Annotated in this window: 52 protein-coding genes, 4 pseudogenes and 2 riboswitches (1 of these 58 only partly in view); of the genes and pseudogenes, 32 read left to right on the forward strand and 24 right to left on the reverse strand. The window is 61.5% G+C overall.

Annotated elements, in window-relative coordinates; translation table 11 throughout:
• The first annotated feature begins 206 nt into the window (after positions 1 to 206).
• The 7 genes and pseudogenes from E3T38_RS14865 to E3T38_RS17560 all read left to right on the forward strand — a co-directional run.
• On the forward strand, positions 207 to 731 hold the full coding sequence (locus tag E3T38_RS14865; RefSeq protein WP_134548909.1) for a helix-turn-helix domain-containing protein: 525 nt from the start codon (positions 207 to 209) through the stop codon (positions 729 to 731).
• 75 nt (positions 732 to 806) lie between these two features.
• Positions 807 to 1,325, forward strand: a complete 519-nt coding sequence (locus E3T38_RS14870) for a GNAT family N-acetyltransferase (protein ID WP_134548910.1) — start codon at positions 807 to 809, stop codon at positions 1,323 to 1,325.
• A 205-nt stretch (positions 1,326 to 1,530) separates the two neighbouring features.
• A complete protein-coding gene (locus E3T38_RS14875; protein ID WP_134548911.1) occupies positions 1,531 to 2,058 on the forward strand; it encodes a helix-turn-helix domain-containing protein in 528 nt (175 codons plus the stop codon).
• Positions 2,055 to 3,272, forward strand: a complete 1,218-nt coding sequence (locus tag E3T38_RS14880) for an MFS transporter (RefSeq protein ID WP_134548912.1) — start codon at positions 2,055 to 2,057, stop codon at positions 3,270 to 3,272. The genes E3T38_RS14875 and E3T38_RS14880 overlap by 4 nt, the downstream gene beginning before the upstream one ends.
• 123 nt (positions 3,273 to 3,395) lie before the next feature.
• A pseudogene (locus E3T38_RS14885) lies at positions 3,396 to 4,557 on the forward strand (ISL3 family transposase); the annotation flags it as partial.
• A gap of 200 nt (positions 4,558 to 4,757) precedes the next feature.
• Positions 4,758 to 5,537: an alpha/beta fold hydrolase gene (locus tag E3T38_RS14890; RefSeq protein WP_241984503.1), complete on the forward strand. Its 780-nt coding sequence runs from the start codon at positions 4,758 to 4,760 to the stop codon at positions 5,535 to 5,537.
• 29 nt (positions 5,538 to 5,566) lie between these two features.
• Positions 5,567 to 5,861: pseudogene (locus tag E3T38_RS17560) on the forward strand (transposase); the annotation flags it as partial.
• Between the two features lie 432 nt (positions 5,862 to 6,293).
• On the opposite strand, the gene E3T38_RS14900 reads toward E3T38_RS17560, so the two are convergent.
• Positions 6,294 to 6,521 (reverse strand): YciI family protein, encoded by a 228-nt coding sequence (locus E3T38_RS14900; RefSeq protein WP_198417364.1) that lies wholly within the window; start codon positions 6,519 to 6,521, stop codon positions 6,294 to 6,296.
• A 14-nt stretch (positions 6,522 to 6,535) separates the two neighbouring features.
• The gene (locus E3T38_RS14905) at positions 6,536 to 7,135 is read right to left on the reverse strand and encodes a dihydrofolate reductase family protein (protein WP_134548914.1); all 600 of its coding nucleotides are present in this window, start codon (positions 7,133 to 7,135) and stop codon (positions 6,536 to 6,538) included.
• A gap of 859 nt (positions 7,136 to 7,994) precedes the next feature.
• On the opposite strand from E3T38_RS14905, the gene E3T38_RS14915 reads away from it, so the two are divergent.
• Together E3T38_RS14915 and E3T38_RS17205 are read left to right on the forward strand one after the other, a co-directional pair.
• Entirely contained in the window at positions 7,995 to 8,996 is a 1,002-nt protein-coding gene (locus E3T38_RS14915; protein ID WP_104196290.1) for an alcohol dehydrogenase catalytic domain-containing protein, read from the forward strand.
• Between the two features lie 308 nt (positions 8,997 to 9,304).
• Positions 9,305 to 9,784: pseudogene (locus E3T38_RS17205) on the forward strand (integrase core domain-containing protein); the annotation flags it as partial.
• 139 nt (positions 9,785 to 9,923) lie between these two features.
• On the opposite strand, the gene E3T38_RS14925 reads toward E3T38_RS17205, so the two are convergent.
• Positions 9,924 to 10,349 carry a hypothetical protein gene (locus E3T38_RS14925; protein ID WP_134548916.1) on the reverse strand — a complete coding sequence of 142 codons (426 nt, stop codon included), beginning with the start codon at positions 10,347 to 10,349 and terminating at the stop codon, positions 9,924 to 9,926.
• A 76-nt stretch (positions 10,350 to 10,425) separates the two neighbouring features.
• Complete coding sequence (locus E3T38_RS14930; RefSeq protein WP_134548917.1) at positions 10,426 to 11,670, reverse strand: amidohydrolase family protein; 1,245 nt, start codon at positions 11,668 to 11,670, stop codon at positions 10,426 to 10,428.
• A 491-nt stretch (positions 11,671 to 12,161) separates the two neighbouring features.
• Here E3T38_RS14930 and E3T38_RS14935 point away from each other — a divergent pair, with 491 nt between their 5' ends.
• Positions 12,162 to 13,586, forward strand: coding sequence for a GntP family permease (locus E3T38_RS14935; RefSeq protein WP_134548918.1), 1,425 nt, complete (start codon positions 12,162 to 12,164; stop codon positions 13,584 to 13,586).
• On the opposite strand, the gene E3T38_RS14940 is transcribed toward E3T38_RS14935, so the two are convergent.
• Entirely contained in the window at positions 13,570 to 14,349 is a 780-nt protein-coding gene (locus E3T38_RS14940) for an IclR family transcriptional regulator (protein ID WP_134548919.1), read from the reverse strand. The genes E3T38_RS14935 and E3T38_RS14940 overlap by 17 nt on opposite strands.
• 46 nt (positions 14,350 to 14,395) lie before the next feature.
• Between E3T38_RS14940 and E3T38_RS14945 the strand changes: the two genes are divergently transcribed.
• Entirely contained in the window at positions 14,396 to 15,505 is a 1,110-nt protein-coding gene (locus E3T38_RS14945) for a tartrate dehydrogenase (protein WP_134548920.1), read from the forward strand.
• 383 nt (positions 15,506 to 15,888) lie between these two features.
• Here the strand turns inward: E3T38_RS14945 and E3T38_RS16800 are convergent, their stop codons facing one another.
• Both E3T38_RS16800 and E3T38_RS17565 read right to left on the reverse strand, forming a co-directional pair.
• Positions 15,889 to 16,032, reverse strand: coding sequence for a GPGG-motif small membrane protein (locus tag E3T38_RS16800; protein WP_166786221.1), 144 nt, complete (start codon positions 16,030 to 16,032; stop codon positions 15,889 to 15,891).
• 263 nt (positions 16,033 to 16,295) lie between these two features.
• Positions 16,296 to 17,177 (reverse strand): transposase, encoded by an 882-nt coding sequence (locus E3T38_RS17565; RefSeq protein WP_370449049.1) that lies wholly within the window; start codon positions 17,175 to 17,177, stop codon positions 16,296 to 16,298.
• Here E3T38_RS17565 and E3T38_RS14960 point away from each other — a divergent pair.
• Positions 17,147 to 18,262, forward strand: a complete 1,116-nt coding sequence (locus E3T38_RS14960; protein ID WP_134548922.1) for an aromatic acid exporter family protein — start codon at positions 17,147 to 17,149, stop codon at positions 18,260 to 18,262. The two genes, E3T38_RS17565 and E3T38_RS14960, sit on opposite strands and share 31 nt — an antisense overlap.
• A gap of 82 nt (positions 18,263 to 18,344) precedes the next feature.
• Here the strand turns inward: E3T38_RS14960 and E3T38_RS17215 are convergent.
• The 5 genes and pseudogenes from E3T38_RS17215 to E3T38_RS16805 form a co-directional block, all read right to left on the reverse strand.
• Positions 18,345 to 18,416 (reverse strand): annotated as a pseudogene (locus tag E3T38_RS17215) (ferredoxin); the annotation flags it as partial.
• A gap of 862 nt (positions 18,417 to 19,278) precedes the next feature.
• Positions 19,279 to 20,331 carry a TerC family protein gene (locus E3T38_RS14970; RefSeq protein ID WP_134548923.1) on the reverse strand — a complete coding sequence of 351 codons (1,053 nt, stop codon included), beginning with the start codon at positions 20,329 to 20,331 and terminating at the stop codon, positions 19,279 to 19,281.
• Between the two features lie 164 nt (positions 20,332 to 20,495).
• A complete protein-coding gene (locus tag E3T38_RS14975; protein ID WP_134548924.1) occupies positions 20,496 to 20,762 on the reverse strand; it encodes a hypothetical protein in 267 nt (88 codons plus the stop codon).
• Positions 20,763 to 21,124: 362 nt separating this feature from the next.
• Entirely contained in the window at positions 21,125 to 22,732 is a 1,608-nt protein-coding gene (locus tag E3T38_RS14980; protein ID WP_134548925.1) for a multicopper oxidase family protein, read from the reverse strand.
• Positions 22,733 to 22,883: 151 nt separating this feature from the next.
• Complete coding sequence (locus E3T38_RS16805) at positions 22,884 to 23,111, reverse strand: hypothetical protein (protein WP_166805540.1); 228 nt, start codon at positions 23,109 to 23,111, stop codon at positions 22,884 to 22,886.
• A 452-nt stretch (positions 23,112 to 23,563) separates the two neighbouring features.
• On the opposite strand from E3T38_RS16805, the gene E3T38_RS14985 reads away from it, so the two are divergent.
• From E3T38_RS14985 to E3T38_RS15000, 4 genes are all read left to right on the forward strand, one after another.
• Positions 23,564 to 23,944 carry a hypothetical protein gene (locus E3T38_RS14985; RefSeq protein WP_134548926.1) on the forward strand — a complete coding sequence of 127 codons (381 nt, stop codon included), beginning with the start codon at positions 23,564 to 23,566 and terminating at the stop codon, positions 23,942 to 23,944.
• A gap of 108 nt (positions 23,945 to 24,052) precedes the next feature.
• Complete coding sequence (locus tag E3T38_RS17220; protein WP_255452747.1) at positions 24,053 to 24,244, forward strand: RNA polymerase sigma factor; 192 nt, start codon at positions 24,053 to 24,055, stop codon at positions 24,242 to 24,244.
• A 382-nt stretch (positions 24,245 to 24,626) separates the two neighbouring features.
• Positions 24,627 to 24,727, forward strand: a riboswitch (TPP riboswitch).
• Positions 24,728 to 24,783: 56 nt separating this feature from the next.
• Positions 24,784 to 25,548, forward strand: a complete 765-nt coding sequence (locus E3T38_RS14995) for a 3-oxoacyl-ACP reductase (protein WP_134548927.1) — start codon at positions 24,784 to 24,786, stop codon at positions 25,546 to 25,548.
• A gap of 13 nt (positions 25,549 to 25,561) precedes the next feature.
• On the forward strand, positions 25,562 to 26,878 hold the full coding sequence (locus E3T38_RS15000; RefSeq protein WP_134548928.1) for an LLM class flavin-dependent oxidoreductase: 1,317 nt from the start codon (positions 25,562 to 25,564) through the stop codon (positions 26,876 to 26,878).
• Here the strand turns inward: E3T38_RS15000 and E3T38_RS15005 are convergent.
• The 8 genes from E3T38_RS15005 to E3T38_RS15040 all read right to left on the reverse strand — a co-directional run bounded on the left by E3T38_RS15005 (position 26,875) and on the right by E3T38_RS15040 (position 34,601).
• On the reverse strand, positions 26,875 to 27,669 hold the full coding sequence (locus E3T38_RS15005) for an ABC transporter ATP-binding protein (protein ID WP_134548929.1): 795 nt from the start codon (positions 27,667 to 27,669) through the stop codon (positions 26,875 to 26,877). The two genes, E3T38_RS15000 and E3T38_RS15005, sit on opposite strands and share 4 nt — an antisense overlap.
• Positions 27,662 to 28,432 carry an ABC transporter permease gene (locus E3T38_RS15010; RefSeq protein ID WP_134548957.1) on the reverse strand — a complete coding sequence of 257 codons (771 nt, stop codon included), beginning with the start codon at positions 28,430 to 28,432 and terminating at the stop codon, positions 27,662 to 27,664. The genes E3T38_RS15005 and E3T38_RS15010 overlap by 8 nt, the downstream gene beginning before the upstream one ends.
• 31 nt (positions 28,433 to 28,463) lie before the next feature.
• Entirely contained in the window at positions 28,464 to 29,525 is a 1,062-nt protein-coding gene (locus E3T38_RS15015) for an ABC transporter substrate-binding protein (RefSeq protein ID WP_134548930.1), read from the reverse strand.
• 39 nt (positions 29,526 to 29,564) lie between these two features.
• Positions 29,565 to 29,674, reverse strand: a riboswitch (TPP riboswitch).
• 140 nt (positions 29,675 to 29,814) lie between these two features.
• Positions 29,815 to 30,393, reverse strand: a complete 579-nt coding sequence (locus tag E3T38_RS15020) for a carbonic anhydrase (protein ID WP_134548931.1) — start codon at positions 30,391 to 30,393, stop codon at positions 29,815 to 29,817.
• 215 nt (positions 30,394 to 30,608) lie between these two features.
• A complete protein-coding gene (locus tag E3T38_RS15025; protein ID WP_134548932.1) occupies positions 30,609 to 31,865 on the reverse strand; it encodes a Zn-dependent hydrolase in 1,257 nt (418 codons plus the stop codon).
• On the reverse strand, positions 31,862 to 33,100 hold the full coding sequence (locus tag E3T38_RS15030; protein ID WP_134548933.1) for an amidohydrolase: 1,239 nt from the start codon (positions 33,098 to 33,100) through the stop codon (positions 31,862 to 31,864). The genes E3T38_RS15025 and E3T38_RS15030 overlap by 4 nt, the downstream gene beginning before the upstream one ends.
• Positions 33,097 to 33,822, reverse strand: coding sequence for a hypothetical protein (locus E3T38_RS15035; RefSeq protein WP_104195595.1), 726 nt, complete (start codon positions 33,820 to 33,822; stop codon positions 33,097 to 33,099). The genes E3T38_RS15030 and E3T38_RS15035 overlap by 4 nt, the downstream gene beginning before the upstream one ends.
• A 23-nt stretch (positions 33,823 to 33,845) precedes the next feature.
• Positions 33,846 to 34,601: a DUF5058 family protein gene (locus E3T38_RS15040; RefSeq protein WP_134548934.1), complete on the reverse strand. Its 756-nt coding sequence runs from the start codon at positions 34,599 to 34,601 to the stop codon at positions 33,846 to 33,848.
• 105 nt (positions 34,602 to 34,706) lie between these two features.
• Between E3T38_RS15040 and E3T38_RS15045 the strand changes: the two genes are divergently transcribed.
• Entirely contained in the window at positions 34,707 to 35,666 is a 960-nt protein-coding gene (locus E3T38_RS15045) for an Lrp/AsnC family transcriptional regulator (protein ID WP_134548935.1), read from the forward strand.
• 16 nt (positions 35,667 to 35,682) lie between these two features.
• Here the strand turns inward: E3T38_RS15045 and E3T38_RS15050 are convergent, their stop codons facing one another.
• A complete protein-coding gene (locus tag E3T38_RS15050; protein ID WP_134548936.1) occupies positions 35,683 to 37,110 on the reverse strand; it encodes an amidase in 1,428 nt (475 codons plus the stop codon).
• Between the two features lie 340 nt (positions 37,111 to 37,450).
• On the opposite strand from E3T38_RS15050, the gene E3T38_RS15055 reads away from it, so the two are divergent.
• From E3T38_RS15055 to E3T38_RS15100, 10 genes are all read left to right on the forward strand, one after another.
• Positions 37,451 to 38,008, forward strand: a complete 558-nt coding sequence (locus E3T38_RS15055) for a phosphatase PAP2 family protein (protein WP_198417365.1) — start codon at positions 37,451 to 37,453, stop codon at positions 38,006 to 38,008.
• A 143-nt stretch (positions 38,009 to 38,151) separates the two neighbouring features.
• Positions 38,152 to 38,805, forward strand: a complete 654-nt coding sequence (locus E3T38_RS15060) for a DedA family protein (RefSeq protein ID WP_166805541.1) — start codon at positions 38,152 to 38,154, stop codon at positions 38,803 to 38,805.
• Positions 38,806 to 38,908: 103 nt separating this feature from the next.
• Positions 38,909 to 39,220, forward strand: coding sequence for a hypothetical protein (locus tag E3T38_RS15065; protein WP_134548938.1), 312 nt, complete (start codon positions 38,909 to 38,911; stop codon positions 39,218 to 39,220).
• 351 nt (positions 39,221 to 39,571) lie between these two features.
• Entirely contained in the window at positions 39,572 to 40,459 is an 888-nt protein-coding gene (locus tag E3T38_RS15070) for a MurR/RpiR family transcriptional regulator (RefSeq protein ID WP_104195585.1), read from the forward strand.
• Positions 40,460 to 40,542: 83 nt separating this feature from the next.
• Entirely contained in the window at positions 40,543 to 42,684 is a 2,142-nt protein-coding gene (locus E3T38_RS15075) for a PQQ-binding-like beta-propeller repeat protein (RefSeq protein ID WP_198417366.1), read from the forward strand.
• Entirely contained in the window at positions 42,681 to 43,610 is a 930-nt protein-coding gene (locus tag E3T38_RS15080) for a carbohydrate ABC transporter permease (protein ID WP_104200621.1), read from the forward strand. The genes E3T38_RS15075 and E3T38_RS15080 overlap by 4 nt, the downstream gene beginning before the upstream one ends.
• Positions 43,607 to 44,428: a carbohydrate ABC transporter permease gene (locus E3T38_RS15085; RefSeq protein WP_134548939.1), complete on the forward strand. Its 822-nt coding sequence runs from the start codon at positions 43,607 to 43,609 to the stop codon at positions 44,426 to 44,428. The genes E3T38_RS15080 and E3T38_RS15085 overlap by 4 nt, the downstream gene beginning before the upstream one ends.
• A gap of 87 nt (positions 44,429 to 44,515) precedes the next feature.
• The gene (locus E3T38_RS15090; protein ID WP_134548940.1) at positions 44,516 to 45,820 is read left to right on the forward strand and encodes an extracellular solute-binding protein; all 1,305 of its coding nucleotides are present in this window, start codon (positions 44,516 to 44,518) and stop codon (positions 45,818 to 45,820) included.
• Between the two features lie 4 nt (positions 45,821 to 45,824).
• Positions 45,825 to 46,928: an ABC transporter ATP-binding protein gene (locus E3T38_RS15095; protein ID WP_134548941.1), complete on the forward strand. Its 1,104-nt coding sequence runs from the start codon at positions 45,825 to 45,827 to the stop codon at positions 46,926 to 46,928.
• A gap of 20 nt (positions 46,929 to 46,948) precedes the next feature.
• The gene (locus E3T38_RS15100) at positions 46,949 to 47,581 is read left to right on the forward strand and encodes an HAD family hydrolase (RefSeq protein ID WP_166805542.1); all 633 of its coding nucleotides are present in this window, start codon (positions 46,949 to 46,951) and stop codon (positions 47,579 to 47,581) included.
• 32 nt (positions 47,582 to 47,613) lie between these two features.
• Here the strand turns inward: E3T38_RS15100 and E3T38_RS15105 are convergent, their stop codons facing one another.
• The 3 genes from E3T38_RS15105 to E3T38_RS15115 form a co-directional block, all read right to left on the reverse strand.
• The gene (locus E3T38_RS15105) at positions 47,614 to 48,690 is read right to left on the reverse strand and encodes a hypothetical protein (protein WP_134548943.1); all 1,077 of its coding nucleotides are present in this window, start codon (positions 48,688 to 48,690) and stop codon (positions 47,614 to 47,616) included.
• Between the two features lie 62 nt (positions 48,691 to 48,752).
• Positions 48,753 to 49,391, reverse strand: a complete 639-nt coding sequence (locus tag E3T38_RS15110; protein WP_134548944.1) for an MBL fold metallo-hydrolase — start codon at positions 49,389 to 49,391, stop codon at positions 48,753 to 48,755.
• A gap of 108 nt (positions 49,392 to 49,499) precedes the next feature.
• A complete protein-coding gene (locus E3T38_RS15115) occupies positions 49,500 to 49,823 on the reverse strand; it encodes a putative quinol monooxygenase (protein ID WP_134548945.1) in 324 nt (107 codons plus the stop codon).
• Positions 49,824 to 49,995: 172 nt separating this feature from the next.
• On the opposite strand from E3T38_RS15115, the gene E3T38_RS15120 reads away from it, so the two are divergent.
• The 5 genes from E3T38_RS15120 to narH form a co-directional block, all read left to right on the forward strand.
• Positions 49,996 to 50,703, forward strand: coding sequence for an SDR family NAD(P)-dependent oxidoreductase (locus E3T38_RS15120; protein WP_134548946.1), 708 nt, complete (start codon positions 49,996 to 49,998; stop codon positions 50,701 to 50,703).
• Positions 50,681 to 51,157: a nuclear transport factor 2 family protein gene (locus tag E3T38_RS15125; RefSeq protein WP_198417367.1), complete on the forward strand. Its 477-nt coding sequence runs from the start codon at positions 50,681 to 50,683 to the stop codon at positions 51,155 to 51,157. Before E3T38_RS15120 ends, E3T38_RS15125 begins: the two co-directional genes overlap by 23 nt.
• 113 nt (positions 51,158 to 51,270) lie before the next feature.
• Positions 51,271 to 51,912 carry an NADPH-dependent F420 reductase gene (locus E3T38_RS15130; RefSeq protein ID WP_134548947.1) on the forward strand — a complete coding sequence of 214 codons (642 nt, stop codon included), beginning with the start codon at positions 51,271 to 51,273 and terminating at the stop codon, positions 51,910 to 51,912.
• 151 nt (positions 51,913 to 52,063) lie between these two features.
• Positions 52,064 to 55,783 carry a nitrate reductase subunit alpha gene (locus E3T38_RS15135; protein WP_134548948.1) on the forward strand — a complete coding sequence of 1,240 codons (3,720 nt, stop codon included), beginning with the start codon at positions 52,064 to 52,066 and terminating at the stop codon, positions 55,781 to 55,783.
• Positions 55,783 to 57,324, forward strand: the 5' portion of a protein-coding gene (gene narH / locus E3T38_RS15140) for a nitrate reductase subunit beta (protein ID WP_134548949.1). 213 nt of this gene lie beyond the right edge of the window; 1,542 of the gene's 1,755 nt are visible here — the first part of the coding sequence; its start codon is at positions 55,783 to 55,785; its stop codon lies beyond the right edge, outside the window. Before E3T38_RS15135 ends, narH begins: the two co-directional genes overlap by 1 nt.

Here is a 57,324-nt window from a genome sequence, read left to right on the forward strand (position 1 = left end):
ACGGCCTCGTCTTTGTACTCAGGAGTGAACTCCCGGCGTGTCTTTCCCATGTGAACATTCTCTCTTGTGAGGTGTCCACTCAACGGGGGCAAGGCCACGATCGTCTCGACGAGAATGGCGTGGCGGGTGTGTGGCGGCTATATGGCGGTTCACTGGCGTCTCCGTGGCGTGGTGATAGTGGGAGAGGTAGCGCCAATATGAGATCTATGAACAAGACACGAATCGTCGAACTGCGTCAGGAGCATGGCTGGACTCAAGAGCGTCTCGCGGCTGCGAGCGGCGTTGGGCTTAGAACCATTCAGAGGCTGGAAGCGGGAGACGACGCAAGCCTTGAGACGCTGTCCCTCGTCGCCGAGGCCCTGCGAGTTCCGGTGCGCGACCTCTTCACCATGATCGAGGACGCAGACCTCAGCAATCGCGTCGCGTCTCTGCAGGTCCGCACGGTAGAACAGCAGGCTGCACGCGACAGATTCACCGGTGCTTGGCGATGGCTATACATCGGGATCGGAATCGTTCTGACCCTAGTCAGTTTCATTCTCGGACAGTACGGACCGGTCTTGTTCCTCGCATACTGGACGGGCGGTTATCTGATTCTGGTGGCGATCCGCAGGATCTACCTCGAACCGCGCCTTGAGGAAAAGTACCCACTCTCCCGCAGCAGGAGGGAACTTCGGGCACGACGGACAAAATGGAATGTCTCCGAGTTTGAGGACGTAAAGCCCGTCGCCTGAGCAGGGCAGCGAGCGGTCCACGACCCGCACGGTGTTCGGCTTACGAAGATCTCAGGACTCTGCCATTCTCAAGGAATGGATTGGCCCACAACTGAACCCATTATTTCTGTGCGACTTTTGTTGGAACCGCTGTCGGTGGAGCATGCGCCTGCGATGATCGAGGTTCTGGCCGACCCTGCGCTCTATGAATACACCGGCGGAGAAATACCGTCTCTGACGGTGTTGGAAAAACGTTATGCCGCGCAGGCCGTTGGGCACTCTGATGATGGTTCGCAAGGGTGGTTGAACTGGGTCGTCATTAAGCGAGACATCGGGAGGCCGGTGGGATTCGTACAGGCAACCGTCGAAGACGACGGGGCGCATCTCGTGGCTGACATCGCTTGGGTCATCTCACCGAACTGGCAAGGGCAAGGAATCGCTTCTGAGGCCGCTCAAGCGATGGTGGCCTGGTTGCGATCACACGGAGTCCGCCGCCTCACAGCGCACATTCATCCCGACCATCAGGCATCAATGATGGTGGCGCAAAATCAAGCCCTACACGCGACCTCATCGAAGAAGGATGGTGAAACTCGCTGGGAATCCCAGCAACCATAGAACGCCCGTTAGAGGTTCCTCTCCGGGCACGGCGCTCGGTGCCGGCCGACAGGCTGTTTCGATCCAAATGTGAGTCGGATCATCGTCAGGTTTTAGAGCACTTCAGCTCGGACGGTGCCGTGACCTGCGTCGGCACGTGCTCCGGACAGGTGACCGCAAAAGAACCATTTTGGAGGTTGGGTGTTGTTTGGCATATCGTTTGGGCATGCCGGATCTTGATGGCCTCCGGGCCATAGCTCACCCGTTACGCCTGCGTTTGCTTTCGCTTCTGACTGCCGAGGCTCTCAGCGCTACGGAGGCGGCGCGTGTCTTGGGCGAGAGCCAAGCGAACGTGAGTTACCACCTGCGTCGTTTGGCTCAGGCGGGACTCGTGCAGCTGGTTGAGGAGTTGAATATTCGTGGCGGGACCGCCAAGCGCTATCGACACGATCCCGCGAGCGGCGAAGCGCTCGGTTCGGGCCGCGTCGATGAGCACCAGGCTCTGATGAGTTCCCTCGCCGCAGAGCTGATCGCCCGCAGCGCGCGTTACCTGTCAGAATCCGAATTCGTGTTCACCGAGGCGGAGGTCACCGTCTCCCGTGAGGCCTGGGAGCATATCCGCGACATGTCACGCGAGATCGGAAAACTCATCCACGATGAGGCGGTGCCCTCCGCCACACCAGAAGGCATCCGGATGAGTGCCACCCTCGCATTTTTCGAAGTCGTGAACCACGACACCGCCCCGCGAACATGAGTAGCGGCTACCTCGAGGTACTGCGCACGACCGGCGCGCTGAGGGTCTTTGTTCCCGCGCTCGTCGGGCGACTCTCGTTCGCCATGGTGACTTTAGTGCTGCTCTTCGCGGTGCAGCGAAGCACGGATTCTTTCGCGGCCGCCGGCGCGGCTACTGGGGCTTTCGGGCTCGCGAACGTGATCGCTTCTCCGTACCGCGCACGATTCGTCGACCGGCGCGGACAGCGGTTTGCACTCAACTCGCTAGCCATCGCTTTCGCGGTCGGCCTCGGCGGCATTGCTGCGCTGACAGCCCAGCCCGACCCTTCGTCAGGGGCGCTCGTTGGGCTGGCGGCCATTGTCGGGTTGTTCCCCCCACCGCTCGGCGCCTCGATGCGTGTGCTCTGGGGTTCGCTGACAGCGCCGGGAGCGCTGCGGACGAAGGCGTACAGCATCGATGCGGTCTGTGAGGAATTGCTGTTCACGACGGGGCCATTGATCGCGGCGGCCATTCTCAGTGCGGCATCGCCGCCGGTCGGACTGCTCGCTACTGCCACGGTGGCGCTGGCCGGAACCCTCGGCATGACAAGCAGTTCGCTATCGCGACAGCACGTTGCGGTCACCGCTGCCCCCCGGAAGAGCTCACGGCCGTTACGACAGAGCGGGTTCGTCGCAGTGTTGATCGCGCTACTCGGCGTGGGAGTCATACTCGGAACCGTGGAAGTGGGCGCACCCGCAATCGCCGACAGACAGGGATCGGTCGGCCTGGCCGGCATCCTTCTCGCCTCTTTCGCAGCGGGAAGCGCAGTCGGAGGCCTGCTCTACGGCCAACGAACCTGGAGGAGCTCGCTCGTAAAGCGACTACTCATCTCGGTCACAGTCATGACCGCGCTGTGCGCACTGCTCACGACAATTGAGTTTGCCGTGGTCCTCGGCTTCGGGCTCGCTGCGGTGGGCTTCTTCCTGGCCCCGTCGCTCGTGACCGGCTACCTACTCGCGGACGACCTCACCGCTCCAGAGGTGCGCACCGAGGCATCGAGCTGGATCAACACGGCAGTCAACGCTGGCGCCGCCGTTGCCGCCGTAATAGTGGGGTTCGCCATGGACGCCATAGAACCCCGTCTGGGATTCATCATCGGCGCCGCGGTGTCCTTCATCCTCCTGATATCCGCAACCGTGCTAATACTCAGAAACAACAAAGCCGAGCCCGTCGTAAGTCAATTGCAATCGGCGTAGATGAAACGAGACGCCCAGCACCGCGATGGTGAGTGCCCGCAGGACGTTCCCAAGTGACACGGCAGCGGCGCACTCGGCCACCGGGTGGTTTGGCCCCAGATCTGTCGCGCTGGACCTCCCTCTTGCGGATCGATGGGACTGCCTACCGAAGACACGGTGGCTCGTCGGCTGGCGCACGAACCGATGGGCTGGCGTCCGACCACGCTGTTGGTCCGGGTACGCCGCTATCGCTGCGGCGGGTGCGGGCATGTGTGGCGGCAGGACATCACGAAGGTCGCTGAACCGCGGGCGAAACTCTCCCGGCGGGGCCTGCGGTGGGCGCTGACGGGCATCGTGTGTCAGCATCTGACCATCGCCCGGGTCACTGAGGGCCTGGGCGTGGCCTGGAACACCGCGAACACCGCGGTCCTAGCGGAAGGCAAACTGGCCCTGATCGATGATCCGGGGCGGTTTGACGGGGTGCGGGTGATCGGCGTAGACGAGCACGTCTGGCGGCATACCCGCCGGGGCGACAAGTACGTCACTGTGATCATTGACCTCACTCCAATCCGCGATGGGACGGGCCCGTCGCGGCTGCTGGACATGGTCCAGGGACGCTCCAAGGCAGTGTTCAAGACCTGGCTCGCCGACCGGCCCCAACCCTGGCGAGACGACGTGGAAGTCGTCGCGATGGACGGGTTCACCGGCTTCAAAACCGCCACCACCGAAGAACTACCCTGCGCCGTGGCGGTCATGGACCCGTTCCACGTCGTGCGTCTGGCCGGGGACGCCCTTGACGGCTGCCGGCGCCGCGTCCAGCAGCCGTCCACGGGCATCGGGGGCGCAAAGGCGACCCGCTCTACTTCGCCAGGCGCACCCTGCACACCGGCGCGGACCTGCTCACCGACAAACAGCAACAACGTTTGACCGACCTGTTCGCCACCGAAACGCACGTGCAGGTCGAAGCGACCTGGGGCATCTACCAGCGGATGATCAACGCTTACCGAGACGAGGACCGAATCAAGGGACGGGAGTCGATGGAGAAGCTCATCGAATCGGTCAGCTACGGCGTCCCGGCCGCCCTCACCGAGCTTGTCACCCTCGGACGCACCCTCAAGAAACGAGCCGCAGACGTCTTAGCGCACTCGACCGGCCCGGCACCTCCAACGGGCCCACCGAGGCGATCCAATGCCGCCTCGAACACCTCCGCGGATCAGCCCTGAGATTCCGCAACCTCGCCAACTATGTCGCCCGCTCACTCCTGGAAACCGGAGGATTCAGGCTCCGACTTCACTCTCAATTATGAAGAGCCGGTTACATCCTGAAATTCAGGGACCCCGACAACGTGGCGCTGGAACTCTTCGCCCCTGCCTGAGGCGTGTTCGACCTGATGTGTTCGATCCAAGACATGTTGGATGCGCTGCCTAACGGCGTATCGCTGTGCCGTCGGGCCTCTGGCCAGATAACCTCTGGCCAGATATGTTGCACTGCGCCTACAGTGAAGTCATGTTGCACTCAACTCGGCAAGGCTCCGGTAAGCCACTCCTGCTGATCCATGGGCTCGGTTCCAGTATTGGCAACTGGAACCCGGTGATCCCGGCGCTGGCCGCTGAACGCGAAGTCATCGCCGTCGACCTCCCCGGCTGCGGCGAATCCGCGCCGCTGACCGGCGAAACCACCATTGCCACGCTGACCGATTCCGTCGAAGCCTTTATCCGCGACGCGGAACTGGGTGACCTTGATCTGGTAGGCAGCTCCATGGGCGCCCGGATGGTAATGGAAATGGCACGCCGCGGGCACGCTGGCACCACGGTCGCACTGGACCCTGGTGGATTCTGGAATGACCGCCAGGCAGCGATCTTTGGTACAAGCATCAAGGCATCCGTCGCACTGGTGCGCCGCATCCAACCGGCGCTCCCCTTCCTCACGGGCAACCCTGTGGGTCGCACGGCCCTGTTTGCACAGTTCTCCGCCCACCCCTGGAAGCTGCCACAGGATCTGGTCCTGCACGAGCTTCGCGGGTTCAAGACATCGACCAGCCTGGACCCGTCCCTCAACGCGCTGATTCACGGACCCCGCCAGGAAGGCGCACCGGCTGGTTCACTCAAGGGCAAAATGGTCATTGGATGGGGGAGGAAGGACAAGGTCACCGCTCCCAGTGAGGCGGCGCGGGCCACGGAGCTGTTCCCGGATGCAACGCTGCACTGGTTCGAAAACTGCGGTCACTTCCCGCACTGGGACCAACCAACGGAAGCGGCGCGCCTGATTCTCGATAGCACCGGCTGAGCTGCGGCTGAGCGCCCGGGCGGAGCCAGATTGCCCCGTTGATGCCTGAATCGGCGGGGAAGTTGGGCCGTCCGTTCAAGGATCACCGTCGGAGGGGATCATCTACCGGTATCGGGCCGACATCCCGTGGCGGGACCTGCCGCCGCACTTCGGGCCGTGGCAGACGGTCTGGAAACGCCACCGCCGCTACAGTGCCGACGGGACCTGGGACGAGGCCCTTGCTTCGCTGCTGACCCGGGCGGACGCCGCCGGGCTGATCAATTGGGAGGTGTCGGTGGATTCCACGGTCAACAGCGCCGACAGCGTGGCACCAACCTTCCCCGCGGGCGAGGCTCTTCCTGAAGGCCTCGAACCGCACCTGCTCTAGGTTGCTCACTTGGCCCCGCAACCGTTCCGCGACGACCTCCCTGTCGGTGACGAACGCCTCGATGCTCATATCTCTTCCGGTCCTGGGCCGAAGCCTGCGAAGCTCGCCGATCGTGGCTGTCAGGGCCCGCATCATCATCGCCTGGAAATCCCACAGCGTCTGGTCACCGTCAAAGAAGAAGATTGCCATAAGGCCATCAAAACAGACCCGTGCCTCCGGCAGGAACTATGTCGCCGAGTGTCCCGTTCAGGGTTCGGCTTACGGACCCCTCACTGATAGTGAGCTGATCCCAAGGCGTTTAATTACGTGACGCTTCGTTTATCCAGGCCATGGTTCGCGCCTTCGCCCATCAGCTTCAGGGCGACGTCCAGGTCGGGCGCGTCAATGATCTAATGACCAGCGGCGCACTCTTTGGTTTCGACGAATGGGCAGTCGGTGAAGACCGGCTCGTTGCCACTCCCGTCGATCACGGTCGAGGCCGTCGGGTCGGCGAGACCGGCGGCGAACACCCAGTAGCCCATGGTGACCAGCTTCTTGTTGAATGCGTTCATCGCGACCGCCTCTTGGGTGGTTCCGGATTCGCTGCAGTAGTCGATGGCGTTGACCAAGTACTGCATGGCTTGATTCTCTCTCAGGCGTAGTTGGGGCGGCCAGTGAGCCGGTAGGTGTGGGCCAGGACTCCGGCCGGGAACGTCCGCGTTTCCACTAGTTCGAGCCCGAAGTCTCTACCCTGCTGCGGGAACAGCCGAAGACCGTCTCCCACAATGACCGGGCACACGATGAGGTTGATCTCGTCGACGAGTTCGCTATCGAGCAGCCAGCGCGCCAGCACGCCGCTGCCGACGACCAGCAGCTCGCCGTCCGGCTGTGCCTTCAGCTCGCGGATGCTCGCCGCGATATCCCCCGAGATCACCGTCGTGTTCTTCCACGCCGGGTTGGTCAAGGTGTTGGACACGACATATTTCGGGCGAGGATTCATCGCGCTCGAAAACGGGTTCGAATCGTCGGCCTGAGCACCCCAATATCGTGCGAACAGCCCGTACGTCTTGCGACCGAGCAGGAACGCGTCCGCGCGCTGCCACGTTGAAGCTATATATGCGGACGACTCCTGATCGCCGGTCGGGATGGCCCAGCCGCCGCGCGCAAAACCGGGGTCGAGCTCGTCATTGTTGCCGCCGTTTGCCTGCATGACGCCGTCAACGCTGACCTGGATCGAGATCGTGAGATTCATGGTGATGCTCCCTTGTTCCGAGTCACCTCCGCGGGCGGCTTCCCTACTTCAACGAACACGATCGACCCGATCCGACAATTGTTCCTCAAGACCTTCACATTTTTTACACCTGCAGCGTTGGCCGGGGGAGTCGAGAAGCCCCTGGGTCGGATCAGTGTCGAGGACTCTCGACGATCCGCGCTGGGCTGGGCTGGGCTGGGCTGGGCTGGGCTGGGACAACGATTTTTCCCCGCGGCGACCGCCTTACCCAGGAGATAGAAGAACTCACCGCGCAGGAACGTTTGTTGATCGAGACCGACCGAAACAGGACGAGATGTTGAGATACGAGTAGAGACACGTCACACAAGAACCTCTACAACCTGCGCACCGACGGCCGTGCGCCCTCTGGCATTCGAGTCGGCCGGAAGATCCGCTACCGCGTTTCCGACATGCTGCGGTGGCTGGCCTCCACGAGCCGGAACCATCCGCTAGCGGTCGGGAGCGGGCGCGTCGTGTGGGACCGATCCCGACCGGCCAATTCTGCAGGAGTAGCCGTGTCCCGGCTCATCCGCCCGGTAATCCACGATGGCCTGGACGACGGTCGCCGGGGAATCTACCGCGAGGATGTCTGCGCAAGCGGAACCCTGCTAGCGCATAAGAAAATGGTGTCGGTTCGCAGACAGTGCAGTTGCCCTTGTCGAGCTTAAGCGTAAGGTGTTTTTGAGAATGCCACCTACTCCAATGTTCCATTCTGGACTACAGCCCTCCGTCCTTTGGAAGGTCTCCCGGAATACCGGCGATAGCATCCGTTTGTCAGGAAGAGCCGTCAGAGTGCGTGTAAACAGAGGCACCAACGGTAATCATGAAAGGATTCGTCATCATGAAGGTTGTACGATTTTCTGCCCCCAATACTGCCTTGGAGTTCGCCGAGTACGATCTTCCCGACGTTCTGCCCGGACACGTGCTCGTGAAGGTCGCGGCCAGTGGTGTGTGCCACAGCGATGTCATGCCCGCCGCAGGCATGGCTTCGTCCTATCCCCGTGTTCCCGGGCATGAGGTTGCCGGGACCGTCGAGACCCTTGGGGAGGGCGTCTCGCAGTGGTCAGCGGGCCAGCGTGTGGGGGTGGGATGGTTTGGCGGAGCCTGCTTTACATGCACCCCATGCAGGCGCGGGGACTTTGTTTCATGCATCGTGGGAAAGGTCACCGGACTGACCGCGGACGGCGGCTACGCTGAGTATCTGCTCGCCCCCGCCGATGCCCTTGCGGCCGTACCTGACGCTCTCGCATTCACGGATGCGGCTCCGCTGATGTGCGCCGGAGTGACCACGTTCAATGCTTTGCGTAACAGTGGTGCTCGGGCCGGGGATGTCGTCGCTGTCCTGGGACTGGGCGGTCTGGGTCACCTCGGGGTCCAGTTCGCGGCCAAGATGGGTTTCGAGACGGTTGCGATCGCACGCGGCGCCGAGAAGGAAGCATTCGCACGCGACCTTGGCGCCCACCACTACATCGACAGCACCATCAACGATGTCGCGGCGGAATTGAAAAAGCTTGGCGGCGCGCGCGTCGTCTTGGCCACCGTTACCGATGCCCACGCCATGTCTGTAACTGTCCCCGGACTCGAACCGAGGGGACAGCTAATCGTAGTCGGCGTCCCGCAGGAGCCCCTTGCTGTGAGTGCCGTGGACTTGGTGCTCGGTAGTCGTTCCGTAGCCGGGCATGCCTCGGGAACAGCGAAGGATTCAGAGGACACTCTCCGTTTTGCCGCCCTGACCGGCGTTCGCCCGATGATCGAGACCTATCCGCTTGAAAAAGCGGCTGAAGGCTTTGACCGCATGATGTCTGGTGACGCCCGATTCCGCGTGGTCCTAACCGTAGATTAACGAACTGGTAGCCGCTTGTACCGTCGGCCTCGGTGAGGCGGCACCGGCGTTTTTTGGGCCCTACCCGGACTGACTGATCAAAGGTGAAATAGCCGTTGATGTGGGCGATGGATATGGGTGGCTTGTGGATTTGTAGAGTATCCGGCACTGCCTCGCATCCGGGCCGCCCGACCGGTGGTGGGGCCGGCAAACCGGCCCGATGTCCTCGAGCGGGCGCGGATCCTAACGGTGGTGAACTCGACCTCGTTCGTGGACTTGCCGCCGATCCAGATTTACGCGCAGCTGCTCGATAAGGACGTGTATGTACGGAAACATCCTCTATTCATGGCATCCCGCAGGTCGTCCACGCAGACCGGGGCACGTCAATGACGAGCAAGATCGTCGCCGCACTGTTCTCTGACCTAGAAGTGACCAAATCGCACTCCCGACCCGGGGTGAGCAACGACAATCCGTACTCAGAGACATGGTTCAAGACGTTGAAGTTTGCCCCGGTATTCCCTGAAAATTTTGGCACCATGGGCGACGCCCCCAGTTCATGGACACCTTCGTCGAGGGCCGCAACCACGCCCAACGGCATACCGGCATCGGCCTGAACACCCCGCCGATGTCCACTACTGACTCGCCGCCGGCAAAGCCCGTGAACGGTCCAAAACGCTGGCCGCAGCCCGCGCCCGAAACCCGGAACGCTTTGGCATGCACTCCGACCCGCAGATCCTCGCCGCTCCACCGCGGCGTGGATCAACAAGCCCACCAAAGCACAACAAACCGAGCCGAAACTAGCCGCTTAACCTCACGCTGGCCTCATCGATCTTGACAAACTCCGCCCACCCAAGCCCGCGCCATCCGCCTCGAATTCTTCAGCGTCACCGTCGTTCTGGAACCTTTCACAATGACCGGGTGAGGCATTATCCAATCACTATTTTTACGTTAGATGGTCTGCACCAGAATGGATGCCACCACGATCGACGCCGTCGTGACTGTGGTGAAGCCTCCCACCAGCATGGGTGTGATCAGCTCATCGAAAATCGCTTTTTGTTCGTGTTCGTCTCGACCCACGGACCGACTTATTTCCTGACAGAGAATGTAATCGCCTGGAAAGCCAAACAATGCCGTTAAAGCGACGGGGATGCCTTTGAGCGGATCCCATTTTAATATTTTCGAGGCAATCCATCCCCCTCCGATGATGCCAGCTCCGCCGACCCCGAGGATGAGGAGCACGGGCCAAAGTCCCTGAACCATGTCGTTCCACGTGACCGAGCTCATACTCGCAAGAACGACGACAATGACCGTGGCCATCGCGAGACCGAATGCATTTGCTCGTTGCATCGCTTTTGCTGGAAAAATGCCGAGCACGTGGCCGATAATCCCAATCAGAAGTGCCCAGATTCCGTAATTGACGCCGGTGAGGGAACCCAGCCAGCCGAATTGGCTATGCAGGGAACTGGTTTCGGCCGTCTTTCCATACCTGGCTGATCATGCTGCGAAGTGAGGTCAGTTGATCGACGGAGACGAGTTGAGCGTCCAAAACTACGGCGTCTGCCAGGTAGGTGGGGGCCAAGCGTCCGATGGACCCTACCGGGGTGATGAGTTCTCCCGCTACCGAGGTCGTGGCAGAAAGTACCTGTTCGAGGGTCATGCCCGCATTAGCGAGCAAGGCCAGTTCGTCGAGGTTTTCGCCGTGCACGCCGACCCCCGAATCGGTGCCCATGGCGATGCGCACGCCGGCGCTGACTGCCCGCCTGATAGATTCCCGATGAATATCGATGACTTGGTGCGCTTTTGCGATCACCTGCGGCGAGAGGCCGCTGGTTCCCGTAGCCGCTTTGCGAATCACGGCCTCCGGCGCGGCGAGGGTGGGAACGAGGTACGCCTTTTTCTCGAGAAAGAGCGCGATGGCTTCGTCGTCGAGATAGATGCCGTGCTCAATGGTGCGTACGCCCATGCGCAGCGCGTTCTTGATGCCGGCCGCTCCCTGGGCGTGGGCCATTACATATTTGCCCTGCGCCTCGGCCTCTTCCACGATGACGCGAATTTCGGCTTGGGTGAACTGGGAGTGTCGTGGGTCATCGGTGGGGGAGAGTACTCCGCCGGTTGAGCAGATCTTGATTTGATCCGCGCCGGCGCGCAGCATCCGTCGGGTCACCTTGCGTACCTCTTCGACCCCGTCGGCGATACCGCTTGGACGGCCTGGATGGGGCCCCATGGTCGGCGATTCCACGCCGGACGGCTGCCAAAAGTCCGCGTGCCCGCCGGTCTGGGACATGATGCTGATGGCCAGGCGCAGTCGTGGACCCTTGATCAGTCCGCTGTCGACGGCGAGTTTCGTGCCCAGGTCGGCGCCGCCTGCGTCGCGGGCCGAGGTGATTCCAGCCCGCAGGGTGGATTCGAGGTTTCGAACTGATTCGTAAAACTGCAGGGAGAACGGTTCGGTGAATGCCTGAAGCGAGCCCGGATTCGAGGTGGTGGCGTGAATGTGCAGGTCGATCAGGCCCGGCAGCACTGTCTTGCCGCTGCAATCGATCACGGTGGCGTTTGCGAACTCCGGGTCGGATCCGGCGTGCGCGCCAACGGCGGCGATGATATTTCCGGTGAAAACAACATCTGCTGGTTCGGCGAGGAAGCGTTCGCCGTTGAAGACATGGGCGTTTCGAAAAACGGTGGAGGTAACAGTCATCGTGACCTTTCATTGAATGCCGACAGAACGAGCCTTCGAGCCCGGAGCATGTCGAACGCAGAGGCTAAGTAATCTGCCGACAGAGAACAAGGCGAGAGGGGAGTTTCTCGGCAGCATCAGTGCTGACGATCGTCGTCTGGCGCATGAGATCCCCCTCCTTGCCCACACGTGATTGTTCCGTATCCAACGCTCAAAGTAAACGGGGTACCCACAGCAAGGCTGATGCCCACTTCATCGAAAATGATCTTTCAAGCAAAGGCTAGTGTCCGGCGTCGTAAATCCGTGAGTGAAAACCAGATGATGAGTTCTTGCTAAAAAATTGACATTGCAAGGCAGCAGAATTTCGCCTTCATCGTTGATGGCGACTGCGCAGCGGTCGGTTTCACCTGGGTGGGACATTCGTCGTCAGGCGACTTTGACGGCATGGCGTCAAAGTCATAATATGAGTTGGCAACTCACATACTGAGTTCTCAACGATGAGGAGAAACGCTATGGACGACTGGGCAGTAATCGCGGTTACCGCTGGGGTGATTGTCGCGATGGTTGTGTTGATCGTGAAAGTGCACCTGAACCCGGCTGTGGCATTGGTCATCGGTGCCGGTGTGATTGCTCTCGTCGCCAGCGGAAATGTGGCGGAATCGGCGAGTATCGTCACCGGCGGGTTCGGCGAGATCATGGCCGAAATCGGCCTGCTCATTGCGTGGGGCGTGCTCATCGGCGCCATTTTGAGCGAGGCCGGGGCCATCCAACGCCTGGTGGAAGGGCTTTTGCGGGTCTTCGGGGCCCGTCGCGCGCCCTATGCGTTCGCGACGACTCTCGCTGTGGCGCTGCCCTCGATCTATATCGACGTTTTGCTCGTCATGAGCGCACCCTTAGGGCGACGGATGGCGGCACGCCTCGGTCGCACCGGCACCGCGCGGGTTGCCACTGCCATCGCCGTGGGACTCGAATGCGGCATCGTGATGATCGTGCCGGGCGTGGGTGCCCTCGCCCTGGCCGGGCTTCTCGGCGTACCGCTTGGTGTGATGCTGCTTGTCGGCGTGGTGGTCACCGTGCCGACCATCCTGCTTACACTCTTCGTGATGTATTTCGCCTACGACCGCGGTTTCTGGAATCCGGAGCGCGATGAATCCGTGACCTTCATCGACGCGGAGGCAGGTGATGAGGGTGACGATGTGGATGCCCCCCGGCCGGCGACAGGCTATACCTCAGTCATCGCAACGGTCGGCGCCCCGCCCCGCGCGCGGACCCGCGTGCAGCAGTCGACCCGCGAGCCCGCTCTTGGGCTGCTTTTTGGGCCCATGATCGTGTCGCTGCTGTTCGTTGCCACCGGTGCGATTGTGCAGGCAACGGATGCTGACCTCGGCCCGATCGGCATCCTCTTCGAGCCGGTCTTTGCACTGCTGGTCGGGTTGCTCGGCACGAGCCTCGTTGCCCGGCTCACCATCGGCGGCGAACGAGTCGAGAAGGCCGTTTCCCGCGGCTTCCGGGAGTCGGGTCAGATCCTCATTCTCACCGGCGCGGGAGGTTCCCTTGCGGCGGCCGTTGCATCGACGGGCATCGGCGAGATTCTGGGCTCACTGTTCACCACTACGACTGTCGCCCCGCTACTGATTGTTTGGGTCGTCGCCGCAGTGCTTCACATGGCTATCGGATCGGTGTCGATTTCGGCCATCACCGCCGCAGGGTTGCTCGCCTCCGTTATGAGCGAGATCGACGTTGCTCCGGTGCTCGTGGCCCTCGCCGCCGCCGCCGGGTCCCTCTTCGCCGTGCACGTCACCTCGAATACGTTCTGGCTGCTTCAGAGCTCGCTCAACCAGTCCACCCGTGGCACGTTCAAAACCTGCACGCTCGCGGTATCCGTCGCTTCCGTGTTCGCACTCGGGTTTACGATGCTGCTCAGTTTGGTACTGTGATCGCCGAACCGAGAGCTTGGCTCAGACGGGCGCCGGCCGCCACCACCGACGGAGTGAGGCGGGTGACGACATCCGGTGTCATTCGCGAACTCGGGCCGAGCAAGCTCAGGGCCCCGAACAGTGAGCCGCCGTGTTGGAACACCGGCGCCGCCACGCTGCTTACCGACGACGTGCGTTCCCCGACCGTATACGCGCAGCCGTGCTCGCGCACCGTGATCAGGGATCGGCGCAACTCATCGACGTCGACGACCGTTTCTTCCGTCAGGGCAGGTAGCGGATGTCTGAATACCCGGGCCGCGAGCTCGTCGTTCCATGCCAGCAGCACCCGGCCCGAGGATCCGACGTTTACGGGTGATACCTCGCCGAGGGCGATCACCCGTCGTACACTGTGCCGACTCTCGGCCATCGCGACGCACACGCGCAGCTCGCGCGTGGAGATGAACAGGCACGCGGTTTCACCGGTCTCATCTCGCAGGGCGGCGAGCACGGGCTGTGCCAACTCACCCACATCAAGACCGTGGAAAGCGGATGCCGCCCAGGTCGCCATGCGCAGACCGATGCGAAATTGGTCGCCGTGGCGGTCGAGAAACCCGCTCTGCACGAGATTGGCGACCAGGCGTTGTACCGTCGACGCCGGCAGCCCGGTCGCGGTGCGCAGATCGGCCAGCGACCGCTCCGGAGTCGAAAACGTGAACTCGTCGAGGATGGTACTGATTTTCGCCAGCACGAGCAACGGACTGTTCGACGCTACTTTGCCTGCCATTCCGCGAGTTTATCGGTATCCCCAACCACTCATCAAAGGAGAACCCATGTTCGATGCATCACGACAGGACAGCACTGTGTCCCTGGCCGACAACGGGACCGTATCGGAGGCTACGTATTCGCTCGCGCTCATTCCCGGTGACGGCATCGGCGTCGACGTCGTGGCCGCCGCCCTTGTGCCGTTGCAGGCGGTAGCTGACAAGCATGGTTTCGCGGTGCAGCAATCGACCTTCGACTGGTCGTGCGCGCGCTACCTCGAGACCGGATCGATGATGCCCGACGACGGGCTCGAGCAGCTGAGTGGGCACGATGCGGTTCTTCTCGGGGCGGTGGGGTGGCCCGCACAGGTGCCGGACTCGGTATCGCTGCATGGGCTGCTGCTGCCTATCCGTCAAGGATTCGATCTCTTCGTGAATATGCGCCCGCACCTGTTGCTCCCCGGCATTACGGGGCCGTTGCGCAAATCTGAGTTCGATATTCTGGTGATTCGAGAGAATACCGAGGGTGAATACTCCGGTGCGGGCGGACGCGTGCATCAGGGCACCAAGATCGAGGTCGCGGTTGAGACGGCGATTTTCACGAGGGCCGCAGTCGAGCGCATCCTTCGCTATGGGTTCGAGCAGGCGCGCTCGCGCTCGGGTCGACTCGCTTCGGTCACCAAATCGAACGCGCAGAAGCACACGATGGTGTTCTGGGACGACGTGACCGACGAACTCGCCGCCGAGTACCCAGACGTGACCGTCACGCGATACCACATCGATGCCATCGCGGCTCGATTCGTGACCCACCCGGAAACCCTGGACGTTGTCGTGGCGTCCAACCTGTTTGGCGACATTCTCTCCGATATCGGAGCGGCCATTCAGGGCGGACTCGGGTTCGCCGCGTCAGCCAACATCAACCCCGACGGCGGTTTTCCGTCGATGTTCGAACCTGTGCACGGATCGGCGCCCGACATCGCGGGCCAAGGCATCGCCAACCCGATCGCCACCATTTGGAGCGTCTCGCAGATGCTGCAGCACCTGGGGGAGAAGGCGGCCGCAGCCGACCTGCTGCGCGCGCTCGGCACCGTCACGGCCACGCCCGAGCGGCTCACCCCCGACTGCGGCGGCACCGGAACCACCGACACTGTCGCCGCCCAGGTCGCCGCCGCCCTATGACCTGCGCGGCCGCCGGATCGACCTTGTCGAAATCTCGCGGCCGTTCGTGCCTTCACTGCTGACGACCGCGGTATCGGCCTTAAGATGCTCACCGGCGAGGGCGCCGCAATCGACACAACGACTAAGCGGGCGGGAAAGACCGCACTCGCGAGTGCAGTTCCTCCCGCCTGCTCGTCCATGTAGCTTTGTCGAACCCCGGGTTTGGTGAAGGCTCGGTTGGACCCGTCCAGTCCGATCCGCGAGACGATCGAAAGTGTCAGGAAAAGCTATGGCCTCCTCGACGTCATGCAGCGCTCAGACAGCGTAGAGCGTCAGTGGATCCTTCACGCCGAAACCGTTCCGGAGTTCCGCCACGCCCCGAAACGGCTACGCGATCCGCAGCCTCAAGTGAAGAGGCTCACGCCACCTGGACCAACCAACAGTCCCACGACGATGAGCACAATACCCCAAAGAATCTGTCGTCGAAATAGCGCGAAAATGCCTGCAATAACGAGAATTACTGCAATGATCCAGAGAATTGTTGCCATGGTGCTGCTCCATTTCATTCAGCGCCAACGGGCCGTACGCCCATAGCGGTTTTCGATCTGTTGAATCGAACGTACCCCCCTGCTCGGTCTCTGACCACTGTGTTTATCCAAAATGGCGTGGAGGTGAGGCGCTGTCATCATGTGTTAGCGGCCATGCGAAACGACCAAGAGAACCCAAGCACGGTCACGCCCCCGAGGGAATGCCCCTATTGATGTCGAGAGACTTTTTGTTCCGGATTGGGTTGTTGAGTTTTGTCGTCGAGCTATGCGCTGAAGGCGACTTCCAGCAATGCGAATATTTCGTTGGCGACGTGGCGTTTGAGGCAGCGGACGATGTCGCGGTCGGAGAGGCCTTCAGCAGTCCGCCGGGCAATATAGGCCGTACGGGGTTCTTTATGGTGTTTGCGAAGCAGCACGATGCGGTGCACGGCTACGCTGGCCTTCCGGTCACCACCGCGAGAGAGACGGAAGCGCTGCCATGTTCCGGAGGATGCTGGTATCGGTGCGACGCCGCAGAGGGCTGCGAATTGATCCTTGGGAGCAATGTGATGTCGATTGTCAGCGGCGGTGGCGAGCAGGTGGGCGGCAACGAATGGGCCGACTCCGCTTGCGGCCATGAGGGCCGGGTTCTGACGAACGGCGAGGACAGTGAGTTGCTGGTTGATATGGGCAATGTCTGCCGTCAGCGCCTGGTGGCGTTGCGCGAGCCGTTTCGCGGATGCTCGAGCTATCACCTCCGGATTGGTTCCAGGCGCCGGACGTGTGCGCGCGAGAGTGACCGCCAGTTTGGCGCCGTCAAAGCGACGAAAATTCTGTCGGACTGCCTCGGGCGCGCTGACCAACAGTCCGTGGATCTGATTGATGCTCGCGGTGCGTGCCTTGGTGGCTGAGGAGCGTTCCGCGAGCAAGATCCGTATCGATTCGACATCGCCGTCGCATTGTCGGACACGGCGTGATCGAAATGGATATCCCCTCCGAAAATTCCGAGCTCCGTACCGGCTACTGGGGGAGTGGCTTTCTTGAAGGATGTTTCCCAGCGCCTCGCCAGCATTCGCGCTTAGCCTGCGGGGCGAGCGGATTTCAACTCTCCGTCGCCGCGGAAGAGACTTAGACGATGCTGAGAACGATTTTTCCGTGGAACCCATCACGGCTGGCGGTGGTTCGTCGTCTTCAACCTTCGCGATTTCTCCAGGTCACCAAGATTGCTGTTGCTGTGGCGATTGCCTGGTCGCTGTCCCCTTTTCTCCCTGGGGACGCTCAGGAATTGCGGTACTACGCGCCGCTGGGCGCACTTTTGAGCATGCACCCAACGCTTATGCGTTCGCTCCGCAGCGCTTTACAAACCCTCGCTGGGCTGGCCGTCGGAATCGCCCTCGCCGGGGCCGTGCTCCTCCTGAGCGAGCCCAGCGTGTGGACGATTTCGCTGGTCATCGGCCTTGGCTCTCTTATCGGAGGAATGCGGTGGCTTGGTGTCGGCGGGGAACAAGTACCCCTGACCGCTCTTTTCGTTCTCATCATCGGCGGCCCGGAAGCCGATGATTACTCGGCCGGGTATCTTGCCCAAGTCTGTCTGGGAATAATAGTGGGACTTTTGGTCAACCTGCTAATTTTGCCGCCTCTTGTTATCGGCACGGCTGTCGAGCGGTTGACTAGTTTTCGGGGCACCCTCGCCACGCACCTCAGCGATATCGCCGTGGCCTTGGTCGAGAGTTGGCCTCCGGAGCGTGAACTCTGGGCGACCAGAGGCAACGCACTTACCGACGCGGCCCGAGATGTCAGGTCGGCTGTACAGTACGCCGACGAGAGTCGTAAGGGGAACCCTCGCGCTCGGTTCAACCGCAGAAATCTTGTTGCCGACTATGAGGACCTCGCGGCTCTGGAGAACGTCACTTTTCACGTGCGCAACCTGACTGAGGTTTTTGCGGGCATGATCTGGGGTAAACCTATTCCCCTTGAGCTGCCGCCCGAGCTGCGGCCGGTTCTGAGCGATGCCCTGCACGCGGTCGCAGAAACTTTGCGTGCCACGGACGACGGCCCGCCTGATAGCGCACCCTTTGATGCTGCCGTAGTGGCAGTCGAGGCGATTCTGCACGGCATGCAAGAGTTGGGTGCCGGGACGACATCGCTCAGCCCCACGGCCGCGATCGTTATCGATCTGAAGCGCATTTTGGTCGCGCTACGCCCTGGGACCGAGAGGGATTCTGAAGAGTCTCCCTCGCCCGTCGTTTAGCCCATCCCATCGCTTGTTCACGCTGCTGAGGTTCCGTGCACGGGTACCTTCTCGTTCCTGCCGGTGTTGGTGGGACCGTGTTGTCGACCGGGCATTCATCAAGACATGACCTGTCCTTGACATCCACGCACGGCAGAACGATGACGTACGTCACAGTGCTACCCGCACGGTGTACTGCAGGATTAGTTCCTGACAGAACCTGATCAGGCGGCCATCCCAAACACCGCGGGCACTTGATCGAGAGCGTGATCAATGCCGCGCAGCTGGCGTGAATCGTCGCCGTGACTGTCATCCGCTGATGTGGCGGCCAAGCGCAATGCTGATCAACCCGAACGGCGACCCCAGCATTGTCGAGGATTTAGCCGTCATCATGCCTGCGGACACCGTCGACCACGCCAGAATGGTCTTGGCATTCGGCCGGCCCAGTGACACGCACCCAAGATCGTTTTGCGAGGCTGGTCAGCAGAATTGGGGTGAGAGCACGTTCGTGGGCGCTCACCCGCGGCGTACCCAAGCGCGTCGGGCAGTCCCAGGCCTCGGCCAGGCCGACTGCCTGCGCAGCTACCGGACATCCGTCTCGAAGCATTACGGCGGAGCGGCGTAGATCGAACCTTCCAATCGGGCGAATTCGGTCTTCAAGCCCCGGTAAGGAATGGGAGCATGGCGTCCAAGAGGACGTAGCGGCCCACAACCTGTCCAAGGCTGCAGCAATGCATTTTTCGCGGTGAGCGCGATGCCGTGACCACCGATAAAAGAGTTCGGCCGTGGTGTGAGCGCGTCCCGTCGTGCGGGATCGTGACGCGGCGAGACTGTTCAGCTCGTTGATCGCCGCTTGGCAGCGAAGGGCCCACCGGAGCACGATGGCTGCGTCGGTAGTGAACCCCATTCGCGGCCACGAAAACGCGATACTGACCTGCCCGTTTCCGCGCAAAGTATCGGCGGAGTGTGGGTGCATCTTCCTCTTCGTGTCAGGGACGTCGTCGGCAAGAATTAAATTCCACTGGTGACATAGGCTCTTACTTTCGTCGGTCACGATCGGCGCCGCTTTCATTGCTGGTTCTGACGCGCGGTTTGCGCCACACGGACTCGACGCGGGCCAGTTCGTCGTCAGTTGCCATTCGGAACGGTCCGGCGCTTGTCACCTCGACCGAACGCCGGGATTGACCGCGGGTAGCGACAAGACTGGCGACGATCGACACGGTCAAGATAGAGGCTATGACGAGAAGCGATACCGTGGTGGGTATGTAAAAGACTTCGAGCAGCAGCATTTTCACCCCGACCCAGACGAGGAGTACGGCAAGACCGATCTTCAGATAGACGAAGCGGTGCATTAGGTCGGCGAGGAGAAAGTACATCGCCCGGAGCCCGAGGATCGCGAACGCGTTGGCGGTGAAGACGAGGAACGGTTCGGAGGTCACGGCGAATATCGCGGGAATAGAGTCGACGGCGAAGACGATGTCGGTGACCTCGACGAGCACGAGTACTGCGAGCAACGGGGTCGCCAGAAGAATCCCGCCTTTCCTAATGAGGAGGCGCTGTTCGTAAAAGGCATCGGTCATCGGTACGTGCCCGCGGAACCAGGTGTAGGTGCGGGACTTCTCGGGGTCGAAGTTTTGATTCCGGTGACGGAGCATCTGAATGCCCGTGAAGACCAGGAACGCGCCGAAGATGTAGAGCACCCAGCTGAAGTTCTCGATCAGGGCAGCGCCTGCTGCAATGAAGATCCCGCGAAAGACCAGCGCTCCAAGCACACCGAGAAACAAGACGCGGTGTTGAAACTGCGGTGGTACGGCGAATGCGGTGAAGATGATCGCCCAGATGAATACGTTGTCGACCGCGAGTGACTTCTCGATCACGAAGCCAGCGAAGTATTGCTGGCCGAATTCGGCGCCGAATAGCCACCAAATGATTGCGCCGAAGGTGACGCCGGACGCGACCCAGAAGATCGACCATCCCGCGGCTTCCTTCACACCGATGATGTGCGCCGTGCGATGGGCGATGAGGTCGATGGCGAGCATGGCCATGATGACACCAAGAACAGTCAGCCAGGCCCATAGAGGAACGGTCATTGCAGATGCCGCCTTCCGAGATGAGTTCACTCGGAGGTCTGGTCCAGCCTGGTCGGCCAACTCCGCCGAACCCCGATGACGGGATCGAATTGACGACGAAGCTTCTGGGGATTACTCCCCTCCTGGGGGTAGTAAACCAGACTTCAGCAGCAAAGTCGATAGGTTCAGGCCGGATCCACAATCTTTGTGGGCTTCCTCGACACCGTGCGGGTCAGAGGTTTCAGCGTATGCGGCGGTGAGTTCGGGGAAGATGACCCGTCGTCGAGGGTGTCGGTGGGGTTATTCATGGTGGCCAGATCGAGCATTGAGGCGGTGGAGAAGTAGCGGCGTTTCCGGGCTTCCCGTTCGTCGTGCTGCTCGATCAGGATCGATCGGGCTAGGCATAACAGGGCTGCGGGGTCAGGTCCACAGCTGAGCCTGTTCCCTGTCACGGGTCTTAGGGACTCCGAATCGGTCCAGTGGGCGCTGCACGGTGTGTGCTCCAACGCGACTGGACCGATTCCCCAGGCGCTGCGTCGGCTGTGTCGCATGAAGCAGGGTCATTTACCGCAAACGCGAGGCCCGCCGGCGGTATCTGCGGGGAATAGTCATGCACGGGTCCTCTTTCGGCCGAATGCCGCGAACGCGCCAAGTCCAAGGCCAATTGCGGGCAGGACCAGCGCAGCAAGACCCAGACCGAGAGCAACCTCGGCGTCAGACCCTGATGCGCTGGTCACGGGCGATTTGGGCGTGGCAGAGTCCGCGCTCGCACAACGGTAGCCAACCTTCCGCCTCTGCCCGACTTCCAGCCCGGTCAGGCGAGTCCAGTGTCCCATTGTGCTGGGGCCGCTGTTATCGGATTGTTCGTGATGGTATCAACCGCGTCCTCGGGTCCAACCCGATATTGAACCATCATGTCGTGATCCTCATGCACGGTGTTGTGACAGTGAATCATGTACCGGCCACGATGTGGCCCGAACTTCATCAGGAGCTTCACGTTTTCATTCTCGCCGACGTAGACAACGTCTTTCGGACCCTTCTCATGTGCGAATGGAGCCCGACCGTTCCGGCTGAGAATTTGAAAATCAATCAGGTGTAGGTGCATGGGGTGAAACCAGCCGCCGGCGTTGTTGGCAAATTCCCAAACCTCAACCGAGTTCAGTTCTGGATTCGCCAACACCTCACGGAAGTTACTGGCAACGACTTGCTCCCACGTACTGCCGTTCACGGTCCACAAACCGTTATTGCGGTTGACCCGGAAGGAGCGCTGAACCGTCGCTGCGGAAGACTTGAGCGACATGACCTCGCAGGGGGCCAGTTGTACGGGAATCGTGTTCCAGGTGGGATCGTTCGTGTCGACCGTGTCCGGAACGACGTCGAAAGCCATGATCGAGTTCGTGAATTCGTAGTCGACATTGTTTTTATTGGACAGGTTTCGCAACACGATCCGTTGGCCTGGCGTGTATTTACGAAAATCGATGAGGATTTCATAGCGCTCGGCTGGCGCGTGGCGCCAGCTCGCCACGGACTGGGATACCGGCATCAGACCGCCGTCGGTGGCGACCATTGTCACGGGATCGCCCGTGCTGAGGGTCGGACGCAGTGACCGGGAAAGGCAGGCGTTGAGGACGCGGAACCGGTAAACGCGCTTTTTGACTTTCATGACCGGCCACGGCCTGCCGTTGACCATAATCACATCGCCCCAGAGCCCGGAGTGGTCATTACTGTCATAACCAAGTGATCCGTCGACGGCGAACATGGCGTCATTAATGGTCAGGGCCACGTCGAATTCTCCTTGGGGAAGGAGCGCTCGTTCAAGCGGATCATGCATGTGATACTGCGCGGCCAGGCCCGAGTAGACGTTGATCGCGGTGTTATGCACCGCATGATCGTGGTACCACACGGAGCGGGCCGCTTGAAAATTCGGGTACAAGTAGTCCTTGCGAAACCCCGGATTCGTAATGTCGTTTGCATAGCCGTCATATTGCGGCAGCGAGGCCGATCCATGCAGGTGCGTGGACGTGAACAGCGGATGACCATGGATCGGGTGCTTAGCGGGTAACTGATTACGCACCCGCAGCACAGCCTTCGTCCCTTGATCGACGCTGATGGTGGGACCAGGGAAAATACCGTTATACCCAAGAATCGGGGTCTTTAATCGGGGGAGAATAGCGGCACTGGCCGCCATCTCCGCGACGGTGTAATACTGCACGGGCGCCCCATCGACGGGATCAATACCCGTTCGATCCGGTCGCAATATGGGCGCCTGAACGAAAGGTGTTTGAAAGGGCCTGGGTAATTCACTTGGATCAAGAGCGCTCGCAGCTCCTGCTTCCGCCTTCCGCAGGGGGAGTGTCAACAAACCCACTCCTACCGCTCCTACACCACCTAATAACAAAACTTGTCGCCGTGAAATAGTCATGCTGCTAATCCTTTTTTATGCTGTTGGATTAGGCACGGTATAACGCATCGGAGCGGGTGGATATGGATCTTTTCTTACAGAAGTGTGACGTCTGGAGCCGGGAGAAAATCAGGCATTATGGTTATTCTCTGGTGCCAAAAAAATAGCTTCATCATGAAATTTCAATAACCAGGGTGGACCGGATGGTTTCGCCCTGTGCGGCGGTCTGCCTGGCCGGGGACAACAGGCCTTGAGGCTCCAGCCCCGTCACCCCGACGACCACCCGCACCCGGTGGATTACTGGGGAATCCTTCCACGCAACTCCGGTGCAGGCTCGGCCGACATCCAACCGTGACTCACCAATGAGTTCACGCCGATAGCGCACGCCACGCCCCGTCATTAATGACCATAGATACTCCCCGCGGCGTGCGGAGCTCCGTCCTGCTGGTGGAAAGAACAATGACCACTGCGACTCCGAGCAGCACGAGAAGAAACGAACTTACTGCCACCAGCCGGCGACGATGCTATTACCGCCGACCGAGAAGAGAACCAGTATTGCCAACAGTTTCAAGCGGTCAATGCAACGATTGCATAACATTACGAACGTATCGCCCAGGAATTCAGAATTTGTTACATAGTTTGTCAGACGGTCTGCGTGGTGCGAAAGATCAGCGCGCAAGCCACAGCGACGTGAATTAATCCTGTTCCGCGGATGCTGAAACCGTGGCTTCTTAGTCGCAGTGGTCATTGACGTTATCTCGACAGCTATGTGACCGATTTCTTGTCTATCAATTGTCTTGACATCTCCCATTGAGATCACATAGATTTTAAGCGCTGCCCTGGACCTTGTCAGTGGATTCACTCACCACGTCTAGGGAGTCCCTTGTCTACAGTTACTATTCGATCGTTCCGGCCCGCATCGTGACCGACGCCGAGACGGAGCCGCGTTCTCCGGAAAGCAGTATCGGCGGTCATCTGCTACTCGAACGGGTGGCCGCGGGTGACGCACTCGCCTTCGGCTCCTTGTATGACGCCTTCGTCGCCGACACCTATGCAATCTGCCTGAATAAGTGTGCAAACCCGTCACTGGCCGACAAAGCCATGGCAAAAACATGGATCTTCATATGGAGCCATGCCGCCGCACTTAACGACCAGGCGGGTTCAACGAAATTCATCGTGCTATCCGCTACTTGGACCGTCACCTCGCAGGGCGGCAGATACTTCCCCAGCTGATTACCGGATAGTCAGGGTGATGCATTCCTTCCCCATTCTGAGACTTCTCATGCGTCCGGTTGGATTCTGGTGGACCGTGCTGTTGACGGCGATGTTCGAGCGTTCGAGGTGCTCGTACGGCGGCACGGGCCGCTGATACGCATGTACGTGATGCGCATCCTGGGCGCTAAAAGCGAGGTGGACGACGTCGTCCAAGAAACATTCATCACGGCATGGGCGAAACTGCCGAATCTAGAGAGAACCCTGCTGTGGTCAGGACACGGCGTCGGCGCGGCTTATTCGTGGGGGCAACCCGCATAAAGACGGTCCTCGAGTGCTGGGCGCTGCTCACTCTTGCCTACTGTTTAGGTGGCTGTTCAGGCTGTCAGGTGCTTTGCGCGGCCGTGAGCGCCTTGGCCTTGCCCCGGTGAGTAGACACCTCACAAGAGAGAATGTTCTTAGCCTGGCGCAGCCACCGGAGCCCCCGTGTCGATCGTGTGCACCGACGGATGCTGAAGCAGACTGACGGTATCGGTGAGCCGGCCCGAGGCGATGGTGGCGTGTAGCGCCCGCTGCTCATTCGCGTCCGTAAATAACGGAGTTGGCGCTGAGCCCTGCGACGACAAAGTCGACCAGCGCGGCAGTTGATGAGTTCAGGCCTGGGACGCGAATTCGCCGGTACCGGTGGTTGCGTATACTCAGTCGCAGCGACACGGGGTGCCGACTGGATGACGGTCGGCTGAGATGACACCCGTTGAACCTGATCTAGTTCGAACTAGCGAAGGGATGTCACGGAGAATTTCGTGTACCAGAGTGGTGCCGGATCTCGTCCTTTCGCCTTACCTAAGGTGAAGAAAATCATGCAAATAGCAGAACAGATTGTCCTGGTCACCGGCGGTGCACGCGGCTTGGGTACAAGCATCGTGCACGCTTTCGCGGCTCAGGGCGCCCGGGTCGTCATTAACTATCGCAACAGCGCCGCAGCGGCGGAGACCCTGGTTGCCAGCTATGGTCCTGAACACGCTTTTGCTGTGCGGGCCGACGTCACCGACCGAGAACAGGTCGCGGCAATATTCACGCAGGCTCAGGCACATTTCGGGTCCCCTGTTACAACGGTGGTCAATAACGCGTTGGCCGATTTCCGCTTCAACGGCGATGCCCGCTCCGGCGCTGCCGACATCAGTTGGGACGAGTTCGAGGCGCAGTTCTCTGGCAGTGTCCGCGGTGCCCTGAACACGACCCAGCAGGCGCTGGCCGGCATGCGCGAAGCCGGGTTCGGCCGCATTATCAACATCGGCACGAACCTGTTCCAAAACCCGGTGGTGCCGTACCACGACTACACGGCCTCCAAGGCCGCACTGCTCTCATTGACCCGCACCCTTGCCTCAGACCTTGGCCCGCACAACATCGCGGTGAACATGGTCTCCGGCGGACTGTTGCGCACCACGGATGCCAGCGCAGCCACCCCCGAGGACGTGTTCGACTTCATTGCCGCGTCCACCCCGCTACGCAGGGTGACAACCCCCGCCGAATTTGCCGATGCGGTACTTTTTTTTGCTTCCCCCTGGGCGCGGTCGGTCACCGGGCAGAACCTGGTGGTCGACGGCGGCCTGGTGATGAACTAGGGGCGCGTCGGTCATGTCAGCTCCGCGCCAGCTTCACTTCAATGCATTCCTCATGGGTTGTGGCCACCACGGTGCCGCTTGGCGGCGGCCACAGTCGCCCGCAGACCAGTTGGGAGACATCAGTTTCTATGAACGGCTCGCTCAAAGCGCTGAACGTGGTTTCTTTGATGCCGTGTTCTTCGCCGACGGACACGCCGTCGGTGATGTGAGTACCGGCCCGCGGTGGTTTCTTGAGCCGTTGACCGCGATGGCCGCGATGGCGCGGGCGACGAGCCGCATCGGGCTGGTCAGCACCGTCTCGGCGACCTTTTACACGCCGTTCCACGCGGCGCGCATGCTTGCATCGTTGGATCACATCAGTAAGGGGCGCATCGGCTGGAACGTGGTCACCTCCATGTTTGACGCCGAAGCCCGCAACCATGGAATGGACGTGCTGCCCTCCCATGATCAGCGCTACAGCCGAGCAGGGGAGTTCATCGAGGTGGCACTGAAATTGTGGGATTCGTGGGAGGACGATGCTCTGGTCCTAGACCGCGGAGGTCTCTATGCTGACCCGACCCGGGTGCGAGCAATCGGCCACTCCGGCGAACACTTTCGGGTGGACGGTCCGCTGACGGTGCCGCGCCCGCCGCAAGGTCGACCGGTATTGTTCCAGGCCGGCGCCTCCGACCCTGGCCGGGCGCTGGCCGCCCGTTATGCCGAAGGAATCTATGCGGTGGCATATGACCTCGCCAGCGGGCAGGAGTATTACCAAGATGTGAAGAGGCGCATCACCGTAGCCGGCCGCGATCCGGATGCGGTGTTGATCATGCCCGGACTCGTCACTTATGTCGGGTCCACACAGGCGAAGGCGCAGGCGCAGCAAGCGGAGGTCGACGCCCTCCTGCCGACCGAGCAGTCGCTCGCGCAGCTGGGAACGTTCGTGCAACAGGATTGCAGTGCCTGGGACTTGGATGCGCCGGTGCCGCCGCTGCCGCCGCTGGCCGGCTTCACCGGGCCGCAGGGCCGGTATGCGACCATCCTACGAATTATTCAGGCTGAGCAGCCCACGGTCAGGCAGCTACTGGGCCGGCTTGCCGCCGGCGGTGGGCATTGCACCATGGTCGGAACGCCGGAGCAGATCGCCGACCAAATCGAGTTGTGGTTTCATTCCGGTGCCGCAGACGGCTTCAATGTCATGCCGCCGCTGCTGCCGGAATCCTTGGACGAGTTCGTGGACCGGGTGATCCCAGTGTTGCAAAGGCGCGGCCTGTTCCGCACCCGCTATACCGCCGATACCTTGCGTGGGCACTTGGGGCTACAACGCCCCACGGTCGGCGCTGACGTTTAGGGTGCTCTGGACGAGCGGGTTTCCTCGTGCAGGGTCGCCAGGAGTGTGCGTTCGTATTCGGCGAACTCTACTGAGGTGGTCATCGACAGCGCGCGCGGCCGCGGCAGGTCGATGGTCAGGTTCAGCCGCACGGATGCCGGCCGCGCACTGAGAACGACCACCCGGTCGGCGAGGTAGATCGCCTCACGGATGTCGTGGGTGATCAGCACCGCAGTCCAGGCGTTTTGGGACCACACCCCCTGCAACCAGGACTGCATGTCCGTGCGGGTGAGGGAGTCCAGAGCCCCGAAGGGTTCGTCCAGCAGCAGGACATCTCTGCCCTGCACCACGGTGCGCAGCAAGGCCGCGCGCTGGCGCATGCCCCCGGAGAGTTCGAAAGGATGTGAATCTTCAAAACCAGACAGGCCGAAGGCCGCAAAAAGACTGGCCGCTTGTGCTCGGGCGATCTTCTTAGTTTCCCCCGCAACCTCGAGGCCGAGGGAGGTGTTCTCCAGAATGCTGCGCCATGGGAACAACAAATCCTTCTGCGGCATGTAGGCAAAGTGTTCATGTTGACCGGTGACGACATCCCCGTCGACTAGGATCTCGCCGGAACTGGCCGTCTCCAGGCCGGCCATGATGTTGAACATGGTGCTCTTGCCGCATCCGCTCGGACCGATCACGGCAACGAATTCACCCGGCTGCGCCGAGAAGGCGACGTCGTCGAGGACCGACCGTACCTGCCCGTGGCCGAGCGGAAACGACTTGCATATTCCGCGCAGTTCGATCTTCGGGGGTGTTGCCTCAACCATGCCGGCTCCTACGTTCCTTCGAATGCCAAGGGATGATCGCCCGTTCGGCGACATAGGTCAACAGAAACAGGCACACGCTCACGAACGCGGTCACTGCAACGGCAGCCAACACAAGATCGGTGCGAAACGAGTTCTTCATCATCGCCATATAAATGCCCAGGCCTCGCTCGGCGCCGACATACTCGGCAAAAATGGCACCGGTGACGGCGTAGGCGATTCCGATTCGGAGGGCTGTGAAGAACGAGGGAAGCGCCGACGGAAGACGCACGTACACGAACTGCTTCCACCGGTTGGCCCCCATGCTGCGCAGCAGATTGATCGCGTCCCGATCGGTGCGGTTGAAACCGTCAATCAGTCCGACCGTGACCGGAAAGAATGTCACCAGGGCGATGACGATGACTTTGGGCAGCATTCCGAACCCGAACCAGATGACCATCAGCGGCGCGATCGCAATGATGGGTATGGCTTGGGATGCCACCAGCAGTGGTACCAGCGCTCGCCGCAGCCCGGGCGAAAAATCGATCAGGATCGCCAGCGTCCAAGCGACGGTCAGGGAGACGGCGAAGCCGAGAAATGTTTCTTGCAGGGTAGGGAGCGTATTCTCCCAGATCGTGGTGCGCGCCTCCCAGCCCTGCTGAAGAATGCGCTGCGGGGAGGGTAAGATCGCTGGCTGCACTCCGCCGGCCGTTACCGCCACCTGCCAAGTGATCACGAGCGCGGCGAGGATCACGGCAGGAGGCGCGAGCGCCGAGAGTAGCCTCATGCGGGGCGCTGGAGCCGGCTTCACGGTGATGCTATTTTTCACTGAGGTAGCGCTCGGTGAACAATGTCGACGTGTCCAGCGATGCCGTGAGCGGTTTGCCGTCTTCGTCGGCCAAGAGGCCGGCACCGTAGAGGAAATCGGCCAGCTCCTGCCAGGTGTCTGCCGATTGAGTGCCCACTTGACCGTTGGCATCTTTGAGGTAGGAAGCGCTCAGTTCTTTCTGACTTTGGTAAACGAGTTCGGTGTTTTCGAAGGCGCCGGGATTGGCCTCGATCAAAATCTTCGCCGCGGCATCTGGATTATCGGCGGCGTACTGGTAGCCCTGTTGCAGGGCCTGAACGAACTGAGCAGTGGCGGCGGGGTGCTTGGCCGTCCAGGCCCGGTTTGCCTCGACGATCACCGAGTATTGGTCCGGTACGCCATAGTCCTGCAGAGCGAAGAACTTCATCGGGGTGCCACGAAGAGCGGCATCGATACCCTCCCAGGTGGTGAATGCCGAGGTGAAGTCAACTTTGCCGGCATAGAGGGCCTCATAGGCGGAGGTGCCCAGCGTGATTTTCTTGAACTCGCCCGTTCCACCATCGTTCTTGATCACGTCCGAAGCCTCGGTGGGAAAAGTTGCGCTGGGATCTGCCATGCCGAGGGTCTTGCCGTCGAGGTCCTTGGGGCTGCGAATGTCGTCGCGGCTGGCCAGGACCCCGATCGCCGTAGCGTCGTGCTGCAGCACCGACATCACCGAGATGTTACGCACACCCGCTGCCGCCGCGAAGGTGGCCGCGTGCTGGAAGCTGATACCGAAGTCAGCTGAACCGGCGTTGATGAGTGCGTCGGGGGATGACTGGCTGTAGGGAAGCACCCTCACCTCAAGCCCCGCTTGCGTGAAGTAGCCCTTCTCAAGAGCGACATACAGCCCGGTGTGATTGGTATTCGGTGTCCAGTCCAAGGCGAAGGCCACCGGAGTCAACGCGGTAGACGAGTCGGTGCCTGTCGCCGAATCTGAGGCGCAGCCGCTCAGAGCTGTCGCCGCGGCAAGAGCCAGCGCGACGACCGTCACCCACCGCGACGGCGCACTTTTGGATAGAGATAGTTGCATTGTCGTGCCCTCCTTGATTGCAGAAATATCAGGGCACGGGATGTGAGAAAATTGCCTCCCTGCGCTGGCATGATCCAGATCAGGTTCGACGGTCGAAGATTGATAATCTTCCTCTCAGCCCGGCTCACCGGACTCCCGTGTTCAAAATGAGTGTAACCAAGAAACAGCCACGCCTGGACGAACCGTGTGTCGGTTCACACCTAACGCGTGCGTACCAAGTCTTCGAACATGACCACCACGACTCCGACGAGGTCATCACCAGAACTTCGATCAGTCGCAGTGATGTCCGCTACTGTGCCGATCCTGCTGCCGTGGCCGCCGGTACCTCGATCAGGCGCCCGGATGCGACGTCGTAGATATAGCCATGGATCGGGATGTTTCGCGGTACGAGCGGGTGCGCTTTGATTCGTTCGACATCCTCCAGCACGCTGGACGCTTGGTCTGAGATGGTCAGCCAGTCAATGTACTTCCCCTCGGCGGAGCCCGGGCCGGTGCCGACGTCGTAAAACCCTCCCTCTCCCAAGGCTGCTGTTTCCAAACTGTTGGCCAGGAGGCCCCGGATGACGTCGTCGGTGAAGAATTCCATTCCACAGTTGGTGTGGTGAATGACGAACCACTCTTTGGTACCGAGCAGCTTGTATGAAATGACGAGGGAGCGTATGGCATCGTCAGAGGCGCGCCCGCCGGCGTTGCGGATCACGTGTGCGTCGCCCTCGCTCAAACCCGCGTACTGGGCAGGGTCGAGGCGGGCGTCCATGCAGGTGAGGATGGCGAAGCCGCGCGCTGGCGGCAATGCGAGTGTGGACTTCTCACCGAATGATCGAGCGTAGGCGTCATTAGCTTTTTTGATTTCCTCGAGCACGGTCACGGATGCATCCTCCAGAGTCGAAAAAAGACGAGCCTGGCTGGCCGACTTTTGTCGATCGTACTTAGCGAACCTACGAGCAAAACGGATGTTTCGAAATATTCCACTCACACCCTGCTCTCGGCCTTCGTGGACGATAGATCTACTCGACCGCGCGAGCCAGGCAGGAGGACGCTGTCACAAGGGTTCCGCTATCCGATACGAGCAAAGCGGGACCGTCAATCGCGGGCGAGGCACAGCAGGGTATCGAGCAGCACGTTCGCGCCGTTCTCCACGTCGATCCAGGCAGTGTTCTCCTCGGGGCAGTGGCTGCGGCCATCGATGCTCGGCACGAAGATCATGCCCGTCGGCGCCAGCTGCGCCATGTTTTGCGAGTCATGGCCGGCCCCGGACGGCAGCGAGCTGTACAACAACCCGCGCGCGACGGCCGCGGTGGCGATGGTTGCCTGGATGTTGGCGTCGAGCTGGACCGGCGGGATCGTGACCTCAAAATCGAACTCCACTGCCACCCCGTAGCGCAGGGCGATCTCCCGGGCCGCATCCACGATGGTTGTCTGCAACGTGTCCACCAGATCCGCCTCCGCTTCCCGGAAATCCACCGTGACCCGGGCCAGCCCGGGGATCACGTTGGCGCTCCCCGGCTCGACCGTCACGATGCCCGAGGTGACGACGGCGCGCTCGCTGACGCTTGAAGCCACTGCGGGCAACGCCACGAGCAGCGCGCCGGCGGCAGTGAGGGCGTCGCGGCGCCGGTCCATCGGGGTGGTCCCGGCATGGTCGGCCCGGCCCCGGAACGACACCACGCCGCCGCCGAGCGCCACGATGCCGGTGACCACGCCGATGTCGTGCCCGAGCTGCTCGAGCATCGGTCCCTGCTCGATGTGCAGCTCCACCGTGGCGTGCAGCGCGGCGGGGTCTAACTTGGTCGCCGTGGCCGCGTCGAGGTCTCCGCCGGCGGCTGCGAATGTGTCGGCGAACCGGTCGCCGTCCCGACCGGTGAGCGACTCCAGCTCGGTGCGGGAAAATCCTCGCGCGAGTGCGCTCGACCCGAACAGGTGGGCATAGTTGCCCTCCTCGTCGGTGAACATGACCGCCCGCACTGGTCGGTCCAGAGCTGGGCGTTCCTCTTGGATGCGGCGCAGGCATTCCAGCGCGGCGAGCACGCCGAGCGCCCCATCGAATGCGCCCCCGTTGGGCACGGTGTCGATGTGCGACCCGGACCACACGGCGGGCCGGCCGGCAGTGTGGTCGTCATAGTCGGGCGATACGACGATGTTGCCGATGCCGTCTGCTTCCGCGCTGAGACCGGCCTCGGCGCAGCGCCCCAGCAACCAGGCGCGGGCCTCGCCGTCCGCAGCCGAGAAGGACGTGCGATCCAGGCCACCGCCCGGCCCGCGGCCGATGCTGCCGATGGCCTCGAGGTCAGCGACCAGCCGGGGTCCGTTGACCGAGAGTCGGGCTGCTGCGGTGTTCATGCGGCGCCGCCCGGCGTGCCGACCCGCGACAGGACTGCGGTGAGGGCGGCGGTGAGCCCGGCCGCCAAGGCCGGCTCGGAGTCGGGGGCGAACTGCGGGGAGTGGTTGCCGGCGACGGAATCGGTTGCGGCGATGGTCTGCTGGGAATAGCCGCCGAACATCCAATACACCGAGGGCACGCCGATGGCCTCGGCGAGCAGTCCGAAGTCCTCACTGCCCATCACCGGCGGCACCTCGATGACGCAGTTCGTTCCGAGGGCGCCGCCGAGCTCAGCGATCAGCTGTTGGGTCGCCGCCGGGTCGTTGTAGCAGCGGGGAAATGTGGAGAGCACCTCGATCACAGGTTCGGGGGCTCCGGATGCCTGTGCTTCGGCCGCGATGATGCGGCGCAGCGAGTGCAGTACGCGGGTGCGCACCTCGACGTCAAAGGTGCGCACGTTGACGGTGAACTCGGCAGTGGCGGGGATGATGTTTTCCTTGAGTCCGCCGTGGAAGGTGCCGACCGTGACCACGGCGGCCTTCATCGGGTGCACCTCGCGCGACACGATGGTCTGCAGACGCACGATCATGTGAGCACCGAGCACGATCGGGTCGATCGACTGATCGGGCTGGGAGCCATGGGCCTGGCGGCCATGCACGGTCACCTTCCAGGAATCGGCCATGGCCATCGCCACACCGCTGCTGATGTCGACGGTGCCGGCAAGGCCGGGCCATACGTGCTGGCCATAGACGATCTCGGGGCGGGGGGCGCGGTCCCACAGTCCGTCGGCGAGCATGGCTACCGCTCCCGCCCCGGTCTCTTCCCCGGGCTGGAAGATGAACACGACGGTGCCTGCCCAAGCGGACGGGTGGGTAACGAGGTGCTCGGCCAGTGTCAGCGCGACTGTCATGTGAGTGTCGTGGCCACACCCGTGCATCATAGGCACGTCGGTGCCGTCGGCCAGGGTGCCGCGGGCGGTGCTCGCGTAGTCGAGTCCGGTCTCTTCCTGGATCGGCAGGCCGTCGGTGTCGGCGCGGTAGGCGACCGTGGGACCGGCGCCGTTGCGCAGGATACCGACGACGCCGGTTCCGCCGCAGCGGAAGGTCTCGAGTCCGAGGTCGTCAAGGCGCCGGGTGAGGAACGCACAGGTCTCGGTCTCCTGCATGGACAGTTCCGGATGCGCGTGCAGGTGCCGGTACAGCTCCTGCATTGTGCGGGTCGTGGTGTCATCAGTCGGAATTACGGTCACGGTCATGAGATCTCTTTCGTGGAGTCGGAACGGGGTTTGCTGCGCAGGAACCAGGCCAGCACGGCGGTGGTGACGACGGTGATTCCGGTGGCGAGGTTTGCGATGGTGGGGATAGCGGGCACGAGCACGAAGAAGACGAACCCGGCTGTGCCGATGGCGATAAGCGTGACGCGAGGTTGTTTCAAGGACACTACGAGCTGCACGATGACCCCGCCGATGATGCTGGGAAAGATGTACAGGCGCGCAACGTCGGTGACGTCGGCTGGCACGATATTGACAAGCCAGGAACCCAGTAGGCCGACGAACACCAGCATGAAGAACACGTGCACCATTGCCGCGCCGCAGATGGCCATCAGGGCTGAGAATTCGCCGCGCTTGGTGCCGGCCTTAGCGCCGATGGCCGCCTGGGCGACCAGAGCAGAGGGAAGCAGCTTGTTGGCGATGTTACCGATCATGAACGCCTGGTACATCGCCGCCGGGCCAAGGATCGGGTAGTAGGTGATCGGTTCGACCACCCACAGCACCGAGAACACCGCGGCAACGGCCAGAAAAGCGATCCAGACCTGTGTCTGCGTGATGCCAAGGTCGGCGAACAGCACCAGGTAGAGCGGCGCGGCGAGCGACATGACCAATGCGGCGATCATGGTGAGCCGACCCCAGCGGCTCGTCGTGCGGTCGAAGGTCGCCAAAACGGCGGACGGCGTGGAGATCACTGTTGTGGAGGACATGCTGGCCTTTCTTGAGGTTGGAGTCAGGCGCCCGGCATGAGGCCGGTGGTGTGCAGGGTGTATGCGACGAAGAGCCCGATCACGATGGAAAAACCAAGACCCCATTCGCGCAGCCAAGCCACGTTGAAACGGTGCGCCAGGAACAGGCACATCCCCATCACCGCGGCCGAGGTGAGAACGGTCAGGATGTGCACGGGAGTTTTGCGGAGCTCTCCGATACCGAGGCTCGCGAACGCTCCGAGGAGAGCCGCAGCGGGAATGATGGCCATCAGGGCGGGGTTCACGCTGCGCAGCCGAGAGTCGCCGCGTCTGAGCAGCGGGGTCAGCACCAGTGTTGCGATCATCCACATGGCGCCGGAGAGACTCATCGCCATAAATGCGACGGCGAACACGCTCTGGGTGTAACTCGCGTCGCCAAGGGCTGCTCCCATGGTGGTGGCGGCAATACTGGCCGAGGCAGTCTCGGTGGCAGCCGACCCGACCAGACCGACGCGCACCAGCACAGCCGGGGTTCCGAACAGGCTGAGCAGGGCCACGCTGACGAGCACTACCGCCAGGGAGGGGCCAATGGCGGCCACGGCGCCGGCGCGGAAAGAGGTTTTCAGCTCGGCCGAGCTGATGCCGGCCGCCGGCGCGGCGATCCGGGCCGCACGTACGTACACGACCGTTTGCAGGATGATGGCGGCGAACACGCCGACAGCTAAAAGCCACAGGATTGGCAGGTTGGCGATGGCGAGGATGTCGGTTGAGCCAGGGTCACCGGGCAGAGACGTGATCATAAGTGCTCCAGAGCTGGAATGCGGGTGGGGCGGTGCGTGATGATAGGTTCGGCGCTAAGGAACTCCTTGTATTGTCAAGGAACGGCGTACGAGCAGAGGTGGATTGTGCGGCTACTGGATCCCCTGGAGCGGCGGATCGCGGCCGCGCTGCAGTTCGACGGGCGCAGATCTTGGAGCCAAATCGCCGACGTGCTCGGCGAACCGGAACGCACTGTCGCCCGCCGAGGCTGTGAACTGATCGAAGCCCGACTGGTGCAGGTTGCCGGACTCCGCCCACAATCCACATCGGTGATCATCCGCGTGCAGACCGCGCCGGGCACCACTCGCGCGACTGCGAACGCACTGGCGCAGCGTCGGGATTCGACCTTCTCGTACACGATGACCGGCGGCGTGGATTGTGTCGCCGAAGTGCTGACCGAGGCCGATCTGATGCCGGCGCTGCTCACGGACGAGATCCCCGGGACGGTCGGCTTGGTGCGCGCAGTCAGCTACCCCGTGATGCACTACTTCCGCACCATCCGCGGCTGGCAGCCTGACTTGCTGACGGAGGTCGAAGCGGATGCTTTGCGGGCCGGTGTAACGACGGACACGTGGAGTCTGCAGGAGCCGCAGCGGCTGAGCCGGGTCGACAACGAGATCGTGGAGGCGCTTTGCCAAGACGGTCGGGTGTCCTGCGAACGGTTGGCCCGCCTGACTGGTGTGTCCAACGCCACGGCCCGCCGCCGCACGGAATGGCTGCTGCAGAACAACCATGTTTACATTCGGGCGGTCGTTGAACCGGCGAGTGTCGGGCTTCCGGTCGAAGCGTTTTTGTGGATCCGCAGCGACCCGAAGAACGTCGAGGCGGTCGGCCGAGACCTCGCGGCCTCGCCGCTGGTGAGGTACGCAGCCGCGGTCGCCGGCGACTACCAGATCGTCGCGAATGTCACCGCGAAAGACCAAGCCGCTCTCTATGCCTGCGTGACGTCCGCGCCCTGGGTTGCTCACACCAAATCGATTGATGTCAGTCTGCTGCTCGAGGCTTTCAAACGTGGCGGACGAGTGCTGCAGCCCGCGCGTATCTGAACGCCTCCGACGCATCTCAGCTACCGGTGTTCCGCAGATCGGGAGCCTGCCACGCATACCGCGTGGCCTGTTCGAAGCAGTAGCCCACCCGCAGCAGCTCGACGTCCTGCCCGTGGTCCATGACCAGCTGCAATCCGACCGGCAGACCGGACTCGCTGAAGCCCGCTGGCACGCAAAGCGCGGGAAGCCCGGTCGCAGAAACGATGCAGGCGGAGCGCATCCACTCGAGGTAGTTGTCAAACGGCACGCCGTCGATCGCGGTCGGATACCGCAGGGCGGCATCGAAGGGAAGCAGCTGGGCAGCCGGACTCGCGAAGACGTCGTAGCGGGCGAAGAAGACGCGGGTCTTCTGCGCCAACCGGGTGCGGGCCAGCGCGGCCGAGACGACGTCGGCTCCGTTCAGAGCAAGGCCGCGCTCGACATTCCAGCGCACCTCGGGTTTGATTTTGTCGCTATGCCGGGCCACGAGATCGCCATAGGACAGGGCAAAGTCGAACGCGCGCACTGTGCTGAACACCTCGTCGGCGTCACGCAGGTCAGGGGCGGCCTGCTCCACCGTCGCGCCGAGGTCTTCGAACACCTGCAGCTGCTGGTGCAGCACGCGCAGAACCTCTTTCTGCACCGGAATGCCCAGACCGAAATCGTCGGACCAGCCGATGACGAGCCCGGTGAGATCGCGCTGCAGCGGCTCCAGAAACCGGCGTGCCGGCACCGGGTTGGGGTACGGTGTGTCGGCGTCTGGCCCGGCAAGCACCGACATGGCCAGGGCAATGTCGGTAACCTCCCGGGCCAGCGGACCGCTGCGAGAGAGCCAGCTCCAGGCGTTGAGGCTCGGCTGCAGGGGGATCACACCGAGCGACGGCCGGAATCCCACCACATTGCAGAAGGAGGCGGGAATGCGTAGCGAGCCGCCCATGTCGCTGCCGTCGCTAATGGTCTGGATGCGCGCGGCCAGAGCGGCGGCGGCCCCTCCGCTACTGCCGCCCGCGCTGAGCGAGGGGTCGTACGGGTTGGTGGTCGTTCCGAAAACCTCGTTGAACGTGTGTGACCCGGCTGCGAACTCCGGCACGTTGGACTTTCCGGTGGTGACGACGCCAGCGGCCTTGAACCGTTCGATAATCAGATCGTCGTGGTCGGGAACGTGATCGGCGAACAGCGGTGACCCGAAGGTCGTGCGCAGGCCGGCGGTGGAATGAGTGTCCTTATGCGTCATTGGAACGCCGTGCAGTGGAGGCAGATCATCGCCGCTCAGGGTGCGGGCGTCGGCGGCCACCGCGAGGTGACGGGCCGCCTCACGGTCCTGGGTGATGATGGCGTTGATGCGAGGGTTGACCCGGTCGATCTGGACGAGGTGCGCGTCAAGGGCTTCGTTGGCCGAGATCTCGCGTCGGCGAATGGCCCGAGCAAGCGCGGATGCTGACAGCTCGGTGATCTGGTCGTTCACGGTTTATCCCCTGCCTGGCCGGTAGACCGGATATCCCGGGTGCGTAGAAGTCTCGTGGTCGGCAGCCGGAATAGTGAACGGAAGTCCGTGAATACGGCCGATTAGACGGAGATAGCCACGTTTTTGACCGATTTCGTCATCAAGGGGTCGGCCGGGTCAGGTGTGGAACACCCGCTGCTGTATCTTGTCGAGGCGCTCAGACGGAAAAAGTCCGGCAGGGACGATTCTTAGAAGGTCCTGTGACGCCAGGGGTGACTCTAGAGGATGAGCACGAATCTCCGACCACACCGCGCCACTCGACGCGGTGGCCCTCGGTCTTGACTGGCTATTCAGGCCAGCCGTGGGGGCGGTTCTTGTTCTGCTGGCAGCCCTGTCGGTGCTGGTCGCGACCCGGCGACCCGGCGCGGCGATCCACTTCCTGCTCATGGTGCTGATTCCTACCTTGGGCGCCGACGCGATCAAGCTGCTCGTGCACCGGGCACGGCCTGATATCCCGTCACTCCCGCACATCTTGCTGCTCGAACCGGGCGAACTCAGCTATCCGAGCGGTCACACCAGCTTGGCCGCCTGCTTCCTGGTTGGCATCGTCATCGTCACGGCCGGTCACCGGCGGCATCCGTTTGTAATGGGAGCGGCTGCAATCGTGGTGCTCGCCACGGCAGCATCCCGAGTGCATATGGGGGTGCACTATCCGTCTGATGTGGCCGTGTCGATCGTGTACTCGATCGCTGCCGTGGCGTACTTCGTCTTCCACCTCAACGCTGTGCTCGCCTTCTGGATCGCCGACATCCTGACCCGTCCGCTGGGCGCATCCACCGGCGACCTTCTTTCCCAGCCCGTCACCGACGGGGGCTGGGGCTGGGGACAACGGGAACCAGCGTGCTCTTTCTGGCCGTGATCCTCGTTCTGGTGATCGCGCTGACCCGCCGCGCCCGCACCACGGATGCACGTCTGACGGCCACGGTCTAATCACCGCGTGCGACAGCGGATGCTCGGCCTGTCTTCAGATGATTCAAAGAAAGTCCTTGCAGCATGAACACCATGACCGTTACCGCACTGCCCACCTCCGGATTGCTGGATCCGCAGTCGGTGATCGCCAGCGCCGGCGTCTGGGGCCTCGTCGTGGTCTGCGCGATCGTGTTCGTGGAGACCGGCCTACTCGTTGGGTTCTTCCTGCCCGGCGACACACTGCTGTTCTTCACCGGCGTGCTCACCTTCAGCGGGGTGATCAGCCAGCCGCTCTGGGTCGTCATCCCGGCGATTGCGCTGTCGGCCGCGCTGGGCGACCAGCTCGGCTACACCATCGGACGCACGACGGGCCGGCGCATCTTCGACCGCCGCGATTCCGGCCTGTTCAGCCGCAAAAGTGTGACGCGAACGCAGGAATTCTTTGAGCGGTTCGGGCCGGCGGCCGTCACGATCGCCCGCTTCGTGCCGGTCATTCGTACTTTTGCTCCCGTCGCCGCCGGCGTGGGCAAGATGCCCAGGCGGGTGTTCACGATGTTCAATATCCTCGGTGCTGCGCTGTGGACGACCGGGGTCGTGCTCCTGGGGTTTGGGCTGGCTCATATTCCGGGCGTCGCCGATTTTGCCGCACGCTACATCGATCTCGTGCTGATCGGAATCGTCGTGCTCTCCGTGGTGCCCGTTGTCATCAGGACAGTCGTCACACGTCGTCAGAATTCTCGCGTGTGACCACCGTGGTGCGCGGGGCACTGCGCGGTCAAAGCGCGGGGTGACAGAATTGAGCGAAGAGGCGATACGCATTTCGGTGGCCCTGTGTAGAGAAGGAAAAACCATGGCGACAATTGAGCTGCTCCACATTGCCGGCTGCCCGAACTCGGAGCTGACCCGCGTTCGGCTGCAGCGCGCCGTCGACAACGCGATGCCCTCGAACACACTGATCACATCCACTTTGGTCGATTCTGCCGAGACGGCCGCACAGGTCCCGTTCGCTGGATCGCCGACGATCCTCGTCGACGGTGTCGATCTCTTCCCAACGGATGGCCGCACCACCGACCTCGCCTGCCGGATCTACCTCACACCGAACGGCCTGGCCGGATCTCCAACCCAGCAACAAATCGAAGCTGCGCTCGCGGCCCATGGATGACGCTTCAGACCGCGCCTGTCCTTGCGGCGGTCACATCTATCCGCGCTGCCGGCTGCACGCGTGAGTGACACGCTCGGTACGGCGGAGATCAATGACGTGCAGACGGTTGACCGTGCGGACACTTATCCTGCACGGCGCCCTCGGCACGTGGTCGCCGTTCGAAATTTGGAAAAGCCGCAGGGCCTGATGCTCTAGGGAACGGCTCGCCCTCCGAAGAGCATCTTCCGTAAGCCGAACGCCGGTCATCGCTTACCGAAATCAACTTTCATTCGTCTGCCGTATTAGAAATTAACGTTCAGAGTTCACCTTGGGGGCGAGGCGCGTTCACACCGCCTCCCTAACGTCGCAGTTATGACCGAAACAACAATTCCCGCGCTGGCAACATCGTTCAATCCGGGGTCCATCCACACGCCAGAACGTATCCGCGCCAGACTGATCGATTTCAGCCCAGCCGAGCGGCGCGTGGCTGATGCGGTCCTGCGGGACCCTTTTGGCGTCATCCACCTATCGGTAAGTGAGCTGGCCGCGAGCGCCGACACCAGCCCCGCGACGGTCATACGATTCTGCGCGACTCTGGGGCTGCGCGGCTTTCAGGAACTCAAAATCACGCTCGCCAGCGAGTCGATACCGAGCGAACGTCGCGTTCTCGGCGAAATCCAGCCGGGTGATGGGGTCGCCGAAATCACGCTCAAGGTCATGGACACAACTGCCAGAGCAGTTGGTCAGGCCGCGCAGACTCTCGATCTGAGCGTGCTCGAAGCGATCGCCGAGCAGATAGTTGGCGCCCGCCGTGTTCTCTTTGGAGCGGTTGGTACGTCTGCGCCGCTGGCAGTGGACACTGCCTATCGCCTCACCCAGATCGGCATTGACGCTACATTTGCCCTCGACGTGCACACTCAGCATGTCAGCGCACGGATGCTTCGAATCGGTGACGTTTTCTTTGCCATCAGCCACACAGGCTCGACCTTTGAAACACTCGCCACCACCCGCGCAGCGAAACTTTCCGGCGCGACTACCGTCGCCCTGACCAGCTTCTCGCATTCTCCGTTGACTGAGGTGGCAGACCTCAGCCTTGTTGCGGGGAGCGCCGAAACTGCTTACCGCGTTGAGTCGATGTCGAGTCGGATCGTGCACTTCGCCGTGCTGGACGCTCTCTTTGTCACCCTGGCACTGCGCAGCAGTACCAGCTCAGCACACTTGGCCATGACCGAGGATGTGCTGATCGAGCACCGTATATAGCTCCGTCCAATCTTGGAGAGCCTTACCTGCCAACTCGACCCGAAGCCTGAACAGCCCAAATCACAATATGTAAAGGATCTACCGTGCACGGAATTGTCGCCTACAGCTCGGGCCAACCGGCCGAGGGCATTGCCGTTACCAATGGCCATCACGTTACCCAGACCGACGCCTCCGGCCTATTCGCCCTGCCCGATGAAGGTTCCTTCGTCGTCATCACCCGGCCAACGGGCCATACCGCGACACCGTGGTGGTACCCGGTTCCGGCAAACCACGAAACCCAGATTCGTTTCGAACTCCTGTCGATGCCGCAGTCTCTTCCGTACGAGTTTGTGCACCTCACGGACACTCATATGACGGTCCCGCAGGACGCGACGGAAGCGGATGACACTCGCTCAGGCCTCTACCGCGAAGGAAGCCTTCCCGGCCAAGTCCGTGATTTCCTCACCCGGCTACCGGAGTACGCCCCGAACGCGCAGAGTATCTTCGTTACGGGTGACCTCGTCGACCACGGCGTTACTGAGGAATACGAAGCGTACGTTGACGTGCTGACGTCGAGCCCGGTACCCGTGCACCTCATTCCCGGAAACCACGACCATATGAACGGGCGCCACGGCGCCATCATCAGCCGCAATAATTATCTCACCAATGATGGAACGCCCGAGCTGTATGAACGCTACTTCGGGCCACGTTGGTATAGCTTCGATGTCGCGGGGCTGCATGTGGTCACACTCGATTGGCACACCCATGAGCTCGGTATCGACCACGAGGTGCAGAACGCCTGGGTGCGGGCAGACCTTCAGCTTCGGCCAGAGGGCAGCCCATGGATTTTACTGTTCCATGACCAGCCGAATTTCTCCATCATCGAGCAGCTGCCGTGGTTGCCCAAGGCAACCTTTTCGGGCCATTGGCACACGTCGAGAGTCGTCGAGGTTGACGGTACCCTGCACGTAAACAGCCCCACCACGTTCTTCGCAAGCCTCGACTACAGTCCGCCGGCCTACCGTCTTGTCACCTGGGACGGCGAGAACATCACGTTAAAGACGCAGACGCTGCTGACCGTTCCCGTCCCCGACGTCCTCGGCGATGTAGCTACGTCGACTTTTGCGGCAACGAGCACGCCGTCGAACAATTCGGCCGTGCTCTGGCGGGCCGAACTCGGTGGCGCCGGCCATCGGCAGCGTGCATCCGTTGACGGCGACCTCGTTCTCGCTGGCGGCCAGATCGAGGATCGTGCGGCCGGGACAGTGGAGGCCTTCGATCTGGCCACCGGGGCGCTGGTCTGGCAAGCACACACGGCTTCGGCAGTGAAGACGACGCCTGCCGCCACTTTGAACGTTGTCGTGGCTGCTGAAGTGAGCGGCGACCTGACCGGGTTTGATCGCACCACCGGAGAGGTCATCTGGACCTTGAAATCGAGCGATCCGCTTCGCCGGTTCGCCTGGGGCAGCCCAACGGTTGCCAACGGAGTGGTCTACCTCGGCGACCAGTCCGACTTGCGAGCCGTGGACATCCGCACCGGAGAAGTAATCTGGCGTCGCACCGACCTTTCGCCGCATCACAACCTCGTGAACCACTCAGCCCCGCTGCTGATCGATGATCTGTTGGTCATGGGATTCTGGCCCACGCCCGAGCATCCAATAGGTCTGAACGCTCAAACGGGCGAGTCGGTGTGGAACCGGGCCGGCTGGGACGGCACGGATCCCTTCCTTGCGCTCAAGCGGATGCTCATCATGGGCACGGCCAGCTACGATCCACAAACTGACACGGTAATTATGCCGGCGTTTGGCAGCACCGCGCGCGTGAATCGGGCCACAGGCGCAACGATGTGGACGCAGCCGCACCAGGGCGGATTCAGTCCGGCTACGCCGGTCATCACGGATGCGGGATACATCATTACGGTCACGGGGCATGGGCTGCAGCTGCTCCAGCGCGAAACTGGCGACACGTTATGGGACCTGCCGATCGCAGGTTCCGCCCCCTTCCCGATGGCGTCCTATACAAAAATCCCGCACCCCGTTATCGCAGCACCAATCCTGGTCGAGCAGCACTTGGTACTGCCCGGACTTGACGGCATCGTGCGGCGGATCGACCTTGAAGGCAAGCTGATCGGGCAGACTCAACTCGCGTCACCGATCGCCGCAGGTCTCGTGGACGCAGGTGACCGGCTCATTGCTGTTGGCGTCGACGGCAACGTGCTTGCTTTGTCAAAGGACATTGCGTTATGACGACTCTCCTGCGCGACGAGAAAATTGTCATCGCTGCTCGCCTCCCTGCACAGCCGTTGCGGCGTTCACGTACGAATCTTGTTCCCGCACTATTTCTTCTGCCAGCCGGAATCGGTATCGGTACATTTGTTATCGTTCCTGCCGTGTTGTCGCTCGCGGCGAGTTTCTTCTCGGTGCCGCTGACCGGCGGCGCGTGGACCTGGGTGGGCCTGGCCAACTACGAACATGTCCTCACCGATGCTGCCGTACTGCAGGCCATCGGAAACACCCTCGTGTATTCCGTGATCACGATCGTGCCCAGCCTCGGGATCGGTCTGTGCCTAGCGCTGCTTGCAAATTCTGTGGCGCGAGGGCGCGCCTTCGTGCGAACCGCATTGTTTTTGCCGATGACGGCCAACCTCGTGGCCATGGCGGTCGTGTTTCGTTGGCTCTTTGCATTCCAGGGCGGGTTCATCAACCAAGTGCTGGGGTTCGCCGGATTTGGGGCGGTCAACTGGCTCGGCGACACGAGTACATCGCTGCTGACCTTGGCCATGGTTGGCGTGTGGCGGAGCGCATCGTTTAGCATGATGATCTTCTTCGCTGGGCTGGCCACCGTCCCTGGCACCATCCACGAGGCCACCAGGGCCGAGGGCATCCGTGGCTGGACAAAACTCACCCGCATCACGCTGCCCATAATGAAACCGACCGTAGTCTTCGCCACGGTCGTTGCCGTACTCGGCTCGATACAGGTTTTCGACACCGTCAATGTCATGACGCAGGGTGGTCCACAGGGGGCCAGCGAAACGATTCTCACCATGACCTGGAAACTTGGTTTTGGCTACTTCGATCTCGGGGCAGCGTCCGCGCTGTCCTTCCTGCTACTTGTCGTGCTCGTAGGCATCGGACTCATCCAACGTCGCGTACTCGCAGGAGGTCACAAATGATTCACGTGTTGCGAGCCGGACGATGGCTGGTGATTACCCTGGCCGTTCTGGTGTCGCTCTTTCCCTTTTACTGGATGCTGCGGACCGCCGTTTCTACCGCCGACGAGGTGTTCTTTGACGGCATCTCGCTCATCCCTGCGAGCTTTGATTGGTCGAATTTCGCCCGAGCCTGGACAGAAGCCAATCTTGGCCAAGCGATTCTCATCGGTTCTGTCATGACACTGTCAATCCTGGCGCTCCAGCTCATCACCTGCATTCCCGCCGCTTATGTGCTCGCCAAAGTTCGCATGCGCGGAAAAGGCGTCGCCCTGGCGATCGTTATCGGCTGTTTACTCGTCCCTGGGCAGGTCAGTTTGATTCCCATCTTCATCGGAATCAACAGCATCGGCCTGGCCGACTCTCTCCCCGGACTCGTTTTGCCCTATATGACCAGCGCGTTCGGGATCTTTCTCCTCCGACAGCAGATGATGGCCATTCCCGATTCCCTCATGGACGCGGCACGCACCGACGGACTAGGGCACTTCCGAACTCTCCGAAACGTGGTCGTTCCCATGGCTGCACCCGGCATCGCCGCCTTCAGCGTCTTCTCTGTCTTCACCCACTGGAACGACTACATGTGGCCGCTCCTCATCGCCCGCAGCCCCGACCTTGCCACCCCGCCCCTCGCCCTTGCACTCTTTCAACAAGCTGACGCGGGGTTCGACTACTCCGCACTCGCAGCAGGTGCCGCAATCGTGACCGCACCTGTGATCGTTCTCTTTCTCATCGCGCAGAAGCGGTTCGTTCAAGGCATGAGCGGAGCGGAGATTCCAGGATAACCACGCGCTAGATCAGGGTCTGCATTATTCTTCCCGCGATTTTCCCGAAGTTCCGAACTGCAGTTCATACATATAGGAGTTCTTGTTATGTTGACCAAACGACTTTCTCTCTCACTCGGTGCTCTGGCCGCCGGCTCTATCTTGTTGTCAGGATGTGCGGCATCCGGGGCCTCGGTCCCCGCAGCCTCCATCGCTGCGGCAGCCAACATCGCCCATTGCAACCCCGCAGAAAATACCATCACTGTCACTTATGGGCAGATGGCCAATGAGGCTATGGCTATTGCCGTCGCGAATCTGCAGAAGACTTATCCTGACCTCACCATCAACGCTACGCCGCCGTCGACGTCTAACTACAACGAGCTCACCCAAACTATTGTGGCTGACATCGCGGTGGGTAATCGTCCCGATCTCATCATGACAGGACTGGGCCAGCTGCAATTCTGGGTTGATACCTACTCTCCGTCACCAATCGACACATCGGTGTTGCGACCGACCTACAAGACCCAGTTTCTTGGCGCTGGCACGGTCGATGGAACGGTCTATTTGGCGACGAATCAGATTTCCGCCACGGTCTTGCTTGTCAATCAGGACGCGCTGGACTCTGCCGATGCGGGCGAAGCGAAAGACATCAAAACTCTCGACGATCTCGTCGCCGCCGCCGAAAAAGTAACCGCCGATACTGGGCAGCCGTCGGTGAGCATACCAACCGACGGCCTTCCGGAATGGTTTAGCCAAGCCTTGATTCAGGGTTCGGGAGAAACGTACGTCAACTCCGACGGTACCGCGGGCTTTGGCTCCGAGAAGGCCATCGAGGCGCTCTCCATTTGGCCCACACTCAAGAACAAGAATCTTGAACTTGGCGTAGTGAACAATCAGGATGCCATCGCCCAGTTCATTGGAGGCAATGCGGCATTCCTGATCTATACGACCTCGACTATTGCCACGATTCAGGAGGGCATCGGCGACGCATTCAATTGGATGCCTGTCGATCTACCCAGCGTTGGTGGGGAAGAAGGCGCCCTGCCCGCCGGTGGCAACGGCTGGATCGTCCTCAGCGAAGATGCCTGCCGTGCAGCGTATTCGAATGCCTTGATCGCCGAGCTGCTCTCTCCGGAGGCCGTCTCCGCCGCCAGCGGCACGTCGTACAGCTACATTCCAGTCGACACCGAAGCGGGAGACGCGCTCCTTGCCAGCGACGCCGCGACGAAGCAGTTGACCTACGCGTGGAGCTACGATAAGCCGCTTACACCGTGGGGTGGGTTCGCCGGAAAGGACACCATGGAGATTTTTGACACTGTGCGACTGATGACGCAGAAGCTCCAGTCGGGTGCCGACGCCACGGAAACGGTGAACGAGACTGTCACGAACATCAACCAGATTGTGAGCGAGTAACAACATGACCGCGGTCAAGATTCTCGGAATTCACAAATCCTTTGCCGAGGTAAAAGCCCTCGACGGGATCGACCTGACCATCGAGGATGGCGAGAACTTCGCTATCCTCGGGCCGTCAGGGTCGGGCAAATCCACGTTATTGCATATCATCGCCGGGCTGGAGGACCCTGACGAAGGAACAGTCGAGTTCAATGGCGTTGCTCAGAATGGAATTCCTCCGCATAAACGAGACGCCGCTATCGTGTTCCAGCATTTCGCTCTCTATCCGCACCTCTCATCTCTGGAGAACATCACGCTCGGCCTGCGTCATGGCCTGGGGCTCAACAAACAGGTTGCTAATGCTCGGGCCAACGATGTGGCCGACAGGATGCAGGTCAAACATCTGCTGGACAGGAAACCAAAAGAAATGTCCGGTGGTCAGCGCCAGCGCATCGCTCTCGCCAGAGCGCTGGCGAGACAAAGCGGGATCGTGCTGCTCGACGAGCCACTTTCCGGCCTGGACGCGCAGCTCCATGCCGTACTTCGTCTGGAAATTGCGAGCATTCTGCGTTCCGTTGGTGCCACCGGCATCAACGTCACTCATGATCAGCTCGATGCCATGGCGATGGCCGATCGGATCGCGGTCATCAACCTCGGACAGATCGAACAGCTGGGCACACCCGATGAGCTCTATGCTGTGCCGCAGACACTCTTCGTGGCCTCATTCATCGGATCACCGCCGATGAACCTCCTGAAAATCGACGAGGTGACGGGCGAGTCTGCTTTCGGACTGCATTCTGCTGCCCGGGCTTCGGGCGCACTCACTCTCGGCGTCCGTGCCGAACACCTCACACTGACGACCCCCTCGGATAGTTCCAGCACGTGGGCGATCACCGGAGTTGTCGGTCTGGTCGAACCGACAGGGAAAGATCGAATCGTACGGTTGATTAGCGACTCCGGTCATGCCGTTACTTTTCGCTGCGACGTCGAAGACACTCCCAACCCGGGCGCACGGGTCACGGTGCACTGCGCTCCAAGCCTCGTGCACGCTTACTCTCAAGAGACCGGACGTCGCGTTGGAGCGGCAGAGTCGGTCGGGGCCACCCTGCGTCAATCGGTCCTCGCGTAATGGACGCAACCGTAAGCACAATGGAGTTAACCGACACCATGGTGATGTTTGACTGGAATGGCACGGTCGTGCTTGACGCCGATCGTGCCCGGGCGTCGCTGAATTCAGTACTCGAGGCGCGAGACCTGGGAGCGCTCGACACGGATGAATTCTCTAGAAAATTTCGCCTGCCCATGAAGAATATGTTCCGCGATCTCGGCGTGCATTCACTCGACTTCGCCGTCGCTGAAGCCGAGTGTAACCACCACATGACCCAGACGCCCACGCGTCTTCGCGCGGGTACTAATGCTGCTCTCCTGGCGCTGTCAGAGGCGGGGGCTTGGTTGGGCGTTGTATCTGCCGCTTCCGCTGCGGCAGTGCAGTTCGACCAGAGATCGTTATCTGTGCTGCCAGTCTTAGATGTCGTCGATGCCGAGGTCGCAGACAAGGTGTCGCAACTGGTCCTACATCGAGCTCGTCGCAAGCGCGCATTTTATATCGGCGACACGGAGTATGACATGGTCGCTGCTTCCGCGGCAGAGTACATACCTATTGGTGTTTCGGGCGGTTACTCCTCTGAACAGGTGCTGCGTAAAGCCGATGCTGCACACATCGTCGAGTCGCTGGGCGAAATCATGGCTCTCGTTGCGCACACCGACTGCGGACGCAAGTAAATTCGGCATAACTGCGTGCCGAGCCCACCTCGCTACCGTGCCTGCCTCAGCGCGCGGCCCCGTCGTCGTGCTTCAGAGAGGGACTCCCATCCGTTGGAGTCTTTGAAGTGCTCGGCCGTCTGTACGAGCCAGAACACCGCGAAGGCGGCAAGAGCGACGACTTCGACGATGAACACCGAGTTGCCTATTTGCCAATCTTCAGGCCGAATAAATTTTGCCAGAATTAGAGTCCCAGCGATGATGTCGAGGAACATGATCACACCGAGGACAAAGTAGATGCCCGAGTACATTCTCCGGTGGAAAAAAGCCGGTGGAGGTGGCTGCGACTGATTGTCGCGGTCCGCCCACTGGCGCCAGGCTTCGATAACGGTCACAGTTGCGATGAGGATGAAAAAGGCACCCGCCGCGGCGACATGTCCGTATTGCCGAAACAGATCCTGACCCGGCACATTCCAGAGCGCGAAGTACAAGATCCAGACGAAGAAGCCGAGTGCGAGGATCACCCGAAAGGCCTCCGGTACGGGGCGAGACTTGTTGACGTAGTGCCATACGTTCCATCCCAGTGCAACTATCATCACGGTAATCGAAATTATCAACCAGATTTGAAATCCCGTTGCTACATACGGAAGCTGGTCGGCGGGAATGCAGTCGATTGTGCTGGGGCAGTTCGCAAGCTGTGCAGCTGGACCAACCTCACTCGGTAAGACAGGTGTCGGGACGATCGCGATCAGCGGGGCGAGAAGGGCCGCGAGGTTGAGCAGGTAGCTTTGCACGCCTTTCCCCGCGATGGCAAGAAGCGCAAGCGAGGCCGAGCACAGTGCGCCGGTGAACACGATGCGTGCGGGCGTGTAGTAGTAGTGACTGATCGAGCGAAGTGTCTGCCCATCGTGAACGAGGTAGTCGTCAGGGGTGAAAAAGAAAACGGCGAGGAGTATTGCGACAACCGTTCCGACAATGCCGAACCGGAGAAAGAGGTACGTCTTTTTCAGGACATCGCGGTATTCCATTGCAATCTTGAGTTGCGCCTGGCTCAGAGGTGCGTGTGTCTCGTTTAGCCTCGACGCCTCTGTCATTTTCCGTGAGTCATCTGAGGTCCACGATTTTTTCATGACCTGAGAGTATCCCGATGGTCGGCCGTGCACTACGGGGATGCGTCAGGCGGCTACCGTCGTCACCAGCCGCGTTGTTTCCACTCGGAGAGTTTGCTCCGCTCGGCTCCGAGCGTTGTGCCTGCTCCATGGCCCGGGTGCACCAGTGTGTCGTCCGGGAGGTAGTCGAAGATTCGGGTGACGACGTCGTTGTACAACGACGAGAAACGTTGGGCATCATCGTTGGTGTTCCCCAGTCCGCCAGGGAAGAGCGAATCGCCCGTGAACAGATGGGCGGGACCATGCGGGTCGCGGTAGAGCAGGGCAATCGACCCGGGGGTGTGTCCGCGCAGGTGCATCACTTCGAGTTCAATGCCATCGACGTTCCTGACGTCCCCGTGATGCAGAGGTATGTCTGTGGGCACGGCAATGTCTGCAATATCGTCGAGCCCCGCTGCAGTGGGTGCTCTAGTCACCTCCCTGACCTCACCAAGCGCCCGAACATGATCCCAATGCGAGTGTGTGGTGACAATGAGGGCCAGCCTGACGAGGGCTTTCGTGTCCTTCTGGGCATCTGCGAGAAGGGTGAAGATGGCGGGTGCATCGTCGGCGGCGTCAATCAGTACCTGCACGCCGCTCGATTTCGAGGTGAGTACGTAAACCTTATTGCTCATCTCGGATACCGAGATGCTGCGAACCGTGAGGGCGTTGAGATCGTGCATAGTCCTGTTCCTATAACCGGTTGCGGGTCTCGTACGGCGGCGTCGCAGGGTTAGCGGTAGATCGTGGGGGAGTCACGTCGACCAACTCCGCGATAACCCGACTTTCAGCTACTCGGGCACCGTCATTTCTCCCATTTGGCCCCAACCTTCAGCGTCGATACGCTCGCTGATGATCTCTGGAGTCTTCACGAGCGCTTGCGGCATAGCCTTCATTGCCGCGGAGAAGTGCGCACTGTTCACGTGAGATCCAGCCGCATCATCGTGGAATGCCTCGACGAGAACGAACTGGTGAGGATCCTCAACACTGCGCGACCAGTCGAACCACAGGTTGCCTGGTTCCTGGCGCGTGGCCTCTGTGAAGTCGCGTGTCAGGTCCATCCAACGATCAGTCCACTCTGGTTTCACAGTGAACTTGGCAACGATGAAAATCATGAAATGGTCCCTTTCCTCGGTCACGTCCCGTTGAGTGGCGGCGCTTCCTGAAAACCCGATGGTGAGTTATTCCAGTGTAGGCGGCGGTCGGTCCCGAGCGGATGACCGAAGCACCTGTCGACTAAAATCGAAATGGACGATCTAGACCGATTACCGCTGAGGAATTGTGACCATGAAAACTCGTAAAGTAGCCATAATCACGGGGGGCTCCCAAGGCATCGGAGCAGGTCTGGTGTCCGCATTCCGCGAGCTCGGCTATGCCGTCGTCGCTAATTCACGCTCCATCACGGCGTCTGAACACTCGGACGTCATCACGGTACCCGGAGATATTTCGGACCCCGCTGTGGCCGGGAAGGTCATCAGCACCGCGATGGAGAAGTTCGGCCGGATCGACACGCTCGTGAACAACGCCGGAATTTTTATCGGTAAACCATTCACCGAGTACACCCAGGAGGACTACAACAACATTCTTCAGGTGAACCTCGGGGGATTTTTTCACATTACGCAGAAGACCATCGCGCAGATGGTCGAACAGGGAGCGGGCCACGTGGTGAACGTGACAACGACGCTTGTTGAATTCGCGAACTCAAGCGCTCCGTCGGCTCTCGCCTCGTTGACCAAGGGCGGACTATCTTCCGTCACGAAGTCCCTGGCGATCGAGTACGCCGGCCGCGGTATCCGCGTGAACGCCGTTTCTCTGGGAGTCATCCACACACCCATGCACCCGGAAGAAACGCACGGAATGCTCGCAGGCTGGCACCCGGTCGGACGGATCGGCACGATCGATGATGTCACCCGTGGCGTCCTCTACCTGGAACAGGCTCCGTTCGTCACGGGCGAGATCCTACACATCGACGGTGGACAAAGCGCCGGAAGCTGAGTCATCATTCGACGTGCAGGCTGCGCTGGCCGTCTCGTCTTCGACTCGGGAAAAACGAACAGGAGAGAAACCGATGATCGCGCTTGATAGCGTCGCCCGAGTTCGCATCTTGACGGAAGTCTTGGATGCGTGGGCGAACGGCATCCGTGAGCATGAGCCGGAACGTGTCGCGTCCCACTTCACCGAAAATGCTCTATTCCAGGGCGTCGCGCCGACGCATTCGATTGGCAGGCTCGGTGTGATCGGCTATTACGATAGGCAGCCTGTAGGCCTCAGTCCCTCGTTCCGAATCCTGGAACACCGCCAGCTCTCCGACTCAACGCTGATCTCCTATATCGACGTCGACTTCACCCGTCCCGACGGCGTCGTCATTCCCGTTCACCTGACGGCTGTGCTGGAATACATCGATGGTTCCTGGCTCATCAGCCACTACCACGTTTCACAGGTCGAATAGCAGCGACTCGTCGTAGCGGGTGCCGTCAAGAAGCATGGCGACGCTCGTGTGGCGGATTTGCCGGCGTTGGAAGCGTCGGGAACATTTTCGGCCCCGCCCTCGTTGTCGCCACCATGACAACTATTGGAATCATCGGTGCAGGAAACATTGGCAGCCAGGTCGCTCGCAAGGCGATCGAAAATGGTTACGACGTCGTGATCAGCAATTCCCGAGGCCCGGAGACCCTCGCCGAGCTCGTAGCCGAGCTGGGCCCGAAAGCGACCGCCGGAACCGCGGCGCAGGCCGCTGAGGCCGCCGACGTCGCGATCGTGACGGTGCCGCTCAAGGCTTACGTGGATGTGCCCGTTCAGCAGCTCGCCGGCAAGATCGTTATTGACACCAATAACTACTACTTCGAACGCGACGGACACATCGTAGCCCTCGATAACGGCGAAACGACCGTGACCGGCATGCTGCAGAAGCACTTGCCCACGTCGCGCGTGGCGAAAGGGTTCAATCACATTACGGCCGCGGACATCACCGCCGACTCGCACCCGACCGGCGACCCGGCCCGGCGCGCGCTGGCAACGTCCTCCGACTTCACCGACGCCTCCGACTTCGTCACCAAGCTCTACGACGAATTCGGCTTCGACACAGTGAACATCGGCCCTCTCGTCGAGAGCTGGCGTGTCGAGCGTGACCGTCCGGCCTACGGCATCCGTCAGACGGTTGCAGAGCTCGAGGCCAACCTGGCGAAGGCACCGCGCACGGTATAGCGTTCGCCGACGGTCACCCTCAGCAGGTGACCGTCGGCGGTCCGCCCCCGAGTGTCGAAGAAGTTCGAACGTGACCCGTCTGGTGCGATCAATTTCGCGAACAATCAAAGTAGTGCTAGCGCGTGGCGAAACACCGACTTAGGCTGTCGTCATGGCAGCTGGACCTTTGCCTGCCGGGTTGGACGGAAAAGCGTCGGATGCAATGCTGTCGCTTGGCCGTTTCTTCACTCGGTGGGAACAGACAGATGACGGCCGGGCGGTATTTCGCGAAGGCGGCCGTAAGGGCGACGTGTTCTACCGTGACCGGTGGAGCCACGACAAGGTGGTTCGGTCCACCCATGGGGTGAATTGCACGGGGTCCTGCTCGTGGAAAGTCTACGTACGCGACGGCATCATCACCTGGGAAGCCCAGCAGACGGACTATCCCTCGGTCGGGCCAGACAGTCCTGAGTACGAACCCCGCGGCTGTCCGCGCGGAGCGGCCTTCAGCTGGTACACCTACTCGCCGACCCGGGTACGGTATCCCTACGCACGTGGCGTCCTCGTCGAAATGTACCGTGAGGCCAAGGCCCGGCTGAATGACCCGGTGCTGGCCTGGGCGGACGTCATGGGAGACCCCGACCGTCGTCGCCGCTACCAGCAGGCTCGTGGTAAAGGCGGCCTCGTTCGTATCCCCTGGACGGAAGCGATCGAGATCACCGCTGCGGCCCATGTGCACACGATCAAGGCGTACGGTCCCGACCGCTGCTCGGGATTCTCGCCCATTCCGGCCATGTCGATGGTCTCCCACGCCGCCGGAAACCGCTTCATTCAGCTCATCGGCGGCGTCATGACGTCGTTCTACGATTGGTACGCTGACCTTCCGGTGGCCAGCCCGCAGGTTTTCGGCGACCAGACCGACGTTCCTGAATCCGGCGACTGGTGGGACGCCACCTACCTCATGATGTGGGGCTCGAACGTGCCGGTGACACGCACACCGGATGCCCACTGGATGACCGAAGTACGGTATCGCGGCACTAAAGTCATCGCGATCAGCCCCGACTACGCGGACAACACCAAATTTGCCGATGAGTGGCTGCCGGCCCAGGCCGGAACGGATGCCGCCCTCGCCATGGCGATGGGCCACGTACTGCTCAAGGAATTCTTCGTCGACCGGAGCGTTCCTTACTTCGAAGGTTACGTGCGCCGCTACACCGACCTGCCCTTTCTGGTGCGACTCGAGGAACACCCCGACGGGCAAGGCCTCGTGCCCACCAAGTTTCTTACGGCGGCCGACCTTCCGGAGCACGCCCAGACGGAGGGAGCCGCGTTCAAGACGGTACTCTTCGACGCGAACACCGGTGCGCCCGTGGTGCCGAACGGTTCGATGGGTCACCGCTACGGCGAGGCCGGACAAGGCAAATGGAACCTGGATCTAGAGGGTGTCGACCCGGCATTGACGCTTCTAGACGGGGCGAACGGCGAGGCAGTGAGCATCCGACTGCCATGTTTTGAAGCGCCATCGGGGGAGGGATCGATTCTCACCCGCGGCGTGCCCGTGCGCCGCATCGCCGGGCATTTGGTGACGACCGTGTTCGACCTGATGATGGCCCAGTACGGGGTGGGCCGTCCCGGGCTGCCCGGCGACTGGGCCACCGGTTACGACGACGTATCCGCGCCTTACACGCCGGCCTGGCAGGCCGAGATCACGAGTGTTCCGGCGGAGGCCTGCATTCGGGTGGCGCGGGAATTTGCCCGCAACGCCGAGCAGTCCAAGGGCCGGTCGATGATCATCATGGGGGCCGGGATCTGCCAGTGGTTTCACGGCGACGCGACGTACCGGGCGGTACTGTCGCTGCTGATGCTGACCGGCTGCATGGGCCGAAACGGCGGCGGCTGGGCGCATTACGTCGGGCAGGAGAAGACCCGCCCGATCACCGGCTGGATCTCGCTCGCCAACGCGCTGGACTGGAGTCGCCCGCCGCGCACGATGATCGGCACAGGCTACTGGTACATGCACACAGACCAGTGGCGGTCCGACGGGTACTCGGCCGACTCGCTGAAATCGCCGCTTGCCACTGGCCACTTCGATGGCATGCACACCGCCGACACGATCGCCCAATCCGCGCGGCTCGGGTGGATGCCGTTCTACCCGCAATTCGACCGCAACCCGCTCGACCTCGCTGACGAGGTGCAGGCCGCGATCGACCGTGGTGAAACAACGGATGCCCCGCGTTACATCGCCGACGCGCTCAAGAGTGGCCGACTCACCCCGGCCATCGACGACGTCGATGCCCCGCAGAACTGGCCACGCACCCTCGTGCTGTGGCGCTCGAACCTGTTCGGTTCCTCCGCCAAGGGCAACGAGTACTTTCTCAAGCATCTGCTGGGCACCCACCACAATGTGCTCGGCCAGGACCACGTGAACGCCGCACGACCGCGCGATGTGACCTGGCGGGAGAGCGCGCCCGAGGGCAAGCTCGACCTGCTGGTGTCCGCCGATTTTCGGATGACTTCGACCACGCTGCTCTCGGACATCGTCTTTCCGGCCGCTACCTGGTACGAAAAGCACGACCTGTCCTCGACCGACATGCATCCGTTCGTGCACGCCTTCAGCCCGGCGATCGATCCCCCCTGGGAGGCCAAGACCGATTTCGACACCTTCCGCCTACTCGCCGAGGAATTCTCCCGGCAGGCCCGGGTTCATCTCGGCACCCGGCGGGATCTCGTGAGCGTGCCGCTGCAGCACGACACCCCCGGTGAGATCGCACAGCCGGGCGGAATCGTCCGGGACTGGCGGGACGCATCCGTTGCCGCTGTGCCCGGGCAGAACATGCCGGTTTTTTCGATCGTGGAACGCGACTACACCGCAATCGCCGAGAAACTCGCCACAGTGGGGCCACTCGCCGAAGAGCGGGGTTTTACCGTGAAGAACGTGACGTACCACATGGAGCACGAGATCGAACGGCTCGCCCGCAGCAACGGAGTAATGCTCGGCGGTGCCGGCGATGGCCGGCCCGCGATCGACACCGACGCGAAATTCGCCCAGGCCATTCTCAGTTTCTCGGGAACAACCAACGGCGAACTCGCCGTGCAGGGTTTTAGGGAACTCGAGAAGCAGACCGGCATGAACCTCGTCGACCTCGCGGCCGGTTCCGAGGAGAAACGCGTCACCTTCGCCCAGACCCAGGCTGGCCCGGTGCCCGTGATCACGTCACCGGAATGGTCGGGAACGGAAACCGGCGGACGCCGCTACTCCCCGTTCACGATCAACGTCGAACGACTCAAACCCTGGCACACCCTCACCGGGCGCATGCATTTCTTTCTCGATCACGACTGGATCATCGACCTCGGCGAGGCCCTGCCGACATACCGGCCGCCGCTCGACATGCAGCGTCTGTTCGGCGAACCGAGATTCGGGCCCAACGGCACCACCGAGGTCACCGTGCGCTACCTCACCCCGCACTCCAAGTGGTCGATCCACTCCGAATACCAAGACAACCTGTTCATGCTGTCGCTGTCCCGCGGCGGCCCGACCGTGTGGATGAGCCCGATCGACGCGGCCTCCATCGAGGTCGCTGACAACGACTGGGTGGAGTGCGTGAGCATGAACGGGGTACTCGTAGGCCGGGCCATCGTCAGCCACCGGATGCCGCAGGGCGTCGTCTACGTCTATCACGCGCAGGAGCGCACCATCGATGTACCCAAGTCCGAAGCCACCGGGCGCCGCGGCGGCATCCACAACTCGGTGAGCCGACTGCTCGTGAAACCGACCCACCTCATCGGCGGTTATGCGCAACTCTCTTACGCCTTCAATTACCTGGGGCCAACCGGCAACCAGCGAGACATGGTCTCAACCATTCGGCGACGTTCCCAGGAGGTGCGGTACTGATGCGTGTTATGGCTCAAATGGGCATGGTGATGAACCTGGATAAGTGCATCGGCTGCCATACCTGCTCGGTCACGTGCAAACAGGCCTGGACCAACCGGGCCGGAACCGAATACGTCTGGTTCAACAACGTCGAAACCCGCCCGGGACAAGGCTACCCGCGCCGCTACGAAGACCAGGAGAAATGGCGCGGCGGCTGGAAACTCAACAAGAAGGGGCGGCTGGCACTGAAAAGTGGCGGTCGCGTCGCCAAACTGCTCGGGCTGTTCGCAAGCCCGGTGCAACCCGAGCTGAAGGACTACTACGAACCCTGGACCTACGACTATAAGACCCTCATCGACGCCCCACTCGGAGATGACTTTCCCGTCGCTCGACCGAAATCGCTGATCACGGGAAAGGACACCAAAATCACCTGGTCGGCGAACTGGGACGACGATCTCGGCGGCGCCCCCGAAATGGGCCACCTTGATCCCATCGTCGAAAAGGTGCGGCGTGAATCCGAGGACAAGATCAAGTTCGCCTTTGAGCAGACTTTCATGTTCTACCTGCCCCGCATCTGCGAGCACTGCCTGAACCCGTCCTGCATGGCGTCGTGCCCCTCGGGCGCGATCTACAAGCGGGTCGAGGATGGCATCGTGCTTGTCGATCAGGACAAATGTCGCGGATGGCGACAGTGCATCACCGGTTGCCCCTATAAGAAAATCTATTTCAACCATAAAACCGGTAAGGCCGAGAAATGCACCTTCTGCTATCCCCGCGTCGAAATCGGCCTGCCGACGGTGTGCTCGGAAACCTGCGTGGGGCGGCTGCGCTACCTGGGTTTGTTCCTCTACGATGCTGATCGGGTTACCGATGCTGCGGCCGTCACGGACGAGAAAGACCTGTACCAATCGCAGATGGATGTGCTGCTTGACCCGAACGATCCCGCGGTGGCGGCCGCGGCATCCGCCCAGGGGATACCCGACGATTGGATCGACGCAGCCCGACGCTCACCGGTTTACGCACTCGCGAAAATCTACAAGGTCGCCCTTCCGCTGCATCCTGAGTATCGCACCATGCCGATGGTCTGGTATGTACCGCCGCTGTCGCCGATCGTAGATCTGCTCAGCGACCAGGGTCACGACGCTGAAGACAGCGGAACCTTGTTCGGCGCGATCGATGCCCTACGCATCCCGGTCGAGTACCTCGCGGAACTGTTCACCGCCGGTGATACCGACCGCATCACCGCGGTGCTGCGCAGGCTCGCCGCCATGCGCGCGTACATGCGCGGCATCACCCTCGGCCAGCAAGCGGATGTCGACATCCCGGCCTCCGTGGGAATGACACCGGAATCGATGTACGAAATGTATCGGTTGATGGCCATCGCCAAATATGAGGAGCGTTACGTCATTCCGAAGGCGCACGTGGAGCAGGCGCACGACCTGGAGGAGATGGGCTGCTCCGTCGACTTCGAGGGCGGCCCCGGCATGTACGAGGACTCGCCGTTCGGAGAGGCCAGCGGACGGCCGACACCGGTCGCCGTGGAGAATTTCTACGCTCTGAAG

It is taken from the genome of Cryobacterium sp. Hb1 (assembly GCF_004403585.1).
GTDB lineage: Bacteria > Actinomycetota > Actinomycetes > Actinomycetales > Microbacteriaceae > Cryobacterium > Cryobacterium lyxosi.

Excerpts from the sequence above, each read along its gene's own strand:
- E3T38_RS14930 (WP_134548917.1), bottom strand. The coding sequence starts at position 11,670 with ATGACTGTTACCTCCACCGTTTTTCGAAACGCCCATGTCTTCAACGGC.
- E3T38_RS15005 (WP_134548929.1), bottom strand. The coding sequence starts at position 27,669 with ATGGTTGAGGCAACACCCCCGAAGATCGAACTGCGCGGAATATGCAAG.
- E3T38_RS14960 (WP_134548922.1), top strand. The coding sequence starts at position 17,147 with ATGCTGAGAACGATTTTTCCGTGGAACCCATCACGGCTGGCGGTGGTT.
- E3T38_RS15060 (WP_166805541.1), top strand. The coding sequence starts at position 38,152 with ATGACCGTTACCGCACTGCCCACCTCCGGATTGCTGGATCCGCAGTCG.
- E3T38_RS15030 (WP_134548933.1), bottom strand. The coding sequence starts at position 33,100 with ATGACCGTGACCGTAATTCCGACTGATGACACCACGACCCGCACAATG.
- E3T38_RS14970 (WP_134548923.1), bottom strand. The coding sequence starts at position 20,331 with ATGACCGTTCCTCTATGGGCCTGGCTGACTGTTCTTGGTGTCATCATG.
- E3T38_RS15015 (WP_134548930.1), bottom strand. The coding sequence starts at position 29,525 with ATGCAACTATCTCTATCCAAAAGTGCGCCGTCGCGGTGGGTGACGGTC.
- E3T38_RS14880 (WP_134548912.1), top strand. The coding sequence starts at position 2,055 with ATGAGTAGCGGCTACCTCGAGGTACTGCGCACGACCGGCGCGCTGAGG.
- E3T38_RS14945 (WP_134548920.1), top strand. The coding sequence starts at position 14,396 with ATGTTCGATGCATCACGACAGGACAGCACTGTGTCCCTGGCCGACAAC.
- E3T38_RS14870 (WP_134548910.1), top strand. The coding sequence starts at position 807 with ATGGATTGGCCCACAACTGAACCCATTATTTCTGTGCGACTTTTGTTG.
- E3T38_RS15110 (WP_134548944.1), bottom strand. The coding sequence starts at position 49,391 with ATGCACGATCTCAACGCCCTCACGGTTCGCAGCATCTCGGTATCCGAG.
- E3T38_RS14935 (WP_134548918.1), top strand. The coding sequence starts at position 12,162 with ATGGACGACTGGGCAGTAATCGCGGTTACCGCTGGGGTGATTGTCGCG.
- E3T38_RS14980 (WP_134548925.1), bottom strand. The coding sequence starts at position 22,732 with ATGACTATTTCACGGCGACAAGTTTTGTTATTAGGTGGTGTAGGAGCG.
- E3T38_RS15035 (WP_104195595.1), bottom strand. The coding sequence starts at position 33,822 with ATGTCCTCCACAACAGTGATCTCCACGCCGTCCGCCGTTTTGGCGACC.
- E3T38_RS14890 (WP_241984503.1), top strand. The coding sequence starts at position 4,758 with ATGTTGCACTCAACTCGGCAAGGCTCCGGTAAGCCACTCCTGCTGATC.
- E3T38_RS14865 (WP_134548909.1), top strand. The coding sequence starts at position 207 with ATGAACAAGACACGAATCGTCGAACTGCGTCAGGAGCATGGCTGGACT.
- E3T38_RS15025 (WP_134548932.1), bottom strand. The coding sequence starts at position 31,865 with ATGAACACCGCAGCAGCCCGACTCTCGGTCAACGGACCCCGGCTGGTC.
- E3T38_RS15070 (WP_104195585.1), top strand. The coding sequence starts at position 39,572 with ATGACCGAAACAACAATTCCCGCGCTGGCAACATCGTTCAATCCGGGG.
- E3T38_RS15010 (WP_134548957.1), bottom strand. The coding sequence starts at position 28,432 with ATGAGGCTACTCTCGGCGCTCGCGCCTCCTGCCGTGATCCTCGCCGCG.
- E3T38_RS15090 (WP_134548940.1), top strand. The coding sequence starts at position 44,516 with ATGTTGACCAAACGACTTTCTCTCTCACTCGGTGCTCTGGCCGCCGGC.
- E3T38_RS15000 (WP_134548928.1), top strand. The coding sequence starts at position 25,562 with ATGTCAGCTCCGCGCCAGCTTCACTTCAATGCATTCCTCATGGGTTGT.
- E3T38_RS14875 (WP_134548911.1), top strand. The coding sequence starts at position 1,531 with ATGCCGGATCTTGATGGCCTCCGGGCCATAGCTCACCCGTTACGCCTG.
- E3T38_RS15135 (WP_134548948.1), top strand. The coding sequence starts at position 52,064 with ATGGCAGCTGGACCTTTGCCTGCCGGGTTGGACGGAAAAGCGTCGGAT.
- E3T38_RS14900 (WP_198417364.1), bottom strand. The coding sequence starts at position 6,521 with ATGCAGTACTTGGTCAACGCCATCGACTACTGCAGCGAATCCGGAACC.
- E3T38_RS15095 (WP_134548941.1), top strand. The coding sequence starts at position 45,825 with ATGACCGCGGTCAAGATTCTCGGAATTCACAAATCCTTTGCCGAGGTA.
- E3T38_RS15115 (WP_134548945.1), bottom strand. The coding sequence starts at position 49,823 with ATGATTTTCATCGTTGCCAAGTTCACTGTGAAACCAGAGTGGACTGAT.
- E3T38_RS14905 (WP_134548914.1), bottom strand. The coding sequence starts at position 7,135 with ATGAATCTCACGATCTCGATCCAGGTCAGCGTTGACGGCGTCATGCAG.
- E3T38_RS15105 (WP_134548943.1), bottom strand. The coding sequence starts at position 48,690 with ATGAAAAAATCGTGGACCTCAGATGACTCACGGAAAATGACAGAGGCG.
- E3T38_RS15130 (WP_134548947.1), top strand. The coding sequence starts at position 51,271 with ATGACAACTATTGGAATCATCGGTGCAGGAAACATTGGCAGCCAGGTC.
- E3T38_RS15040 (WP_134548934.1), bottom strand. The coding sequence starts at position 34,601 with ATGATCACGTCTCTGCCCGGTGACCCTGGCTCAACCGACATCCTCGCC.
- E3T38_RS16805 (WP_166805540.1), bottom strand. The coding sequence starts at position 23,111 with ATGACGGGGCGTGGCGTGCGCTATCGGCGTGAACTCATTGGTGAGTCA.
- E3T38_RS15065 (WP_134548938.1), top strand. The coding sequence starts at position 38,909 with ATGGCGACAATTGAGCTGCTCCACATTGCCGGCTGCCCGAACTCGGAG.
- E3T38_RS14995 (WP_134548927.1), top strand. The coding sequence starts at position 24,784 with ATGCAAATAGCAGAACAGATTGTCCTGGTCACCGGCGGTGCACGCGGC.
- E3T38_RS16800 (WP_166786221.1), bottom strand. The coding sequence starts at position 16,032 with ATGGCAACAATTCTCTGGATCATTGCAGTAATTCTCGTTATTGCAGGC.
- E3T38_RS14915 (WP_104196290.1), top strand. The coding sequence starts at position 7,995 with ATGAAGGTTGTACGATTTTCTGCCCCCAATACTGCCTTGGAGTTCGCC.
- E3T38_RS14940 (WP_134548919.1), bottom strand. The coding sequence starts at position 14,349 with ATGGCAGGCAAAGTAGCGTCGAACAGTCCGTTGCTCGTGCTGGCGAAA.
- E3T38_RS17565 (WP_370449049.1), bottom strand. The coding sequence starts at position 17,177 with ATGGGTTCCACGGAAAAATCGTTCTCAGCATCGTCTAAGTCTCTTCCG.
- E3T38_RS15085 (WP_134548939.1), top strand. The coding sequence starts at position 43,607 with ATGATTCACGTGTTGCGAGCCGGACGATGGCTGGTGATTACCCTGGCC.
- E3T38_RS15080 (WP_104200621.1), top strand. The coding sequence starts at position 42,681 with ATGACGACTCTCCTGCGCGACGAGAAAATTGTCATCGCTGCTCGCCTC.
- E3T38_RS15100 (WP_166805542.1), top strand. The coding sequence starts at position 46,949 with ATGGAGTTAACCGACACCATGGTGATGTTTGACTGGAATGGCACGGTC.
- E3T38_RS15120 (WP_134548946.1), top strand. The coding sequence starts at position 49,996 with ATGAAAACTCGTAAAGTAGCCATAATCACGGGGGGCTCCCAAGGCATC.